Origin of the sequence: Mesorhizobium sp. B2-3-7, from assembly GCF_006442695.1 — a bacterium.
Classification (GTDB): Bacteria; Pseudomonadota; Alphaproteobacteria; order Rhizobiales; family Rhizobiaceae; genus Mesorhizobium.
This window is the reverse complement of record NZ_VFVV01000003.1, coordinates 111,515-164,504: the sequence shown is the minus strand read 5'-3', so window position 1 is coordinate 164,504 and position 52,990 is coordinate 111,515. Positions and strand designations below refer to the sequence as shown.

General features: G+C 62.4%; 64 protein-coding genes and 1 tRNA gene (2 of these 65 cut by a window edge). 32 read left to right on the top strand and 33 right to left on the bottom strand.

The window, feature by feature from the left end; translation table 11 throughout:
• The 6 genes from FJ940_RS07605 to FJ940_RS07580 form a co-directional block, all read left to right on the top strand.
• A protein-coding gene (locus tag FJ940_RS07605) for a hypothetical protein (RefSeq protein ID WP_140493757.1) crosses the window boundary here: on the top strand, positions 1-68 show its final stretch. Its footprint begins 130 nt before the window's first position; only the last 68 of its 198 coding nucleotides appear in the window; its start codon lies beyond the left edge, outside the window; the stop codon is at positions 66-68.
• A gap of 257 nt (positions 69-325) precedes the next feature.
• Positions 326-1,198 carry an undecaprenyl-diphosphate phosphatase gene (locus FJ940_RS07600; RefSeq protein WP_140517674.1) on the top strand — a complete coding sequence of 291 codons (873 nt, stop codon included), beginning with the start codon at positions 326-328 and terminating at the stop codon, positions 1,196-1,198.
• A gap of 207 nt (positions 1,199-1,405) precedes the next feature.
• Complete coding sequence (locus FJ940_RS07595) at positions 1,406-2,032, top strand: transglutaminase-like cysteine peptidase (protein ID WP_140656021.1); 627 nt, start codon at positions 1,406-1,408, stop codon at positions 2,030-2,032.
• Between the two features lie 132 nt (positions 2,033-2,164).
• On the top strand, positions 2,165-2,947 hold the full coding sequence (locus tag FJ940_RS07590) for a phosphodiester glycosidase family protein (protein WP_140656018.1): 783 nt from the start codon (positions 2,165-2,167) through the stop codon (positions 2,945-2,947).
• 172 nt (positions 2,948-3,119) lie between these two features.
• Entirely contained in the window at positions 3,120-4,202 is a 1,083-nt protein-coding gene (locus FJ940_RS07585) for a GH25 family lysozyme (protein ID WP_140656016.1), read from the top strand.
• Positions 4,203-4,375: 173 nt separating this feature from the next.
• Positions 4,376-5,350, top strand: coding sequence for a DUF3592 domain-containing protein (locus FJ940_RS07580; protein WP_224519151.1), 975 nt, complete (start codon positions 4,376-4,378; stop codon positions 5,348-5,350).
• Between the two features lie 10 nt (positions 5,351-5,360).
• Here the strand turns inward: FJ940_RS07580 and FJ940_RS07575 are convergent, their stop codons facing one another.
• Positions 5,361-5,699 (bottom strand): hypothetical protein, encoded by a 339-nt coding sequence (locus tag FJ940_RS07575; RefSeq protein WP_224519152.1) that lies wholly within the window; start codon positions 5,697-5,699, stop codon positions 5,361-5,363.
• A 206-nt stretch (positions 5,700-5,905) separates the two neighbouring features.
• On the opposite strand from FJ940_RS07575, the gene FJ940_RS07570 reads away from it, so the two are divergent.
• Positions 5,906-6,427 (top strand): hypothetical protein, encoded by a 522-nt coding sequence (locus tag FJ940_RS07570; RefSeq protein WP_140517670.1) that lies wholly within the window; start codon positions 5,906-5,908, stop codon positions 6,425-6,427.
• Positions 6,420-7,046, top strand: coding sequence for a hypothetical protein (locus FJ940_RS07565; RefSeq protein ID WP_140656013.1), 627 nt, complete (start codon positions 6,420-6,422; stop codon positions 7,044-7,046). Before FJ940_RS07570 ends, FJ940_RS07565 begins: the two co-directional genes overlap by 8 nt.
• Positions 7,047-7,096: 50 nt before the next feature.
• Here the strand turns inward: FJ940_RS07565 and FJ940_RS07560 are convergent, their stop codons facing one another.
• The 8 genes from FJ940_RS07560 to FJ940_RS07525 all read right to left on the bottom strand — a co-directional run bounded on the left by FJ940_RS07560 (position 7,097) and on the right by FJ940_RS07525 (position 15,337).
• A complete protein-coding gene (locus FJ940_RS07560; protein ID WP_140517668.1) occupies positions 7,097-7,303 on the bottom strand; it encodes a type II toxin-antitoxin system HicB family antitoxin in 207 nt (68 codons plus the stop codon).
• Between the two features lie 4 nt (positions 7,304-7,307).
• Complete coding sequence (locus FJ940_RS07555; protein WP_140517667.1) at positions 7,308-7,508, bottom strand: type II toxin-antitoxin system HicA family toxin; 201 nt, start codon at positions 7,506-7,508, stop codon at positions 7,308-7,310.
• Positions 7,509-7,514: 6 nt separating this feature from the next.
• Complete coding sequence (locus FJ940_RS07550) at positions 7,515-11,282, bottom strand: vitamin B12-dependent ribonucleotide reductase (protein WP_140656010.1); 3,768 nt, start codon at positions 11,280-11,282, stop codon at positions 7,515-7,517.
• 664 nt (positions 11,283-11,946) lie between these two features.
• Positions 11,947-12,258, bottom strand: coding sequence for a PilZ domain-containing protein (locus tag FJ940_RS07545; RefSeq protein ID WP_140493741.1), 312 nt, complete (start codon positions 12,256-12,258; stop codon positions 11,947-11,949).
• A gap of 108 nt (positions 12,259-12,366) precedes the next feature.
• On the bottom strand, positions 12,367-12,855 hold the full coding sequence (locus FJ940_RS07540; protein ID WP_140493739.1) for an NUDIX hydrolase: 489 nt from the start codon (positions 12,853-12,855) through the stop codon (positions 12,367-12,369).
• Positions 12,856-13,064: 209 nt separating this feature from the next.
• Positions 13,065-13,565, bottom strand: a complete 501-nt coding sequence (gene gpt, locus FJ940_RS07535) for a xanthine phosphoribosyltransferase (protein ID WP_140493737.1) — start codon at positions 13,563-13,565, stop codon at positions 13,065-13,067.
• A gap of 113 nt (positions 13,566-13,678) precedes the next feature.
• Positions 13,679-14,512 (bottom strand): universal stress protein, encoded by an 834-nt coding sequence (locus tag FJ940_RS07530; RefSeq protein WP_140656007.1) that lies wholly within the window; start codon positions 14,510-14,512, stop codon positions 13,679-13,681.
• A gap of 81 nt (positions 14,513-14,593) precedes the next feature.
• Positions 14,594-15,337, bottom strand: coding sequence for a competence/damage-inducible protein A (locus FJ940_RS07525; RefSeq protein WP_140656004.1), 744 nt, complete (start codon positions 15,335-15,337; stop codon positions 14,594-14,596).
• 174 nt (positions 15,338-15,511) lie between these two features.
• Between FJ940_RS07525 and wrbA the strand changes: the two genes are divergently transcribed.
• Positions 15,512-16,111, top strand: a complete 600-nt coding sequence (wrbA, locus tag FJ940_RS07520) for an NAD(P)H:quinone oxidoreductase type IV (RefSeq protein WP_140656001.1) — start codon at positions 15,512-15,514, stop codon at positions 16,109-16,111.
• A gap of 171 nt (positions 16,112-16,282) precedes the next feature.
• Entirely contained in the window at positions 16,283-16,579 is a 297-nt protein-coding gene (locus FJ940_RS07515; RefSeq protein ID WP_140655998.1) for a hypothetical protein, read from the top strand.
• Between the two features lie 107 nt (positions 16,580-16,686).
• On the opposite strand, the gene FJ940_RS07510 is transcribed toward FJ940_RS07515, so the two are convergent.
• The 3 genes from FJ940_RS07510 to FJ940_RS07500 all read right to left on the bottom strand — a co-directional run bounded on the left by FJ940_RS07510 (position 16,687) and on the right by FJ940_RS07500 (position 18,469).
• Complete coding sequence (locus tag FJ940_RS07510) at positions 16,687-16,926, bottom strand: DUF2188 domain-containing protein (protein ID WP_140493732.1); 240 nt, start codon at positions 16,924-16,926, stop codon at positions 16,687-16,689.
• 30 nt (positions 16,927-16,956) lie between these two features.
• Positions 16,957-17,235 (bottom strand): DUF982 domain-containing protein, encoded by a 279-nt coding sequence (locus FJ940_RS07505; RefSeq protein ID WP_032920128.1) that lies wholly within the window; start codon positions 17,233-17,235, stop codon positions 16,957-16,959.
• A gap of 130 nt (positions 17,236-17,365) precedes the next feature.
• Positions 17,366-18,469: an NADH:flavin oxidoreductase/NADH oxidase gene (locus FJ940_RS07500; RefSeq protein WP_140522087.1), complete on the bottom strand. Its 1,104-nt coding sequence runs from the start codon at positions 18,467-18,469 to the stop codon at positions 17,366-17,368.
• Between the two features lie 153 nt (positions 18,470-18,622).
• Between FJ940_RS07500 and FJ940_RS07495 the strand changes: the two genes are divergently transcribed.
• Together FJ940_RS07495 and FJ940_RS07490 are read left to right on the top strand one after the other, a co-directional pair.
• Positions 18,623-19,201: an NUDIX domain-containing protein gene (locus FJ940_RS07495; RefSeq protein ID WP_140522089.1), complete on the top strand. Its 579-nt coding sequence runs from the start codon at positions 18,623-18,625 to the stop codon at positions 19,199-19,201.
• Positions 19,202-19,336: 135 nt separating this feature from the next.
• A tRNA-Leu gene (locus tag FJ940_RS07490) sits at positions 19,337-19,422 on the top strand.
• A gap of 173 nt (positions 19,423-19,595) precedes the next feature.
• Here the strand turns inward: FJ940_RS07490 and FJ940_RS07485 are convergent.
• Positions 19,596-19,895, bottom strand: coding sequence for a DUF1236 domain-containing protein (locus FJ940_RS07485; protein WP_140493726.1), 300 nt, complete (start codon positions 19,893-19,895; stop codon positions 19,596-19,598).
• A gap of 480 nt (positions 19,896-20,375) precedes the next feature.
• Between FJ940_RS07485 and FJ940_RS07480 the strand changes: the two genes are divergently transcribed.
• Complete coding sequence (locus FJ940_RS07480) at positions 20,376-20,612, top strand: hypothetical protein (protein ID WP_140655995.1); 237 nt, start codon at positions 20,376-20,378, stop codon at positions 20,610-20,612.
• Between the two features lie 177 nt (positions 20,613-20,789).
• Here the strand turns inward: FJ940_RS07480 and FJ940_RS07475 are convergent, their stop codons facing one another.
• A complete protein-coding gene (locus tag FJ940_RS07475; protein ID WP_140493723.1) occupies positions 20,790-21,080 on the bottom strand; it encodes a hypothetical protein in 291 nt (96 codons plus the stop codon).
• Positions 21,081-21,739: 659 nt separating this feature from the next.
• A complete protein-coding gene (locus FJ940_RS07470; RefSeq protein ID WP_140655992.1) occupies positions 21,740-22,405 on the bottom strand; it encodes an outer membrane protein in 666 nt (221 codons plus the stop codon).
• A gap of 185 nt (positions 22,406-22,590) precedes the next feature.
• Between FJ940_RS07470 and ade the strand changes: the two genes are divergently transcribed.
• Positions 22,591-24,402 carry an adenine deaminase gene (gene ade, locus FJ940_RS07465; RefSeq protein ID WP_140564641.1) on the top strand — a complete coding sequence of 604 codons (1,812 nt, stop codon included), beginning with the start codon at positions 22,591-22,593 and terminating at the stop codon, positions 24,400-24,402.
• A gap of 21 nt (positions 24,403-24,423) precedes the next feature.
• Here ade and FJ940_RS07460 read toward each other — a convergent pair whose 3' ends face one another.
• Both FJ940_RS07460 and FJ940_RS07455 read right to left on the bottom strand, forming a co-directional pair.
• Complete coding sequence (locus tag FJ940_RS07460) at positions 24,424-25,584, bottom strand: alpha/beta hydrolase (protein WP_140564639.1); 1,161 nt, start codon at positions 25,582-25,584, stop codon at positions 24,424-24,426.
• 142 nt (positions 25,585-25,726) lie between these two features.
• Positions 25,727-26,800 carry an alpha/beta hydrolase gene (locus FJ940_RS07455; RefSeq protein WP_140493715.1) on the bottom strand — a complete coding sequence of 358 codons (1,074 nt, stop codon included), beginning with the start codon at positions 26,798-26,800 and terminating at the stop codon, positions 25,727-25,729.
• A 407-nt stretch (positions 26,801-27,207) separates the two neighbouring features.
• Here FJ940_RS07455 and ilvA point away from each other — a divergent pair, with 407 nt between their 5' ends.
• Positions 27,208-28,464, top strand: a complete 1,257-nt coding sequence (gene ilvA / locus FJ940_RS07450) for a threonine ammonia-lyase IlvA (RefSeq protein WP_140493713.1) — start codon at positions 27,208-27,210, stop codon at positions 28,462-28,464.
• Positions 28,461-29,015 (top strand): DUF1697 domain-containing protein, encoded by a 555-nt coding sequence (locus tag FJ940_RS07445; protein WP_140561013.1) that lies wholly within the window; start codon positions 28,461-28,463, stop codon positions 29,013-29,015. Before ilvA ends, FJ940_RS07445 begins: the two co-directional genes overlap by 4 nt.
• 31 nt (positions 29,016-29,046) lie before the next feature.
• On the opposite strand, the gene FJ940_RS07440 is transcribed toward FJ940_RS07445, so the two are convergent.
• Both FJ940_RS07440 and gloA read right to left on the bottom strand, forming a co-directional pair.
• On the bottom strand, positions 29,047-29,340 hold the full coding sequence (locus FJ940_RS07440) for a DUF2218 domain-containing protein (RefSeq protein ID WP_140655990.1): 294 nt from the start codon (positions 29,338-29,340) through the stop codon (positions 29,047-29,049).
• 129 nt (positions 29,341-29,469) lie between these two features.
• A complete protein-coding gene (gene gloA / locus FJ940_RS07435) occupies positions 29,470-29,910 on the bottom strand; it encodes a lactoylglutathione lyase (RefSeq protein WP_140493707.1) in 441 nt (146 codons plus the stop codon).
• 268 nt (positions 29,911-30,178) lie between these two features.
• Between gloA and FJ940_RS07430 the strand changes: the two genes are divergently transcribed.
• The 3 genes from FJ940_RS07430 to FJ940_RS07420 are packed head-to-tail and all read left to right on the top strand — an operon-like array spanning position 30,179 to position 32,098.
• Complete coding sequence (locus tag FJ940_RS07430) at positions 30,179-30,724, top strand: cold-shock protein (RefSeq protein WP_181165163.1); 546 nt, start codon at positions 30,179-30,181, stop codon at positions 30,722-30,724.
• A 22-nt stretch (positions 30,725-30,746) separates the two neighbouring features.
• A complete protein-coding gene (locus FJ940_RS07425; RefSeq protein WP_140493705.1) occupies positions 30,747-31,310 on the top strand; it encodes a DUF192 domain-containing protein in 564 nt (187 codons plus the stop codon).
• Positions 31,311-31,330: 20 nt separating this feature from the next.
• Positions 31,331-32,098 carry an alpha/beta hydrolase gene (locus tag FJ940_RS07420; protein WP_140655987.1) on the top strand — a complete coding sequence of 256 codons (768 nt, stop codon included), beginning with the start codon at positions 31,331-31,333 and terminating at the stop codon, positions 32,096-32,098.
• 43 nt (positions 32,099-32,141) lie between these two features.
• Here the strand turns inward: FJ940_RS07420 and FJ940_RS07415 are convergent, their stop codons facing one another.
• Positions 32,142-32,747: a hypothetical protein gene (locus tag FJ940_RS07415; RefSeq protein ID WP_140517651.1), complete on the bottom strand. Its 606-nt coding sequence runs from the start codon at positions 32,745-32,747 to the stop codon at positions 32,142-32,144.
• A 124-nt stretch (positions 32,748-32,871) separates the two neighbouring features.
• Between FJ940_RS07415 and cysE the strand changes: the two genes are divergently transcribed.
• Positions 32,872-33,720 (top strand): serine O-acetyltransferase, encoded by an 849-nt coding sequence (cysE, locus tag FJ940_RS07410; RefSeq protein ID WP_140493699.1) that lies wholly within the window; start codon positions 32,872-32,874, stop codon positions 33,718-33,720.
• Positions 33,721-33,868: 148 nt separating this feature from the next.
• Positions 33,869-34,072, top strand: coding sequence for a DUF3126 family protein (locus FJ940_RS07405; RefSeq protein WP_019857879.1), 204 nt, complete (start codon positions 33,869-33,871; stop codon positions 34,070-34,072).
• A 50-nt stretch (positions 34,073-34,122) separates the two neighbouring features.
• Here the strand turns inward: FJ940_RS07405 and FJ940_RS07400 are convergent, their stop codons facing one another.
• Entirely contained in the window at positions 34,123-34,854 is a 732-nt protein-coding gene (locus FJ940_RS07400; protein ID WP_140517650.1) for a hypothetical protein, read from the bottom strand.
• 102 nt (positions 34,855-34,956) lie between these two features.
• On the opposite strand from FJ940_RS07400, the gene FJ940_RS07395 reads away from it, so the two are divergent.
• Entirely contained in the window at positions 34,957-35,277 is a 321-nt protein-coding gene (locus FJ940_RS07395; protein ID WP_140517649.1) for a hypothetical protein, read from the top strand.
• A gap of 42 nt (positions 35,278-35,319) precedes the next feature.
• On the top strand, positions 35,320-35,847 hold the full coding sequence (locus FJ940_RS07390) for a gamma carbonic anhydrase family protein (protein WP_140493693.1): 528 nt from the start codon (positions 35,320-35,322) through the stop codon (positions 35,845-35,847).
• Positions 35,848-36,008: 161 nt separating this feature from the next.
• Here the strand turns inward: FJ940_RS07390 and FJ940_RS07385 are convergent, their stop codons facing one another.
• The 3 genes from FJ940_RS07385 to FJ940_RS07375 form a co-directional block, all read right to left on the bottom strand.
• Positions 36,009-36,617 carry a transglutaminase-like cysteine peptidase gene (locus tag FJ940_RS07385; protein ID WP_140517647.1) on the bottom strand — a complete coding sequence of 203 codons (609 nt, stop codon included), beginning with the start codon at positions 36,615-36,617 and terminating at the stop codon, positions 36,009-36,011.
• 193 nt (positions 36,618-36,810) lie between these two features.
• Entirely contained in the window at positions 36,811-37,428 is a 618-nt protein-coding gene (locus FJ940_RS07380) for a PilZ domain-containing protein (protein ID WP_140493689.1), read from the bottom strand.
• Between the two features lie 119 nt (positions 37,429-37,547).
• Positions 37,548-38,180 (bottom strand): PAS domain-containing protein, encoded by a 633-nt coding sequence (locus FJ940_RS07375; protein ID WP_140493687.1) that lies wholly within the window; start codon positions 38,178-38,180, stop codon positions 37,548-37,550.
• Positions 38,181-38,581: 401 nt separating this feature from the next.
• On the opposite strand from FJ940_RS07375, the gene FJ940_RS07370 reads away from it, so the two are divergent.
• Together FJ940_RS07370 and FJ940_RS07365 are read left to right on the top strand one after the other, a co-directional pair.
• Complete coding sequence (locus tag FJ940_RS07370) at positions 38,582-39,340, top strand: rhomboid family intramembrane serine protease (RefSeq protein WP_140561017.1); 759 nt, start codon at positions 38,582-38,584, stop codon at positions 39,338-39,340.
• Between the two features lie 87 nt (positions 39,341-39,427).
• Positions 39,428-39,859, top strand: a complete 432-nt coding sequence (locus tag FJ940_RS07365; protein WP_140493682.1) for a CBS domain-containing protein — start codon at positions 39,428-39,430, stop codon at positions 39,857-39,859.
• A gap of 45 nt (positions 39,860-39,904) precedes the next feature.
• Here FJ940_RS07365 and FJ940_RS07360 read toward each other — a convergent pair whose 3' ends face one another.
• Positions 39,905-40,162, bottom strand: coding sequence for a YjhX family toxin (locus FJ940_RS07360; RefSeq protein WP_140517645.1), 258 nt, complete (start codon positions 40,160-40,162; stop codon positions 39,905-39,907).
• Positions 40,163-40,452: 290 nt separating this feature from the next.
• Between FJ940_RS07360 and gatB the strand changes: the two genes are divergently transcribed.
• Together gatB and FJ940_RS07345 are read left to right on the top strand one after the other, a co-directional pair.
• Positions 40,453-41,952 carry an Asp-tRNA(Asn)/Glu-tRNA(Gln) amidotransferase subunit GatB gene (gene gatB, locus FJ940_RS07350; protein ID WP_140655984.1) on the top strand — a complete coding sequence of 500 codons (1,500 nt, stop codon included), beginning with the start codon at positions 40,453-40,455 and terminating at the stop codon, positions 41,950-41,952.
• Between the two features lie 3 nt (positions 41,953-41,955).
• Positions 41,956-42,450 (top strand): GNAT family N-acetyltransferase, encoded by a 495-nt coding sequence (locus FJ940_RS07345; protein ID WP_140561020.1) that lies wholly within the window; start codon positions 41,956-41,958, stop codon positions 42,448-42,450.
• Positions 42,451-42,506: 56 nt separating this feature from the next.
• Here the strand turns inward: FJ940_RS07345 and panC are convergent, their stop codons facing one another.
• The gene (panC, locus tag FJ940_RS07340) at positions 42,507-43,358 is read right to left on the bottom strand and encodes a pantoate--beta-alanine ligase (RefSeq protein WP_140517642.1); all 852 of its coding nucleotides are present in this window, start codon (positions 43,356-43,358) and stop codon (positions 42,507-42,509) included.
• Positions 43,355-44,197, bottom strand: a complete 843-nt coding sequence (gene panB, locus FJ940_RS07335; RefSeq protein ID WP_140517641.1) for a 3-methyl-2-oxobutanoate hydroxymethyltransferase — start codon at positions 44,195-44,197, stop codon at positions 43,355-43,357. The genes panC and panB overlap by 4 nt, the downstream gene beginning before the upstream one ends.
• Positions 44,198-44,428: 231 nt before the next feature.
• Between panB and FJ940_RS07330 the strand changes: the two genes are divergently transcribed.
• The 3 genes from FJ940_RS07330 (at position 44,429) to FJ940_RS07320 (ending at position 45,958) form a co-directional block, all read left to right on the top strand.
• Positions 44,429-44,827, top strand: coding sequence for an NADH:ubiquinone oxidoreductase subunit NDUFA12 (locus tag FJ940_RS07330; protein WP_140493670.1), 399 nt, complete (start codon positions 44,429-44,431; stop codon positions 44,825-44,827).
• A gap of 116 nt (positions 44,828-44,943) precedes the next feature.
• Positions 44,944-45,501, top strand: coding sequence for a DUF2155 domain-containing protein (locus tag FJ940_RS07325; protein ID WP_140564627.1), 558 nt, complete (start codon positions 44,944-44,946; stop codon positions 45,499-45,501).
• Positions 45,502-45,574: 73 nt separating this feature from the next.
• The gene (locus FJ940_RS07320; protein ID WP_140558688.1) at positions 45,575-45,958 is read left to right on the top strand and encodes a hypothetical protein; all 384 of its coding nucleotides are present in this window, start codon (positions 45,575-45,577) and stop codon (positions 45,956-45,958) included.
• Positions 45,959-45,970: 12 nt separating this feature from the next.
• Here the strand turns inward: FJ940_RS07320 and aat are convergent, their stop codons facing one another.
• The 6 genes from aat to FJ940_RS07290 form a co-directional block, all read right to left on the bottom strand.
• Entirely contained in the window at positions 45,971-46,588 is a 618-nt protein-coding gene (gene aat / locus FJ940_RS07315; protein ID WP_140517639.1) for a leucyl/phenylalanyl-tRNA--protein transferase, read from the bottom strand.
• 27 nt (positions 46,589-46,615) lie between these two features.
• The gene (gene accC / locus FJ940_RS07310; protein WP_140564625.1) at positions 46,616-47,959 is read right to left on the bottom strand and encodes an acetyl-CoA carboxylase biotin carboxylase subunit; all 1,344 of its coding nucleotides are present in this window, start codon (positions 47,957-47,959) and stop codon (positions 46,616-46,618) included.
• A 10-nt stretch (positions 47,960-47,969) separates the two neighbouring features.
• Positions 47,970-48,431 carry an acetyl-CoA carboxylase biotin carboxyl carrier protein gene (gene accB, locus FJ940_RS07305; protein ID WP_140655981.1) on the bottom strand — a complete coding sequence of 154 codons (462 nt, stop codon included), beginning with the start codon at positions 48,429-48,431 and terminating at the stop codon, positions 47,970-47,972.
• Positions 48,432-48,457: 26 nt separating this feature from the next.
• Positions 48,458-48,892 carry a type II 3-dehydroquinate dehydratase gene (gene aroQ / locus FJ940_RS07300; RefSeq protein WP_140655978.1) on the bottom strand — a complete coding sequence of 145 codons (435 nt, stop codon included), beginning with the start codon at positions 48,890-48,892 and terminating at the stop codon, positions 48,458-48,460.
• Positions 48,893-49,037: 145 nt separating this feature from the next.
• A complete protein-coding gene (locus tag FJ940_RS07295; RefSeq protein WP_140558690.1) occupies positions 49,038-49,841 on the bottom strand; it encodes a DsbA family protein in 804 nt (267 codons plus the stop codon).
• A 62-nt stretch (positions 49,842-49,903) separates the two neighbouring features.
• On the bottom strand, positions 49,904-51,295 hold the full coding sequence (locus FJ940_RS07290; RefSeq protein ID WP_140655975.1) for a M48 family metalloprotease: 1,392 nt from the start codon (positions 51,293-51,295) through the stop codon (positions 49,904-49,906).
• A gap of 146 nt (positions 51,296-51,441) precedes the next feature.
• On the opposite strand from FJ940_RS07290, the gene FJ940_RS07285 reads away from it, so the two are divergent.
• Together FJ940_RS07285 and FJ940_RS07280 are read left to right on the top strand one after the other, a co-directional pair.
• A complete protein-coding gene (locus FJ940_RS07285) occupies positions 51,442-52,590 on the top strand; it encodes an aminotransferase class I/II-fold pyridoxal phosphate-dependent enzyme (RefSeq protein WP_140493653.1) in 1,149 nt (382 codons plus the stop codon).
• Positions 52,591-52,594: 4 nt separating this feature from the next.
• Positions 52,595-52,990, top strand: the 5' end (the start) of a protein-coding gene (locus FJ940_RS07280) for a glutaminase (RefSeq protein ID WP_140493644.1). Its footprint extends 534 nt past the window's final position; 396 of the gene's 930 nt are visible here — the first part of the coding sequence; it begins with the start codon at positions 52,595-52,597; the stop codon falls past the right edge of the window.

Here is a 52,990-nt window from a genome sequence, read left to right as displayed (position 1 = left end):
AGGAGCCGGTTGTCCCGCCGGCGCACGTGATCGCCAGGGCGTGCCAGAAACTCTGGCTGTGCCCCTGATCGCATCGTGATTTCCTCCAGTTTTTGCAGACCGACCCGCCGGGCCGGTCTGGCCACTGCCTGGTGCTGCCAACGCGCCGAGGCGGCGCGGTGTTGATATTCGAACGCGCCTTCCGCACTCGCTGACGCCCATTCCCGGGTGCCAGTTCACAAATCCGTAAATTGATTTTCCGTCCCATGGCGGTATGGCTTGCCCAGGGGCCGATCGCCCCAGTCGTTCCCCGCGCAACTCCGATCTCTCTGACATGGAATTCGACATGGCCGACAGCTGCATGCAAGGCATGGACATGGGCTTTGTCGGCCTGGGCTACGCCAAGGTCGCATTTCTCGGCTTGGTGCAAGGCATCACCGAACTGCTGCCAATTTCCTCGACCGCCCACATGCGCGTCGTCCCGGCGATGCTGGGCTGGCAGGATCCCGGCTCCGCTTTCTCCGCCGCCATGCAGCTTGCGGCCCTCGCCGCGGTGATCAGCTACTTCTGGAACGATGTCAGGGACATCCTGTCCGGTTCGGTCAGTGCCTTGAAACGGCGCGATTTGGCCGACCGACATTTCCGGCTGGCGCTCTGGATCGTGCTGGCGACGATCCCGATCGTCATCGCCGGCGTGGCTCTGTCTGGCCTTCTCAACGCCTGCAATTCGCCGCTGCGCGGCCTCGGGGTCATCGGCTGGGCCTGCATCGTCATGGCACTCCTGCTGGCGCTGGCCGAACTCCGTGCCCGCCATGCGCGCACCATGGGCCAGGCCTCCATGGCCGATGCGCTGCTCGTCGGCATCGCCCAAATCGGCGCATTGATCCCGGGCGTCTCGCGGTCCGGTTCGACCTTGACGGCAGCACTGGGGCTCGGCTTTAAGCGGGAAGAAGCGGCGCGCTTTTCATTCCTGCTGGGGCTGCCGGCCATCGCACTCGCCGGTCTCAAGGAGCTCTGGGAACTGCACAAGGCCCATCTCGATGCCCATGGCTGGTCGATCCTCGCGGTCGGCCTGGTCGTCGCCTCGCTATCCGCCTTCTTCGCCATATGGGGCCTGATGCGCGTGCTGGAACGCTTCTCAGCCTGGCCTTTCGTCATTTATCGCGGCGTGCTCGGCATCGCCTTGCTGCTGGGCCTGGCGATGGGATGGCTTGCCTGAAGCAATCCCGGAAAGCGCGCAGCGGTTTTCCGCGGCGTCAAACAAGGGACTAAAAGGCAACTCCAGGAATGTGCGAGCCGGTGTTGCTTCGGCGCAACCCCGGTCGGGCATGCGTCGATCGCCAAAGATGTGATCGGCCGCCTTCATTGACTCCAGGCAAAATCCATCTTTAACGTTCTGTTAACAAAAATAGATGGGTGGGGCCGTATGGCATCCTCGGTGGGTTGGCGCCGCAAGGCGAGGGGTTTGGGGTTTGCGTTGGCGCTGACGGTTTTTTGTTCGGCCGCGGGTTTGGCGAATGCGGGACCGCTTTCCATGACTATCGGCGGGCAAACCTCCCAGCCGATCGGGCACTATGATTTTTGCAAGGTCCATTCTGCCGAATGCTCCATCCGCTCGCCCGCCAACGCTCCGGAGAGCATGACCGGCCAGCTGTTGCGGGAAATTTCCGCCGTAAATCTCTCGGTCAACACCCGCGTCAAGCCGATGAGCGACATGGACAATTACGGCAAGGATGAGTGGTGGGCCTACCCCGATAACGGGTTTGGCGACTGCGAAGACTACGCGCTTGAAAAGCAGCGCGAGCTCCAGGCCGCCGGCATTGCAATCGCCAATCTGCTGATGACGGTGGTGCGCAAGCCGGACGGCGAAGGCCACGCCGTGCTTACGGTGCGCACCGACAAGGGCGATTTCGTCCTCGACAATCTCAGCGACAAGGTTCGCCTCTGGAACCAGACAGGCTATCGCTATCTGAAGAGACAGGCGAGCGACAACAGCGGTCGCTGGGTTTCCATCCTTGGCGGCGACGAGCGGCTCGTCAGCTCTGTTCAATGATGTCGCCGATGTCTTGCGTCGGCAGCCGCACTTCGACCTTGGCCGTTTGATCCATTCCCGCTTGGGACCGTTCTTGCGTCGTGCCGGCGAATGCTGGCGGCGGCTCGTTGGAACCGGCAATCCGGTGCGCGCATGGATCTTTTGACTGTCCTCCAATCCGCGCCATTACTGCTCGCGCTGATCAAGATCGCGCTGCCGTCGGCGGCGGCGATCATGGGGGTCGGCCAATGGTTCGCCTCGTTGCCGCCGTGCCGCGACCTCGTCTTCGAGGCCACCAGCTACCTGGTCTGCGAGGTCGATCCCAGGCAATATCGGATCGAATTGTTCTGGAAGGATCCGGCCGGCAAGCCCTATCACTCGCTGCACAATCTCGACGATGCCCAGCGGCGGGCCGGGCGCACGATGCTGTTCGCCATCAATGCCGGAATGTACCATCCAAACCTCGCGCCGGTCGGCCTGTATGTCGAGCGCGGGCAGGAACTGGCCTCGGCGAAGGTCGGGTCGGGAAGCGGCAATTTTTCGCTCCAGCCCAATGGTATTTTCTACATCAGCGACGGCAAGGCCGCGGTCCGCGCGACAAGGGATTTCCTAGAGAAGCGTCCGCCCACCGATTATGCCACGCAGTCCGGGCCGATGCTGGTGATCAACGGCAAGTTGCACCAGAAATTCCGGGCCGACAGCACCTCGCGCAAGACGCGCGACGGTGTCGGGGTGCGAAAGGACGGCGTCGTTGTCTTCGCCATTTCGAATGGCACGGTGACATTCCATGCATTCGCACGCCTGTTTCGCGACGGGCTCGGCTGCGACAATGCGCTGTTCCTCGACGGGTCGATATCGAGCCTGCTCGCGCCGGCCATCGGCCGCAATGACGACTACTGGAACCTGGGGCCGATGATCGGCGTCTTCAGGCGATAGGATGGGGCAGGCGTAGATTGCGCTTGTCGTCGCGCACGGCCCACACCCGCAACCGTGCCGAACATGCTTAAAAACTTGATTCAATCTTTATTGGTAATTTCTCGTTCATAACTAGACCTGGTTTGTCCGTCGGCCGTTGCCTTCGGTCTGTTGTGTTTGAGTACAGGTCCAGATGCGGTTACCAGGCGCCGTCAGTTTCGTGATCGCAACGCTGTGCCTTGCCGGCTGCTCGTCGACATCCGGCATGGACGCGCTGGACATCCAGAAGCCGTCGAACGAGATCACCAACTCGGTGGTGCGACCAAGCGCGCCGATCGCATCCGCCCCAGTGACCAAGGCCGAACGGAGAATGGCAGCCGAACGGAGGGTGGCGGAAGCCACGCCGGTGGACGAGAATGTCCGGCCCTATGGCCTGGCGGAGGAAGAGACGGTGGCGTTTCCGGCGCCCGACCTGCCGGACAGCGTCGAGCCGCCGGTCGTCGAGCCGGCGGCGCTTGTATCGCCGCCGAAGCTCTTGTCACGGGCGGCACCGCCGATGCTGGCCGGGCCTGTCACGCGCTACGGCTTTCGCGATGCCAAGCCGATCAATTTCGGCCGCTCCTCGCCCCGCCACCTTGCCGTGCATGGCGTCGACGTGTCGCGCTGGCAAGGCAACGTCAACTGGGAGAAGCTGCGCGCCCAAGGCGCCAACTTCGCCTACATCAAGGCGACCGACGGCGGCGACCATCTCGATCCGATGTTCACCAGGAATTGGCGCAACGCCGACGCCGCAGGGCTGAAGCGCGGCGCCTATCACTTCTTCTACTGGTGCCGCACCGCCGGCGAGCAGGCCGACTGGTTCATCCGCAACGTGCCCAGGGTCGAGGGCGCCTTGCCGCCGGTGATTGACGTCGAATGGAACGGCGAATCCAGCTGCAAGCGGCGCCCGTCGCGCGAAAAGGTGCTGGAGAAGATGCAGGTGTTCATGGACAAGCTTGAACGCCATTACGGCCAGCGGCCCATCATCTACACCGCACCCGATTTCTACCGCGACAATCTTCGCGGCGAATTCCTCGATTATTCGTTCTGGCTGCGCGCCGTGGCACAGCACCCCTCAAAAGTCTATCCCGGCCGCAAATGGCTGTTCTGGCAATATTCCGGCTCCGGCCTGTCGCATGGCGTAACCGGCCGCATCGACCTCAACGTCTTCCACGGCGACGAACGGCAATGGCGCGCCTGGGCCGGCGGCCGGCAGATGGTGGCCGACGCGGATTGAAACAAGCCATCAGGCTTGGCGTGCTTCGCTCTCCCAGGTCTCCGCCGGTTTGGCCAGCAAATGGGAGACGATGATGAGCATCCGCGGAGGCTTCGGCCGTTTCAGCGAATAAGCAAGACATTGCCGTCGTCATGATGTCTATGTGCGGGCTCCTGAACTCCGGGGGAGATGAGTTGGAACTCAAATTTCTGTTGGTCGGCTTTGCCTGCGCGGTCGCCGGCGGGCTGTCGATCGTCACTTTCCTGAAATGGCGAGAGGTCAAAGCGGTCAGCCGCTGGTTGCCGGCGCCGGGAAAGATCATCTCCTCGCGCGTCGAAGCGCGCGAGGTCCGAAGCTCCGGCTCCGGGTCTGACAGCAGCGATTCCACCGAGATCCGCAATTTTCCGGCGATCACCTTCGAGTACAAGGTGGATAAGAAGACATTTCAGAGTTCGCACTACAGCGTGCAGGAAAATCTGGGGAATTTCGAAGTCGCCGAAACCCTTGCGCGATTTCCCCGCGGCGCAGCCGTGACCGTCTTCTATAACCCTGTCGATCCGGCCAAGGCCGTGATCGAGCGCACCATGCCGGAGGGCGCCTTCAAATTCATGGTGCAGCTTTCCGCCGGGCTGGTGGTCGGCGCCCTGGTGTTGGTGTTTTCCGTCGGCGGTGTCCTGGAGGCGATCGGCCCGTATTTGCCCAAGCCGCAGTATGTCGGTGCGGCGGCTCTGTTGCTGTTCATGGGCCTGTTTGTCCTGCGCATGGGCTTCGTCCAGAAATCGATGGCCGAGCAGGCGGCAAAATGGCCGGTCGCCGTCGGCCGCATCGACGCGTCGGGCCTGCAGGCGATCAAAACCCGCGAGCGGACCGGGAGCTATCGGCCCTGGCGTACTGTTTTCAAATCCCGCATCGTCTACAGCTATGGCGTCGCCGGCCAGCGATACAGTGCCGATCGCGTCGCTTTCGGCGCCAGCGTGACGGCTTCGTTGCCAGGCCTCGTCGGGGCTCAGGCGCGGCGCTATGTCGAGGGCACCAAGGTGGACGTGCACTATGACCCCGCCAACCCTGCTTCGGCGGTGCTCGAATGCAGGGTGCTCGGATTGTGGGTGCTGTGGGTCTGTTCGGTTGGCTTTCTCGGCAGCGCTGCTTTTCTGGTCGGGCTGGTCTGACGCGAACGCCTCAGCAATGCACAAGAAGTCCGCTGTCGAAGCCAGGCCAGGTGAACCGCATCGTGGCGCCATGCCTCTCGATATGGATGACACGAGTGAAGGGCTCCTCCAGTGACGGGTACGATCCGTAGCACCGGCTAGCATGTACCACCCAGCCGGTCGGCGACTTGCGAAATGACGCGTGCTCGCAGCCGAACTCGGGCAGCGACAGGGCCGCTCGGTCTACGGAGTAGACGGTCTGGCGTTGGATGTCGGCGGCCGCGTGGCAGTTCAGTCGGTCGCTGGACCAAGTCCCGACATAGGGCGACGCCGCCAGCGCAGCACCAGTCGCGAATGCGGACATTGCCATCGTAATCACCAAACATCGCATCACCACCCCTCGATCAGTGCGCTCGACCATACAGGCTGTTGGGTTGCGAGAGATAAGTTTTCGTCCAAGGAGCCGACAATGCAGCCGTTCCGGATTTCGCTTATGCTTTTGCGTGGATGATGCGACTGTGCGGGACGGTATGCGGCCAGCATTTGGCTTTCACAACGCTTTCCCAGGGACATTTGATGATCACCCGTAAACTGGCCTTCGTCTTCGCGGGTCTGCTCAGTTCGATGCAGGTGGCGAACGCCGGGGAATGCTTGCTGAGCCATGCCACCTATCGGGAGCAGCGCTCCGGTGCGGTCATGCAATTCCGGCCGCTCGCCAATGAGCCGGCGGCACTGACGGCGCAGGTGTTTTCGCTGGCCGTGCCCAAGACCGATATCCGCCTCCCGGCCGATATCACCTGGACCAACGGCAGGAATTCGTTGCCGCTCGGCACCATCCGCCATCCCTGCACCGACGATGACCGCGAAGCGGGGCTGCAGGACGGCAGCGGCCTGTGCAGGATATGGGAGGGCCAAGTCTATGCCTTGACCGGAGGCGGCGCCGAGCAGTTGAACTCGCGCGAAGCGACGCCGGCGCCGAAAGGGCTGCTGCTGCCGGATTTCGGCGTGGCTTTCACCGATTGGGTCGACTTCGCCAACGCCAACCCCGGTGGCTCGGCGTGGGATGTCTTCACTTTGACAGGATGCAGCGATGAATAGCGCCATGATATCGATCGTCTGGGGCAGCGCCCTGTTTGCGTCCGTGGCAATATCGGCCGTGGCACGAGCGGATGAACCGGCGCCGTCGCGCCCGCCCATCGACAAATGCGCCTGGGAAAGGCTGACCGACAAAACCGTCGGGCTCGCCGCCTGGGTGCAGCGCTGCGATTTCGGTTTCCGCCAGATCCACTTTGAGTTCGCAGGCGAGGCGCTCGCCGTCAAATACAGCGATGGCGGCGCGGCCGATCCTCTGGTTGAGGTATTCGACATCAAGCCCGGCGAAACTGCCGAAGCCGCGTTGCAGCGGCTGTCCCTGGAAAAGACCGACAACGCCGTCGGCGCACGCTGCGTGCTCGCCCCCTACACGGAAGGAACCGTGCCCGCCGGTGTCAAACGCTATACATTCAGCCCCGACGCCGCCTACGCGAAAGAGCTGAAGGCACTTGCCGACCCCAACGAGGTCCCCGAACCGCCCTGCGGCGACTGGGGCGAGATGCCCGATGGCATCCAGTATTTCGAGATACCGGCGGGTGCGGCGCAAAAGCTGCTGTTTGTCCGGATTGGCCAGGACGAGCCGCTGTTTGATGAGCAGACGCTGCGAGTGTTGCCGGCGGAATAGGTGCTGAGGTCAGAGGCTGATCTGGATTGGAAGGATCGCAGCGGCCCCTTCTATGCCTCTACATATTCTGCCAGGCTGACACTTTCGGGCACATCCAACCCATCGGCACGCAAGCCCTCGATATGAAAGCGTATTGCGTCGCGAATCTCGGTTTCCACCTCAGGCACCGTCGCGCCGGTCGCGATACAGCCGGGCAGGTCCGGCACATAAGCAGAAAAATTATCTCCTGCTTTTTCAATCACCACAGCGTAACGCATGTCGTCACTCCTTTAACCCGGACTGCTTGAGGATGCTGTTCAATGTCCCTGGTGCAACCTCTTCAGACGACTTGCCGGCCACGGTGACGCGGCCGGCTTTTATCTTGTGCTTATATTGGCGATGGCTGCCCTTGGTTGCAACCAGATACCAGCCATCGGTCTCCAGCAAGCGAATGACTTCGCGGACTGTAAGCCGAGGCGGCATCAGCTCTCAGCTGCACCCGCTCGTGCTTCCACACGTATCGCACTTCTCGCAGGTGCCGTTCCGCACCATGGTGAAGTTGTGGCATTCCGAGCATTCGTTGCCGGTGTAGCCCTGCATCAGCGATTGCTGGCGCCGGGTGGCGGCAAGCGCCTTGGCTTCCGCGGCCTCATGCGCGGCGGTGTCGGTGAACAGCCCCTCGACGCCGGAGGCTTCGGCTTCCTCGTAGACGATGTCCTCGACCAGTTCCCTGGCGCGTTCCTCATAGTCGCGCTTGTAGGCGATGGCCTCGTCGCTCGCCGGCTTCAGCGCCAGCACGTTGGAGCCGGAGAAGGCCGTCGGCGCCACGCGGGCAGGGGCCGTTGCCGGGCCAGAACCGCCAAATCCCTTGGGCTCGGCACCCGACACCAGCTTGACCGGCGAGGCACCGCGATAGAGTCCCTTGGAGAAGGGCGTGGCCTTGCCTTCGGTGATGCCGCGGCCGAGTGCCGTCTTGTCGAAATCCGACTGGTCGACATGGGCGAGGTCGTGGCGGTTGAGATAGGACACGGCAAGTTCGCGGAACACGTAATCGAGGATCGACGTGGCGTTCTTGATCGCGTCATTGCCCTGCACCATGCCGGCCGGCTCGAACTTGGTGAAGGTGAAGGCTTCGACAAATTCCTCGAGCGGCACGCCATATTGCAGGCCGAGCGAGATGGCGATGGCAAAATTGTTCATCATCGCCCGGAAGGCCGCGCCTTCCTTGTGCATGTCGATGAAGATCTCGCCGAGACGCCCGTCGTCGAACTCGCCGGTGCGCAGGTAGACCTTGTGGCCGCCGACGACCGCCTTCTGCGTATACCCCTTGCGGCGGTTCGGCAGTTTTTCGCGGTCGCGGTAGAGACGCTCCACGACGCGCTCGACGATCTTTTCGGTGACCTGCACCGCACGCTGCGCGGCGGGCGCGGCGACCAGTTGTTCGATTGCCTCGTCCTCGTCCTCCTCGCCATCGGCGAGCAGCGAGGCATTGAGCGGCTGCGACAGCTTCGAGCCGTCGCGGTAGAGCGCGTTGGCCTTCAGCGCCAGCTTCCACGACAGCATGTAGGCGCTCTTGGCGTCCTCCACCGTGGCGTCGTTCGGCATGTTGATGGTCTTGGAAATGGCGCCGGAAATGAAGGGCTGTGCCGCCGCCATCATCTGGATGTGGCTATTGATCGACAGCGAGCGCTTGCCGATCTTGCCGCAGGGGCTAGCGCAGTCGAACACGGGCAGGTGTTCGGCCTTGAGGAAGGGCGCTCCCTCAAGCGTCATCGCACCGCAGACATGGATGTTGGCGGCTTCGATGTCCTTCCTGGAGAAGCCCAGCGCCGGCAGCATCTCGAACGAGAAGTCGTTGAGCTGCTCGTCGGTGAAGCCAAAGGTCTCCTTCACCCAGTCGGCGCCCAGCGTCCACTGGTTGAAGACGAACTTGATGTCGAAGGCCGACTTCAGCGCGGCATTCAGCGCCGCGATCTTGTCGTCGGTGAAGCCCTTGGCCTTGAGCGAGCCGGGGTTAATGCCGGGCGCCTGGTTGAGATTGCCGTGGCCGACGGCGTAGGCCTCGATCTCGGCGATCTGGCTTTCCGAATAGCCCAGCGTGCGCAGCGCTTCCGGCACGGCGCGGTTGATGATCTTGAAGTAGCCGCCGCCGGCGAGCTTCTTGAACTTCACCAGCGCGAAGTCGGGTTCGATGCCTGTGGTGTCGCAATCCATGACCAGCCCAATCGTGCCGGTCGGCGCAATCACGGTCGCCTGCGCGTTGCGATAGCCGTGCTCCTCGCCGAGTTCGATGGCGCGGTCCCAGGCAGCCTTGGCGTGCGTCGCCAACTCCTGCTGTTTGAGGTCGGAAGCGACCAGCGGCACCGGGTTGACGGCCAGCTTCTCGTAGCCGTCCTTGTCGCCATAGGCGGCGCGGCGATGATTGCGCATGACGCGCAGCATGTTCTGCGCATTGCGGTCGTAATCGGGGAAGGCGCCGAGCTCGGACGCCATCTCGGCCGAGGTGGCGTAGGCGGTGCCGGTCATGACGGCGGTGAGCGCGGCGCAGATGGCGCGGCCCTCATCGGAATCGTAGGGAATGCCCGAGGTCATCAACAGGCCGCCGATGTTGGCATAGCCGAGGCCAAGCGTGCGGTAGTCGTAGGAGAGCTTGGCGATCTCCTTCGAGGGGAACTGCGCCATCATGACCGAGATTTCCAGCACGATGGTCCACAGCCTGACCGTATGCTCATAGGCAGCGATGTCGATCGTGCCGTCGGCATTGCGGTAGGGGAGCAGATTGATCGAGGCGAGATTGCAGGCCGTGTCGTCGAGGAACATGTATTCCGAGCACGGGTTGGAGGCCCGGATCGCACCGGCGGAGGCGCAGGTGTGCCAGTCGTTCATCGTCGTGTTGAAGTGCAGGCCCGGATCGGCGGATGCCCAGGCGGCGTAGCCGATCTTTTCCCAGAGATCCCTGGCCCTCAGCGTCTTCAGCACCTTGCCGTCCTTGCGGGCGGTGAGATGCCAGTCGGCATCATCCTCGACGGCGCGCAGGAAATTGTCCTTCAGCGACACCGAATTGTTGGAATTCTGGCCGGAGACGGTGAGGTAGGCGTCGGAATCCCAATCGGTGTCGTAGGTCTTGAACGACATCGAGGTGTAGCCCTGCTTGGCGAACTGGATGACGCGGTAGATGTAGTTCTCCGGCACCGCGTCCTTCTTGGCCGCCTTGATCTCGCGCTTCAGCGCCGTGTTGATGGCGGGGTCGAAGCAGTCGTCGTCATGGCCTTCGCAGTTGACGCAGGCCTTCATGATCGCTTCGAGATGCTTCTTGACGATCTTGGAGCCGGTCACCAGCGAGGCGACCTTCTGCTCTTCATTGACCTTCCAGTCGATGAATTCCTCGATGTCGGGGTGATCGGCGTCGACGATGACCATCTTGGCGGCGCGGCGCGTCGTGCCGCCCGACTTGATGGCGCCCGCAGCGCGGTCGCCGATCTTGAGGAAGCTCATCAGGCCGGACGAACGGCCGCCGCCGGACAGCTTTTCGCCCTCGCCGCGCAGCAGCGAGAAATTGGAGCCGGTGCCCGAGCCGTATTTGAACAGGCGCGCCTCGCGCACCCACAGATCCATGATGCCGCCCTCATTGACGAGGTCGTCCTGCACGCCCTGGATGAAGCAGGCATGCGGCTGCGGGTGCTCGTAGGAGGATTTCGACTTGGTCAGCTTGCCGGTGAACGGGTCGACATAGAAGTGGCCCTGGCTCGGGCCGTCTATGCCATAGGCCCAGTGCAGGCCGGTGTTGAACCATTGCGGCGAGTTCGGCGCCACGCGCTGGGTGGCAAGCATGTAGGCAAGCTCGTCGCGGAAGGCGCGCGCGTCTTCCTCCGACTTGAAATAGCCGCCCTTCCAGCCCCAATAGGTCCAGGTGCCGGCCAACCGGTCGAAGACCTGGCGGGCGTCGATCTCGGACCCGTAGCGCTCGGCTTCCGGCAGCTTGGCAAGTTCGGCCTCGTCGGCGACGGAGCGCCACAGGAAGGAGGGAACATCGTTCTCCTCGACCTTCTTCAGCCGCGCGGGGACGCCAGCCTTGCGGAAATATTTCTGCGCCAGGATGTCGGCGGCGACCTGGGAGAATTGCGCCGGCACGTCGATATTGTCCAAGCGGAACACCACCGAGCCATCCGGATTCTTGATCTCGGAGAGCGCCTTGCGGAATTCGATCTCCGCGTAAGCCGATTGTCCCTGCCTGGTGAAACGACGCTCGATGCGCATTGTCCGGTCCCTTTTGTCTATATATAGCGCTTTCGTCAGGAGATTTCTGCTCCCAATGCGAAACGCGCATGTCCGCCGTCTGCCGGCGTTCGAAAACGGCCGGCTCTCCATTTTCGCGGTCTTCGTCCGCCTTGCTGGTCAAACTTCTTGCGAAGCGCCTGTCCAACTCACCGACGAACCCGCGGGTCCCTCAAAACTGATTTTTTCCGATTCCCTCACTCGAGGGAAATTCACATTATCTAGCGTCGAACCTGCCTGCAAACACTAAATATAGTGTTAACAGACAATTTATTCCAGTCCGACAATTCTCCCTTTTATCGCCCACGCCCCCGCAATCCCAACGCTTCCGCCAGCCTCGTAAACAGGCGGAAATGTGGGGAAAAACGCACATAATCCGGGAAAAAGACCGGGCTCAGAACTTTCCGGTCGCGCTCTCAACAGGAGCGCATGGCCTATAAAAGGCGACTCGTTTTGCGCCGTCAAGGATTCGTTTGCGTAGCTTTTGTGACCTCAACATCTTGTGTGTCACACATGTGGATAACGGGGATAGAATGGAGCTGCCGCGGTAGCCCCCGGCCGAGGGGACAAAGACGCGCTTGTCAGGCTTCGCGACGGCTCCGGGGCGTGATGCAGGCAGACCATCTGGCGCATCCGGCGTCGCGGATCAGCCGTAATGCGTCCTGGGCTTCGGCTCGGTTCCGGTGAAGTGCACCCCGATCCGGCCGTTGCGGCGCCAGCGGACCTCGCATCGATAGCCGATGCCGTCGACGGGCACATAGAGAAGGAAATGATCCGGAATCGTCGCTTCGGGCGGAACCTTGAGTTCGGCGCCACCTTCATTTTGATTGCGCAGCGTGCAGCCAACTTCCGAATTCGAGATGCCCGTGATGATCGTGCCGCCCTTGAGCACGCGCTGGCGATGCTCGCGCTTGTGCTCGTCGGATCGCTCTGGATTGGGATTTGCGGGATTTGTCATCGGTAAAACGCCAGGATCGGATCAGATCCTATTACGTCTTCATTAGAAAAGCATTCACGCCGCAGGCGCCCCCGTCCGAGCTGCTTGGTGGCGCGGCCGGTCCCGGGTTCAGGCAAACCGGCGCGGGTCGGCGCAGAAATAGGCGATGATCTGGCAAAGATCCGGTTCGTTGACCATGCGCACCGCTTCGCTCGAACTGACCCATTTGCGGGTGCGGGAGCGTTTTTCCTTCCAATGGTCGGCGACCTTGTCGACATGCAGCGGGAACACCAATACCTCGCATGGCACTTCCTCGCCGGAGGCCAGGGCCTTGGCGTAGAAGTAGCGGCCGGCCTCGAGATGCGAGATCGTCCCGCGCAGTCCGGCTTCCTCGACAGCCTCGCGCGCCGCGGCTTCGCAAAGCGGCTCCCTGGCTTCAGGCCAGCCCTTCGGAAGCACCCAGCGGCCGGTATCGCGGCTGGTAATCAGCATGATCTCGACGCTGTTTCCGGTTTCGCGCCAGGGCAGGGCGGCTACCTGCAGACGGCACGGCGCGGTGCCGAAGAGTCGCCGGACCCTTTCGGCCAGATGGTTGTGCGTCGTTGGCCTCGTCAGCATCGGAGAAGCTAGCCCCAGCCTCCAGAATCGTTTGCCGTCTCACGAATCTTACGGCCAATTGTCGGCAATAAAAGTAAAAACTTTCATCAGGATGGCCGATTTTCGCCAATAGACGCCGATTTCCGCGCGCCAGCCAGCCTCGCGAGACCCTTTGCCTAGTGGATGAGACTTCCCTGCGGCTCGATTTGCAGCAGGTTGCTTGCCGCGAATCAGCCGGCGTGATCGTCGGCGATCGGCTTCTGGTAGGTGAAGCCCATGTCCCAGGGAAAATAGATCCAGGTATCCTGACTGACCTCGGTGACGAAAGTATCGACCAGCGGCCGCCCCTTCGGTTTGGCGTAGACGGTGGCGAAATGCGCCTTCGGCATCATGGCGCGCACGATGCCAGCCGTCTTGCCGGTGTCGGTCAGGTCGTCGATAATCAGCACGCCCGCGCCGTCGTCGGCAAGCAGGGCCGGCGTGACCTCCTTCAGCACCTGCAGCTGACCCTGGCTGCTGTAGTCATGATAGGAGGCGACGCAGACCGTCTCGATAACGCGTATGCCAAGCTCCCGCGAGATGATCGCCGCCGGCACGAGGCCGCCGCGCGTGATGCAGACGATCGCTTTCCATTGCGCCTTGTTGGTGCCGGCAAGCCGCCAGGCGAGCGCGCGCGCATCGCGGTGGAACTGGTCCCAGGAGACGGGAAAGGCTTTTTCGGGAAGGGACATCTTTCGCGCACTCCGCAGCACGCGCGGTCGCGCGCAGAAAACAGGGGAATGCGCGCGGAAGTAACTGGAAAACCTCGCGCTTGGCAAGAGCGGCCGCAAACGACACTGTGAACTTACCGCGACAGGAAAGCCGCCACCGGCGCGGTGCGCAGCACGGAGCGCGTCACTCCGCCGAACAGGAGCTGGCGCAGCCACGAGTGGCTGTAGGCGCCAAGCACCAGCAAATCGGCGCCGGTCTCCGCGATCCTGGTCTGGATCACCTCGTCGACCGAGGTGCCGCCCGATCTCTGCACCGAGACACTCACGCTGGCGCCATGACGCGACAAGGCGGAAGCGATTTCCGCTCCGGCGGCCTCGGGGCATTCATCGAGCGTGTCCGGCGGATCGATGACCAGAATGTCGGTTTTGTCGGCCTCGATGATGAAGGGCAGCGCATCGAAGGCGGCGCGTGCGGCCTCCTTGCTGCCGTTCCAGGCAAGCAGCACACGCTTGAAGGTGGTGATCAGTGGACCCAGGTGCGGCACTACCAGCACCGGCCGTCCGGCGTCGTAGACCAGTGTGTCGACGTCGGCGCTCGCATCGCCGCCCGTCTCGCGCTGCGCGGCGATGATCAGGTCGGCGGCACGCACGCTTGAAATGCCGGTCAGGGCGCTGTCGCCGGAAAAACTCTCCAGGCTGTGCCATTCGAAGGACAGGCCGGAATTCTCGATATGCCTGAGAAACGCGGCCCGCAGCTTTTCGGCCCGTTCGCGGTTCATGTCGGCCGAAACCTGCAGGAACTCGGTGTCGGGAAAGCCGGTGGCCGACGTGTAGGGCACCGGAAGCGCTTCGGCGTGGATGCCGATCAGATGGCTCTGGAAGCGGCCGGCAAGCGGAATGGCGAAGTCGAGCACGCGCTCCGCGTCCTGCTCGTTCTGCAGAATGGCGACGATGGTCTTGAAGCGCATGGTGATCCCCTCATTTTGCGAGCGATCCGCCCGCGGCAAGGAAACGTCGCCGCGTTGTGCTTGGTTCCGGCCTGGACCGGATCAGCTCGCGCTGCTGGCAAAGCCGGCCACCATCGCCTCGACATCGGCGCGCGCAGCGTCCAGGGCCTGCTGGCTGCGGGCACGGACCACCAGTTCGGTCCAGAACTTGCCGTCGCCGTATTTCGGATAGGAGCCGATGATCGTGTCCGGATGCGCTTTCTGGATCTCGCCCAGCGGCCCGCCGACGAGACCTTCGCCGAACGGGCAATGCACCGCTGCCGACAGCATTTTCGTGCCGGCTTTCAGCGTCGGCACGACATTGTCGAGCATGGCCTGGAAGATCGAGGGCACGCCCGCCATCACGTGGACATTTCCGATGCGGAATCCGGGCGCGACCGACACCGGATTGTCGATATGGTCGGCGCCGCGCGGCATTCGGGCCATGCGCTTGCGGGCATCGGTGTATTCGATGCCGCGAGCGGCATAGCTTGCTTCCAGCAGGGCATAGGCCTTGGCATCGTATTCGCACGGCACGCCGAAGGCCTTGGCAATCGAATCGGCTGTGATGTCGTCATGGGTCGGGCCGATGCCGCCGGTTGTGAACACATAGGTATAGCGAGCCCGCACCGCATTTACCGCGGCGACAATCTCGTCTTCCTCATCGGGAACGATGCGCACCTCTTTCAGGTCGATGCCGATGGCCGTCATGATGTCAGCCAGATGGCCGATATTCCTGTCCTTGGTGCGGCCGGACAGGATCTCATCGCCGATGACGAGCATGGCGGCGGTAACGATTTCGGACATCGATGGCTCCGGCAAAAACGGGTCGCCTGAAATAGCGCGGCACGCGGCCAGCGGCAATGCCATCCGACCGGTGAACAAACTGTGCCCGCATACGCGGTATTCCCCGAATATTGGCGCCCTAAGTACCCTGGCGTGGCTGGGGCGGGCGAGGATCATCACGTCAAGGAGACGCAAATGGCCAAAGTACTTGTTCTCTACTATTCGAGCTGGGGTCACATGGAGCAGATGGCCAAGGCCGCAGCCGAAGGCGCTCGCGAAGCCGGTGCCGAGGTGACCATCAAGCGCGTCGCCGAACTCGTGCCCGAAGCGGTCGCCAAGGCCGCCCACTACAAGCTCGGCCAGGAAGCGGCGATCGCCAGCCCGCTGGAACTGAGCGACTATGACGCGATCATCGTCGGCGCCTCGACGCGTTACGGAATGATGTGCGCGCAACTGAAGAACTTCTTCGACCAGACCGGCCCGCTATGGGTCAAGGGCGCGCTGATCAACAAGATCGGCTCGGTGATGTCTTCGACCGCGACCCAGCACGGCGGCGCGGAACTGGCGCTGATCAGCACCCAGGCCATGCTTCAGCACCACGGCATGATCATCGTTCCCCTGTCCTATGCCTATCAGGCTCAGATGGGCAACGATGTCGTGCGTGGGGGGGCGCCCTACGGCATGACCACCACAAGCGACAGCGACGGTTCGCGCCAGCCTTCGGCGCAGGAACTCGAAGGCGCGAAGTTCCAGGGCGCGCGCGTCGCCGAAATCGCCGCGAAGCTGCACGGCTGATCGTTGTGCCGCCGGTGCCTGCCGGCGTTGCTCCTGCTGGCGATGCTTGTGGTCCACGCCGTGGATCGTCGCTTCACCGACGCTTCACAACGAATTCAAGGAACCATTCGGCTGATGACTGGTTTGCCCCGTGTCGCACCCAAGGCGACGAAGACAAAACGGAGTGATCCAATGTACAAAAAACTTTTCGCGGCATTCGTTCTGACGGCCGGTCTTGCCACATCGGCGATGGCGCAGTCGACTGACGGCAGGTATTACAACCATGACAGTTGGTGGAACAATTGGTCGCTGTTCGGCAATGAGGATTCATCAGCCATCGACCAGAGCACCACCGGGAGCATCAACGCATACGGCTCCGGGTTGAGCACCCAAGGCAATACCGGTGGGATGGGCCCATGTGCTCACAACACTCCAGGTCCGGACGCCAATGCTCGAGGCAACGTCAATGACCAGTACTGCGGCAAATAATCAGCCGTAAGCTCCCTGCTGACCGTAGGACGTTTTCTCTCCCGACGTCCGCGGTCGGCGCTCCGGGGCGGCCGGCCTTTGGGGCGATCGGGCTTTGGGCTGAAAGATCAGTCGGAAACCTCGGTCTGCGGCCGGTCGCGTCCATCAGCCAGTTCCTCATGCCATTTGCCGTCGGCATCCTCGTACTGGATGCCGTCCGTCGACCCCGCGACCTGCTGCTCGGCTGAAGCGATCTCGGCGGCCCGCAACGCGTCCTGATGCGTGGGAAACGTCTCCGAGAAGGTCGCTCCGACCTTGTAGGCCCAGCCGCCGTCATGCTCGACTATCTTGTAAGTCAGCTTCGCCATCAAAAACCTCCGGTTTAAAGGTCCGTCCGCTCAATGCAGGCGGTCGTCGGACAGCTTGTCGTCTGGCACCAGCACTTCCGATTCCCTGGCGGCTTCGATAAGGGCCCGGCGCGCATCCGCTGTCGAACGATAACCTTCCAGCACTTTGAGGCAAGTGTCGAGAGCATCACGATGACGGGGGCCGCGATTGAGCGGCCAAACCGTCATCAGGCACTCCGCCGCCTCTTGGGTACTGCGGATGTGGCGATATTTGCCGACATGGCCGAGTTCGACCACGACCGGTGTTTCAAAAGGCTTGTTGTCCATCATGGCCGCAACGCAAAGCAGTCAATTTGGTTGCAACCGTGTCCTCAGCCTGCGCCCAAACGTCCCAGACCTCCTTGGAAGCTCCATTGCGCGGTCGTTCGACGACGCGTTCCGCCCTTCTCGGAAGGGTCGCTCAGCCCGCCGCCTTCATCCAGTGCTGCATCGTCGTCACCGAGCGCGCGAGCTGCGGCGCGGGATGGATCGTCTCGCTGAACGTGGCGGCCGCTCGCCACCCCCAGCGCGGGTCGGCGAGGAAGGCGCGCGCCAGCGCAACCATGTCGGCGCGGCCTTCGGCGATGATCGCCTCTGCCTGCTTGGGATCGTCGATCAGACCGACCGCGCGGGTAGGGATGCCGGCGCCCCTGCGCACGGCTTCCGCCAGATGCACCTGATAGCCGGGGCCGGAGGGCAGTTTCTGCAAGGGCGAATTGCCGCCGCTCGAGCAACAGAGATAAGCGACGCCTTCGGCCTTCAGCGCTTTCGCCACTTCGATCGCATCCTCGACGTCGAAACCGCCATCGACCCAATCCTTGACCGACAGCCGGGCGCCCAGCATCAGGTTTGGCGCTGCCTTTTTTACCGCCTTGGCGATCTCGACGACAAGACGCATGCGGTTTTCCAGCGAGCCGCCCCAGCGGTCCGTGCGTTGGTTGGAGAGCGGCGACAGGAACTGGAAGATCAGATAGCCGTGCGCCGCGTGCAGCTCGATGAAGTCGAAGCCCGCGCGTTCGGCCCGCCTCGCCGCCTCGGCGAACCGCTCGATGAGCTGGAGGATCTCCTCTTCCTCCAGCGCTCGCGGCACGTTCCAGCCGGTATCGTAGGCGATTGCCGAGGCCGAGACGGTCTGCCAAGGATCCTCGTTCGGCTGCAGCGGTCCGCCCCCCTCCCAAGGCTTGCGGTTCGAGGCCTTGCGGCCGGCATGGGCAAGCTGAGTGCCGAATTTGGTGCCGGGTGCGGCCACGCGCCTTGCTGCGTCCAGGGCGCGGCGCGCAGCGGCTTCATTGTCTTCGGAATAGAGGCCGAGGCAGCCATGGCTGATGCGGCCACGCCGCTCGACATCGGTCATCTCGACCGTGACCATGCCGGCGCCGGACATTGCCAGGTTCATCCAGTGGTGGAGATGCCAGTCGCTCGCCGAGCCGTCCTCGGCCGAATACTGGCACATCGGCGCGACGGCGATGCGGTTGGGAAAGCTCAAGCCATCGAGCGTGATCGGCTGGAAAAGCGATGTGGTCATGAACGAAACTCCGGGAATAGGATGCGCTATTTAGGCGATCGATCGCCGCCATGCCACACACGAGAGAGTGAAATGCTTACTGGACCAACCGCTGCCCCGATTGCGTGAACGCCGATTCGCGGCTACGCCTCCCGGGCAACGTGGAGGCAGCCGATGGAAGATCGTATCCGCATCCGTTCTGAAGAAATCCTATCCGACGACTGGGCGATTCTGAAGAAGACCGTCCTCGACTACCGTCGCCGCGACGGACAATGGGAGACACAAATCCGCCAGACTTACGATCGCGGCGATGGCGCGGTGATCCTGCCCTATGATCCCCAGCGTTCAACCGTGCTCCTGGTGCGCCAGTTCCGCTATCCCGCCTATGTCACCGGCCACCGCGAACCGCTGGTCGAGGCCTGCGCGGGACTGCTCGACGAAAACGATCCGGAGACCTGCATCCGCAAGGAGGCGGAGGAAGAGCTCGGCTATCGGCTGAACCATGTGGAGCGGCTGTTTTCGCCCTATATGAGCCCGGGCAGCGTCACCGAGCGGCTCTGGTTCTTCACCGCCCTCTATTCGCCCGCCGACCGCATTTCGGCCGGTGGCGGCGCAGCGGACGAAGGCGAGGACATCGAGGTGCTGGAAATGCCGCTCGACGAGGCTCTGGCCGGCATTGCCGATGGCCGCATCATCGACGCCAAGACCATCATCCTGATCCAGCATCTGAAGCTCCATCCGATCGCTGTTTGACCGATACCGGTCGCCCCTGCGGGACGAAGAATCGGTGCGGGGCGAATGAAAACGAACGTGTTTTGCACAACGCTTTTTTGGGACTGCATGGGCCCCGATTGACGAGATCGCCTAGGTAGTTGAAACGAAAGGCGCGCGGACGTGGCGGAATTGGTAGACGCAAGGGACTTAAAATCCCTCGATCTCTGATCGTACGGGTTCGATTCCCGTCGTCCGCACCACCTTAACTCTACTTCAATGCTCTGCAGAGCCTAGCCGCCACCAACGGGTGCCACCCGGGTCTCTTAGCGGCGGCTCGGCGACCGTGCGCCGAGGCGCGCCGTCGGCTATGGGCCCTCGGCGAACGTTGCCACGATCCGCCGACCTGAAACGACGGATCGTGGCGTTCAAGCGCTCACTGGATAATCTTTACGATCTTGCGTGTGCCGGGATCCACGACGACGGTGTGATTGTCCACGACGACGTAGCGATATTTGACGTTGGGAATTTCATGAAGCTCGACCGTGTCGGGCAGGGCGGTCCCGACGTTGAGCTCGACGCCGGGAATCTTGACTGAGGCCAGAGGCTGTTTCTTTACGTATTCTTGTATGACGGTTTCGTCCTGCGGCTGAATGACCACATCCTGTGCGGCGGCGGCACCGATGCCGGCAAGCAGCAGGAATCCCGCTACGACGGTTGTAAGATCGGTTCTCATTGTTGCTTCCTTTCTCTCTCGTTGGGCTTGACGCGAAGCGCGGTGGCGCCCGAAGGATTGCCAGGGTTGGCAAGGGCTCCCAATGCTGGCCATCGATCAGGGGAACCATCGTTCGATGGCCTGTCAGGCAATCGCTCTTAGACGCGTGAGTTCCAAACAACCGTGGGTTTGGGCCTTTTGCGCGCCACGATCTGACTTTGGTCGCATGTTCAATAGGACCCAAGCCCTAGCAGTGGAACCGCCGGTAGGAAGCGTGCGTTGCGTTTGCTAATGATCTTCAACTGGAGGCCGATCATGGCAGCCGGGCCCGCTGTGGTAAATTCTGGCGGCAGCGCTGCCGTGGCCATTGTTCTGGCAGGCGGAAAAAATATTCGGCGTCAAGATTGACGCTCCCAAAGCCAAAGTGCCGTCCGCATCGGCGAATCCGGCAGCTCCGTCGAACGGTGGCTGATGTCAATCCGACGCTTCGTGAGGCAAAGCATGACCCCTGGTTCCATCAAAACTGATGGCCGTGACCGTGTCACAATCCCCGACAACGACAATCACATGGCTGGCGTCGACAACAAGCCGCTCTTGAAAAGTATCCAGAGCGACGATTTTGCTGACGCGCTTTGCGCGAGAGCCGAGCGGTTCGCGACCAAGGTGGTCGTGGCAATGGCGATTTGTTTGACATCGACACTGATCGCCGGCGTTTATTTTTTACTGGCGCCCTCTTGAGGGACCAGAAGCTCAAGCTGGAGAGCACGACCGGCCTCTCATACCCGGGCTGCGATTAAGCACTCATTTTCAACAGGGAAGACCCGCCTGGCTTCCTCCACTTCCCTTGTTGTCAGTCCGCCGCTCGCGGGCACGGCCCGGCAGGGTTGGCGATCAGCCGGGCCGGATTGCACAATATTAGTCGTTGCTGTCGTAGATCACCACTGGGTGATGCCGGTGGTGACGGCGTTCAGTTGAGCCCGTTATGACGACGGTGTCGCGGCGATGATGCCGGCGACCTTGGTCATAGAAGGCCACCGTGCCATGGCGCCGATGATGGAGGCGCTGGCCCTGATCGTTGATCACTGCCAGGTGACGGTGATGATGGCGATGGGTTTTGATGACGACGTCGGCTTCTGCCGCCGAAGCGACAACCGGCATTGCAACGAAAACGAGCGCCATGGCACTTGTCAGAAAAATCGCTTTCATAAGTGTTTCTCCATTCCAGATCCCTCGGGGGTAGTTTCACGACAGCTCAAGCCGCACGAGATCTCGATTTGAGCTTTCTGCCTGCGAACTGAGCAGGGGGTTGAGGGTGCAAATGATTGTAACCCTGCTCTCGTGGGCACATGAAGGACCATTGCTGCACCCGTTCAACAAATGGAAGGAATGCGAGTACGTTCCTTGCAGGAGAGCTGATCGGACCTCTGCTGTAGGTATTCGGACCAAGGTCTTGCTGATGTTCTTGGACCTTCGTCCGCACTTGCGGTTCGATGGCTCTTTTCTCGATGCAATTCTTTGAGTGTTCACTGCGCGATCGGGCGCGGGTACTGCGATGGCGGACGCGCGCCTGCGTGCGAGGGCAGGATCATAAACGGCACGCGGCATCAAGTGCTGCGCCGGTGACGTTCAGACAAGCGGGCATGGTGATACTGGTGCGATCACGCAATTCCGCGCGCCGCAGGCAATGATACGGTGTCTGCGCGGCGGATCTGATCCGTCGAGGCCGGCGTCTACCAGGCCCAACCCATCCCCCCGCCCACTGGGGACGCCGGCCCCTCAGTCCTTGGAATTGCCTTAGAATTGCCGTCACGGACCATGCGAGATCGAGCATGATCCTGCCCGGTGACCGGGCGCGGTGATGGGGCTCAGAACTTGTAGCTCAGATTGATGCCGACCGTATTCAGCTTCACATTCTGGTCGCGATCGAGAAAATCGTCCGGCGCATCAAAATGCTCCTTGCTGAAATCATAGTAGCGATACTGCGCCCCGACGACGAACCTGTCGGTCAGCGCATAGTCGACGCCGGCCCCAACCGTCCAGCCTATGCTGGTTCGCGTGTTGTCGAACGAGGTACCGGCATCTTGGGAGGTTTCGATGCCGGCAAAGGCGACGCCGCCGATGCCGTAGATCAGGAACCGATCCATCGCATAGCCGGCCTTGGCATTGATGGAACCGAACCACTTGACATCCGTGCCGAGCAGATTTCCCGCACCCAGTTCTTCGGCGCCCTTTGCCGAGGAATAGTTAAGCTCTGCTTCGGCGCCGAGCACAGCCTGGTCGAATTGCCACAGACCGGCGACATGGCCACCGACGAAACCGCCGTCGAGGTCTGGCGAGGCGGCAAACGGCTCGCCCTCGGTTCCCGAGATATCGGAACTGCCCCAGCCATAACCGCCTTGCAGGCCGGCATAGTAGCCGGTCCAGTCGAAACCGGGCGCGGTCATCGGCACATCGGCCACAGGTTCGGCTGCGAAAGCCGGTGCGGCCAGAGCGGCAAGAAAACCGACAGTTGCAAGCATTGGGCGACGCATCGAACTGCCCGAACGAAGAGCTGGAAGATCCTGGCAGGCACGGTAACCCGATTTGCGGCAAAACGGAATCGCATTTCTGTGCGGCCGATTTACGCTCTCCGTCGGTCTTGGAACAATCGGGAGAAAGTGTGAGGCTGGTCAAAACCGTGGCGGCTTGGCACAGTCGGGCAAACAGGAGTCGCTTCATGGCGAACACGCCGTCGGGCAGCAAACCCAGACCATGGACTGAAATGGCAACGCATCTGGTCGATGTCGCCATGGGCAGGAAACCCGCCGATCTCGTCATCCGCAACGGGCGCTGGGTCAATGTTCACTCCGGCGAGATCGTAGCCGGCACCGACATCGCTATTGCCGGCGGCCGCTTCGCCTATTGCGGTCCGAACGCCGGCCATGCCATCGGGCAGGGCACCAAGGTGGTCGATGCCGGCGGGCGCTATCTGGTGCCCGGCCTTTGCGACGCGCACATGCATGTCGAGAGCGGCATGGTGACGGTGACCGAATTCTGCCGCGCGGTGATCCCGCATGGCACGACTTCGATGTTCATCGATCCGCACGAGATCGCCAATGTGCTCGGCCTGCCCGGCGTGCGGCTGATGCATGACGAGGCCGTCGCCATGCCGATCAACGTGCATGTCCAAATGCCGTCCTGCGTGCCGTCGGCCCCCGGGCTCGAACATGCCGGCGCCGAACTGACGGTCGCCGACGTCGCCGAGGCGATGGGCTGGGAAAATATCATCGGGCTGGGCGAGGTGATGAATTTCCCTGGCGTCGCCGCCAACGATCCTGTGATGTCGGGCGAGATCGCCGCGACCGTGAAAGCCGGCAAGACCGTCGGCGGGCACTATGCCTCGCGCGATCTCGGCTTGCCGTTCCATGGCTATGTCGCCGGCGGCCCGGAGGACGACCATGAGGGCACGCGCGCCGAAGATGCCATCGCCCGCGTGCGCCAGGGTATGAAGGCGATGCTTCGGCTGGGCTCGGCCTGGTACGACGTCGCCTCGCAGATCAAGGCGGTTACCGAGGGCGGCATCGATCCGCGCAATTTCATCCTGTGCACCGACGACAGCCATTCCGGCACCTTGGTTCACCAGGGGCATATGGACCGCGTGGTCCGCCACGCCATCAGCCAGGGCTTGAAACCGGTGACCGCGATCCAGATGGCGACGCTCAACACCGCTCAGCATTTCCGGCTGGAGCGCGAGATCGGATCGATCGCGCCGGGGCGGCTGGCTGACCTTTTAATCGTCTCGGATCTCGCCGAAATGACCATCGACGAGGTCTATGCGCGTGGCGTCAGGCTGGCCAAGGCCGGCAAGCTCGACATCGACATTCCGGTCTACGACTATCCCAAGGCGGCGAAGAACACCGTCAAGCTCGGCAAGAAGCTGAAGGCCCACGATTTCGACATCACGGCACCCAAGGGCGCGAACGAAGTCCGGGTCCGGGTCATCGGGGTCATCGAAAATCAGGCACCGACGCGGGCGCTGGAAGCGGATCTCGCCGTCGAGGACGGGCTGGTCGCCATGGATCGCCGCAACGACGTCTGCCAGATCGCGCTGGTCGAGCGTCACAAGGGTACCGGCGGCGTCACCAATGCCTTTGTCTCCGGCTTCGGCTACATCGGCGATTGCGCGATGGCGTCGAGCGTGGCGCATGATGCCCACCACATCATCGTCGTTGGCACCAACAAGCGGGATATGGCGCTTGCGGTCAACCGACTGGGCGAGGTCGGTGGCGGCGTCGTGCTGTTTTCCAAGGGTAAGGAACTGGCACTGGTCGAAATGCCGATCGCCGGGCTGATGTCGGACGAGCGGGCCGAAATCGTCGCGGCCAAGGCTGACAAACTGACCGAGGCCATGCGCCAGATGGGCTGCTCGCTGAACAACGCCTACATGCAGCACTCGCTGCTGGCGCTGGTCGTCATTCCGGAGCTCAGGATTTCCGATGTCGGCCTGATCGACGTGACGACCTTCCAGAAGGTCGACCTCTTCGTATAAGAGCAGTTGCGGTCGCTTCGCTCATCCGCCGGTGGCGATCGTCAGCACCTTGAACGGCGTGGTGATGACGATCTCGGCAACCGAGCCGACGGCCTTGCCGAGGCCTTGGCCGAGATTGTTGAGCTGCACTGGAGGTTCGTCCGACGCCAGGCCGGCCGGGGCCCGCAGCCGGTCGCCGAGCAACTGAACCAGGATCGGATTGTCGGCGAATTTGGCGTGGTTCAGCCGGTCGCCACCCTTGGTCTGGCTGAGATCGACCACAGACACGCCATAGCTGGCGAGATCGGCCGCGTCGTCATAGTCGCCGACGCGGGGCTTGTCGCCCGAGATCAGGGAAGACAGTTTGAGCGCCCGGTCGTCCGCTGAAAGCAGGATGGCGAACGGTTTGTCCGGCTTGCCGTAGCGGATCATCTGTTTCTTGAACACGTCGACGTCAATGTCGGGCGAGGCCAGGACGACATAACCGAGCTTGCCGTCGAGATCGCGGTCGCCGGTGATGGCAAGCTGGCGCAGCGCCTCCATGGTCACCCATGTTCCCATCGAATGGGCAACGATGTCGATACTCTTGGCCCGCGTCTTGGCCAGCATCCTGAGCGTTGCCTCGAGGTCGTCACGCGCCGCGTTGGCGCTCTCCTTGTCATAGATGTAGCCCGTCGTCTTGCCGCTCGAGGCCCAGGAGAACAGCACCGGCGTGCCCGGATATTTCGTGTCGTGCGCGATCTGCGTCAGCCGGTAGATGCCGTCGTCGAAACCATTGTTGAACCCGTGCACGAAAACCAGCGCACGGTCGCCGCGCATGGCGATGTCGGCACCGACCGCCTTGGCGAATTGCGGCGCATCCGCGTAGAACGCGACATCCCTGGCGGTGAAATCCTTGGCTGGATTGCTGTTGGCAGACCCCCGGACACGCTCGATCATGCCGACCTTGTGACTTTTCGGCACGGTGACGTCGACCCGGGCGAAGCTGGTGGTCAAGGAGCGATCGCCGTCGAACACCTGCCGCGGGTCCTTGGTCGCCTTCTGGCGGGTGGTGGCGACGAATATCTCGTGGGTGGCCGCGATGTCGGACGCGGGTACGGCAACCGTCGTCCTGTTCAGCAGATCGTGCGTGTTTCGGCCGGCGCAGCCTGCGACCAGCAGCGTGAACGCAATGACGACGAAACTCTTCGAATGCACCGTCACACGCCGGCTCCCGCAAAGGAGGACGTCAAACGCGTGACGTCGCTGGATATTTCGATAAGGCCAGAGGCCGGCGCGGTCCAGTTCAAAGTTGGTCGACTCTGTCGCAAGGCCGAGCGGGCCACGCGAACCCGCGGCGATGCATCTATTGGCCGAGCAGGCTGATGCGGTCGGTCACGTCGCGGTCGCTGGCAAATCCATCGTCTTCGCGCAGCCGTTGGCCGATCATCTTCACCAGCGCGGGATTGTCGGCGAATTTCGTATGGTTGAAACTGTCCGCTCCCTTGATCTTGGAGAGGTCGACGACCGTTACGCCGTAGGATGCAAGGTCGGCGGCGTCCTTGTAGTCGCCGACGCGCGGCCGCGCGCCGGCAATCAGACCGGAGAGCCGGAGCGCGCGGTCATCATCGGACAACAACAGGATGAACGGCTTGTTGGGTTTGCCATAGCGGCGCATCTGGCTCTTGAACACGTCGACATCGATGTCGGGCGATGCGAGCACGACGTCGCCGAGCTTGCCGCCGAGATCACGGTCGCCGGTGATGGCGAGCTGGCGCAGCGTCTCCATGGTCACCCAGGTTCCCATTGAATGGGCGACGATGTCGATGCGCCGCGCGCCGGTCTGCGCCAGCATGCGCAACGTCACCTCGAGCTGGTCGCGCGCTGCGCTGGCGCTTTCCTTGTCGTAGACATAGTCGGTGGTCTTGGCGCCGGATGCCCAGGAAAACAGCACGGGTGTGCCGGGATAGCCGGAATCGTGGACGATCTGGGTCAGGCGGTAAACGGCGTCGTCAAAGCCGGTGTTGTAGCCATGGACGAAGACCATGACGCGGTCGCCGCGCGCCGCGATGTCAGCACTTAGCGCATTGGCGAATTTCGGCTGGGTGTCGTAGCCGACGACCTCGGAGGCCATGAAATACTTGGCCGGATCGTTCGACTTGCCGCGCGAGCGGCGTTCGATCTGCCCGGTCTGGTGGATGCCGGGCACGGTGACGTTGACGCGGGCGTAGTTCAGCGTGGCCGATCGCTCGCCGTCGAAGACCTTGTTCGGATCGTCGGATTTCTTGCGCGTGGTGGCGATGAAGATGCTGTGATTGCCGGCGATCTCGGTCACCGGCGCTGCCACGATGGCGCTGCCGAGCAGTTCCTGGGTCTGCTGTCCCGCGCAGCCCGCGACAAGCAAGGCTAGGCCAATGGCAAAAATCGTCTTCAACGGCACGTCTGAAATTCCACTCCGGCCCGAAAAGGCCAATCGCCTCCGCAAGTCTCCCCCGACAGCGCAAGTGCGGCGGAAGTAAGTCGTGCCCAGCCGAAAAGCGGTCGGCGTCTCGCGACCGCCGCCGCAGTGTTGCACGAAAGCCAGACTGCATCAGGGCGGGCCCTTTCGGGGCTTGGCACCCGCATGAATTTCAAGAATTACATTAACAATCGCCTCCAACTAACGGCAAATGCGTCACTAAATGCCGACCGCTTGGGAACATGAGTGACGGGGCAATGGTTTCACGGGGTCGCCTGTGCAATAGACGGAATCGGGTTGCTTGGCGGCAAGGCTCGCGACAAAAGGGCGTTCCGCAGCCAATCGATGATAGACGTTTTCAAACGACATGCGTTCAAGGTGGCTTTCCGATGACCAGCTTCTCTTCCCGTGTTGCCACCGCTGCTTCCGCGATCCGCCGGATCTTTCCGGAAACGCCGCTGCAGGAGAACGACTATCTGTCGAAGAAGACCGGCGCGCGGGTGCTTTTGAAGCGCGAGGACCTGAGCCCGGTGCGCTCCTACAAGATCCGCGGCGCCTTCAACTTCTTCCGCAAGGCACTTGGCGAAGGCAATCAGGCCGAACTGTTCGTCTGCGCTTCCGCCGGCAATCATGCGCAGGGTTTCGCCTTCGTCTGCCGTCATTTCGGTAAAAAGGGCGTTGTATTCATGCCGGTGACGACGCCGCAGCAGAAGATCGACAAGACGCGGCTGTTCGGCGGCGACTTCGTCGAGATCAGGCTCGTCGGCGATTTCTTCGACGATTGCTATCGCGCCGCCATCGAATTCACCGAAAGCGCCGGCGCTCATATGGTGCCGCCCTTCGACCACAAGGACATCATCGAGGGACAGGCGACGGTCGCCTATGAGATCGCCCACCAGATGCCCGGCGCGGGCATGCCCGACATCGTCATGCTGCCGGTCGGCGGCGGAGGTCTGGCCGCGGGGGTGACGCACTACTTCGCCGATCAGGGGCGTGAGGCGCGCTTCGTCTTTTGCGAACCGGCAGGGGCGCCAAGCCTGCGCGAGAGCCTTGCGGCGGGAAAACGGCTCAAACTCGCCAAGGTCGATAATTTCGTCGACGGCGCGGCGGTCGCCGAGATCGGCCGTGAGCCCCTGCGTCACCTCAAGGACTTCGCCGCCGACACGGTGCGGTTGATCCCGGAAAACCGGCTCTGCGCGACCATGATCGAGATGCTCAATGTCGAGGGCGTGGTGCTGGAGCCGGCCGGCGCGCTGGCTATCGATGCGCTGAAGGATTTTTCCAGGAAGGAAATCCGCGGCAAGACCATCGTGGCCGTGGTTTCGGGCGGCAATTTCGATTTCGAACGGCTGCCGGACGTCAAGGAACGGGCACTGCGCTTCGAGGGCCTGAAGAAATACTTCATCATCCGCTTTCCGCAGCGGCCGGGCGCGCTGCGCGACTTCCTTGAAATGCTGGGGCCTGACGACGACATCGCCCGGTTCGAATATCTGAAGAAGTCGGCACGCAATTTCGGCTCGGTTCTGATCGGCATCGAAACCAAGGATCGCCGCAATTTCGACCTGCTGAAAGCGAATTTCGAGGCCGAAGGCGTCCAGTATCAGGATATCACCGACAACGAGACATTGGCCGGGTTCATCATATGAGCGGAAACGTCTTCATCGCCCTGTTTTCAGGCATCAATGTCGGCGGCAACCGCATCGTCAGGATGGCCGAGTTGCGGGCGTTCTTCGAGGATCTCGGGTTTTGCGATGTCGCTACCTACGTGCAGAGCGGCAACGCGGTGTTCCGGGCGAAGGAGGGAGACGCCGCCACGCTAACCAAACAGATCGAAGCGGCTTTCGAGGAGAAATGGGGTTTTCATTCGCGCATCATGGTGCGCGATCTCGGCTGGGTCGAACGGCTGGTCAGGGAAAATCCCTATCCGGAGATTGCCGAGGAGCCGACAAAGCTGCACGCGTATGCGCTGGAGCGCGCGCCTACCGCCGAGGAGGCGGCACGGCTGGCCGAAAGATGTACGGGTCCGGAGCGGTTCGAGATCAAGGGCGACGTGCTTTACCTGCATGCACCCGACGGACTGGGCAAATCGGTGTTTGCCAATCTCATTCCACGCGTACTGAAGGTACCTGGCACTGCGCGCAACTGGCGCTCGGTGCTGGCGCTGCTGGAGATGGCCGGCAAGCCCGGCGGCGGCTGATTAATGCCTGCCGTAATGCGCGGACAAGAGCCTACGCCGCCTCGGCGCGTTTCCAGTCGAACGTCAGCTCCTCGCGAAACGCAAAGCGTTTGATGTGGTCGGCGACGACGCTTTCGAGGCGTTCGATAGAGCCGGGGTCGTCGCTCGATACCGTAATGTGCAGGGCTGCTCCATCGGCATCCATGATGGTGCGGCCGAGCGAAAGGTCGATGGCGCCATGACTGGGATCGAATTCCACGGGGAATTTGTGCGCCCAATGTTTGCACAATTGCTGCAGATAACGGCTTGCATGTGCGGTGGTGACATCGGCATGGCTGATCGTCATGAAGGGATCTCCGAGGGTGAAATGCACGAAACGGCGCCCGCTTTCGAGGCGAGCGCTATCGCCGCATAGATAGGCGCAAGCTCGCCCGCCGCCATAGGCCGGCTGCCGACTGCTCGAAAAGGTGATCGATCACCAGCTTCCGGTGTTCGGCATCGACGCCCACGGTTCGGCCTTTGCCTTCGCCGGACCTTTCTGCAGAAGTTCGATCGAGATTCCGTCCGGCGACTTGACGAAAGCCATGTTGCCGTCGCGCGGCGGCCGGTTGATGGTGACGCCGTTGTCCATCAGCCGCTGGCACGTGGCGTAGATGTCGTCGACTTCATAGGCGAGGTGGCCGAAATTGCGGCCGCCCTTGTAGTCTTCCGGGTCCCAATTGTAGGTGAGCTCGACCAGCGGTGCTTTCTCGTCGATGCCACTTTGCTCGTCTTCCGGCGCGGCCAGGAAGATCAGCGTATAGCGGCCCTGCTCGTTCTCGTAGCGGCGCACTTCCTTCAGGCCGAGCTTGTTGCAGTAGAAATCGAGCGAAGCATCGATGTCGGCGACGCGGACCATGGTGTGCAGATAGCGCATGTGATTTCCTCGACTTGTTGGGTTGCGGCGCAACATAGGGGTGGGCCGTCCAAAGGGCAAATCCCAGGCGGCCGCCGGCGCCGCCAAAGAACAAATCCGGTATTCGCATAATGAACCGTGAAAAAAGGCACGTCAGGTCTTGCACTCACCGGAAGCCGCAGTGTTAATCTGGTGTCAAGAATCAGTTGCGGTGTTCTTGAAAAAAGGGGGCATTCTTATGGGGGAAAAAGCCTCTTTGACGGGGCGGGCCGAAACCCTTGGCGACGCCATGAAGCGCGACGAAGGCGGCGATGCCGTCGATCTGACCGAAATATCCGGCGCCATCAAGTGGTTCGATGTAGCCAAGGGCTATGGCTTCATCCTCCCGGATGACGGCGTTTCAGGCGACATCCTCCTCCATGTGACATGCCTTAGACGGGATGGTTTCCAGACTGCTCTGGAGGGAGCGCGCGTTGTCTGCCTCGTCAAGCAGGGCGAGCGCGGATTGCAGGCTTTCCGGGTTCTCTCGATGGATGTCACCACAGCGGTCCATCCGGCGGAAATGCAGGAACAGCGCACCCATGTCTCGGTGACGCCCGAAAGCGGGCTGGAGCGTGCCTTGGTGAAGTGGTTCAACCGCACCAAAGGATTTGGTTTCCTGACCCGGGGCGAGGGCACCGAGGACATCTTCGTCCATATGGAGACCTTGCGCCGCTACGGCATCACCGAGCTTCGGCCGGGGCAGGTCGTGCTTGTCCGCTTCGGGCGCGGCGACAAAGGCCTTATGGCTGCCGAAATCCACCCCGATATGGGAACCTTGCCGGTCGCGCATTAGGGCGGTTGCCGAGGATTTTCGCATGACACATAGGAACTGGCTGACGGCGGGCGCAATGTGCGTCCTGGCTGCCGTCATCGTCGCCGCGGGCGCCTATTTCTATTCGCCTGCACCGACGGCGGCCGACAGCCGGGTGATGACCCTGCCGGTGGACCCGACGCCGCTGGTCGTGGCGACGAAAGGCGGAGATCGCTCCTTTTCCATCGAAATCGCCGACACCGATGCTGAACGCGAGGCCGGCTTGATGTATCGCCAGGACATGGCGGACGATCACGGCATGTTGTTCGTCTTCGACATGCAGCAGCAGGTCAACTTCTGGATGCAGAACACGCCGATGCCGCTTGACCTGGTTTTTATCGGCCAGGATGGCAAGATCCGGGCGGTCAAGCACGGCGAGCCGCAATCCCAGGCGCTCATTTCGCCCGGCGTGCCGGTGCGCTTCGTGCTTGAGCTCAAGGCGGGCACCGCCGCCAGGAACGGTATCGATTATGGCGACCTGGTGCGGCATCCGGCCGTTGGCACCATATCAGGCCCCGAGGTGCCGCCATCGGACAATGGCGATGCGCCGAACGGCGGTGGCGGTTGAGGACGCGGGCAGTATAGCCGATGCAGTTTTTTTCCCATGACGGGTTCGACATCGCCTTCCTCGATCGCCAGCCGGGATCGGGCCGGGGCGATCCTGTGCTGATGATCCATGGCTTTGCCTCCAGCCATTACGTCAACTGGGTTTCGCCCGGCTGGTTCAAGACGCTGAACGATGCCGGCTACCGCGCTATAGCGCTGGACAATCGCGGCCACGGCTCGTCATCGAAAAGCTACGAAGAGGCAGATTACACCCCGGCCCGGATGGCCTCGGACGCGGCTGCTTTGCTCGATCATCTCGGCATCGAGCGCGCCCATGTCATGGGCTATTCGGTGGGCGCGAGGATAGCGGCATTCCTGGCGCTATCGGATCCCGACAAGGTAGCGACGCTGGTCTTCGGCGGTCTCGGCATCGGCATGATCGACGGCGTCGGCGATTGGGATCCGATCGCGGCAGCCCTCCTTGCCGACGATCCGGCCAAGACCACACATCCCCGCGGCCGTTCGTTTCGCGCCTTCGCCGACCAGACCCGCAGCGACCGCCGGGCGCTCGCGGCCTGCATCGCCACCTCCCGCGAGTTGCTGAGCGAGGATGAAATTGCCCGGATCGCCCAGCCGACGCTGATCGCCGTCGGCACCACCGACGACATCGGCGGCTCGCCCGACGAGCTTGCCACGCTGATGCCCAACGCCAAGGCTTTCCACATCGAAGGCCGCGACCATATGCTGGCCGTCGGCGACAAGACCTTCAAGCGGCGTGTGCTGGAATTCTACGCCGAAAATCCGCTTTGACCCGGCGCAAGAGCCCGATAAAACCTGATGCACAAGCCAGATGTCACGCTGGTTTTTGCAGCGCTTCGAGCGATCGGGTGAGATTCAGCCTGGCCTGCTGCTCGAAGCGCCGACGGAATTCCTCGCTGTGGAAGATGTGCGGGCGTGTCAGGAAGCTGTTCAGCACCGCGCCGCGTCCGGCCCGCCAGATCGGCTCCTCCACCCATTGATATTCGGCGCGGATCGCGCGCTCATAAGCATCGAATGCATCCGGCGCTGCGCCGAGGATCGACAGGTCCATGTCCAGGAAAAGAGCGGCGTCATGCATCGCGGCCGTGTCTTCGAAGCCCGGCAACTGGTGTGTTGCGGTGGCAAGGATCATGGCGCTGATGCGGCCGAGGCGCTGGGCGTCGATGCGGCCCGTGAGCTTTTTTTCCGCGAGCGCCGCGCTTTGCGCCTCATTGTCCTTGGCCCGGCTGTCGTAGACGGCGTCGTGGAACCAGATCGCCGCCTCGACGGCCTCGGGATCGCCGAGCAGCTTCCGGTACTCGCCGGCGAGCGCCAGCATCGCCTCGATATGGGCAAGGTTGTGGTAGTGGCGATCCCGTCCCTCATAGAGGACGGAAAGCTCGCGTTTGAGGGCATTGTCGAGCAAGAGTTCATTTTCCATGCCGGCTTGAATTCCCGCGAACCAAATCCATTTGACAGAGCACTAAGGAAAATTGAGTTCAATCGTGCTATGATCTGGCTTATATGTGCGGCCCGATATTAGGCAAGGCGGCAGGACGACGTCGATGAACAGCATCAGCATTTCCCGACACAGCGCGTTGCAGCCGGTCGATCCGATCTGGCGCTCGATCCGTGACGAAGCGATGGACGCGGTCAATCGCGACCCGCTGCTCGCCGCCTTCCTCTATTCGACCATCCTCAACCAGGAGAGCCTGGAGGAGGCGGTCATCCACCGGCTGGCCGAGCGGTTGGCGCACCAGGACATAGGCTCCGATCTCATCCGCCAGACCTTCAAGTCGATGCTGGCCGACGACAAGGACTGGCCGACCACCGTGCGTGTCGACATCCAGGCCTATTACGACCGCGACCCGGCCTGCGACCGCTTCATCATGCCGGTGCTCTACTTCAAGGGTTTTCACGCCATCCAGACCCACAGGCTGGCGCATTGGCTGTGGAATCAGGGGCGCAAGGATTTCGCGCTCTATCTGCAAAGCCGTTCGTCCTCGGTCTTCCAGACCGATATCAATCCGGCGGCCCGCATCGGCAAAGGCATTTTCATCGACCATGCCACCGGCCTGGTCGTCGGCGAGACAGCGGTCATCGAGGATGACGTATCGATCCTGCACGGTGTCACGCTCGGCGGCACCGGCAAGGCCGGCGGAGACCGTCACCCCAAGATTCGTCGTGGCGTCTTGATCGGCGCCGGCGCCAAGATTCTCGGCAACATCGAAATCGGCCATTGCTCCAAGATCGCCGCCGGTTCGGTGGTGCTGTCGCCGGTGCCGCATAACAAGACGGTCGCAGGCGTGCCGGCTCGCGTCGTCGGCGAGACCGGCTGCGACCAGCCGTCGCGCCAGATGGACCAGCTTCTGCCGTCGCAGACGATGGACCAGGTCGTCAGCTTCGACATCTAGTTTTACTGAGGGGCGTCGCGGAGTTTCGCACTGCTCGCGCCGGCGGCTTCCATTGCCGTGCAATACGGCGAGCTTGCCTTTACATGGCCATCGTCGACGTGTCAGAAGCGCCGTTCAAACGAGCAAGCCCGATGATCGGAGAAGACTGTTGAAGCCTGACGAAATCAGAAAGCTGGACGCCTATTTCAAGCGCGTCTTCCAGAACCCCAAGCTCGAGGTCAAGGCACGGCCGCGCAAGGAGGATTCGGCCGAAGTCTATGTCGGCGACGAATTCCTCGGCATCGTCTTCAAGGACGAGGATGACGGCGACTACAATTTCTCGATGGCGATCCTCGACATCGATCTGGGCTGATCCTTGCATCCCATGGCGATGCCGGACGCAAACGCGACCGGCCTTTCCCGTCAACGTCCGGCCTTTAGGACACGCCCGGCCTCGGCGGTGATTGCCGCGTCAAGCGCCTGCCAATCCCCCAGAAATTCCTTCGGGAAGCGATAGGTGAGGCTGAGATCCTCGCCGACATGGATGTCGCGCTCGCAAGGCGCCAGCGATTGTTCTGCTGCCGGCCCGCTCAGGCAGCGGGCCACGAATGGGTCCTTGCCGGGCCGGTTGCCGACAACGAGCACCTCGTTGAGGTAACCTGATTTCGCGTTGAAACCGTAAATCGTCGTGCCGCCCGGACCTGCCGTGCCGGGCTGCACGATCAGCGCGCTGTAGATCGGCCCGAAACGTCCGCTCATGTCGCGAGACATCATTTGCGGTTCGAAGGACAGGAAGACGATGCTTTTGGCTGGCCCCGTGTGGTTGAAATCGCCGCGGGCGGCCTCGCTGTAGCCATCCATCTGGGGATAGCGCAGATAGAGGTCGAGCCGCGAGGCGATGCCGTCGCGCCGCGCCTGTTCGAAACGGATAAAATTGGCAGGCACGGCGATGACATTGTTGCCGACCACCACCTTGCGCATCGTCGCATCATCCGTGTAGCCGGCCATGGCGATCGAATGGCCGAACCATTTGCCGCCCAGGCTGATTGCGACCGACAGCAGGGCGAGTGCTGCGAAGGCGTAGAACACCCGCTTCATCAGCGTGGAATCGACCACGGTGAATTGGGGGTCGTCGGCGATCGCTGCCTGCTTCATCTCTGTCCCCGGATTCCTGTCCCGTGACGGCACGCATCGCACGGCACGGCTCTTGCAGTCCTTCCAGCGACTGTGCGATTTCATGGTAAACGGAAGGTAAAGATGGGCCCGGTTGAGCTAACTGCGTTCGCTTTTCTTGTCGGGTTGACGGCTTGTGGGCTGGTCGGATCGGCGATGGAGTTGGTTGCCGGGCGCAAGGTCGCGTTCACCGAGCCTTATGTGTCCTCCGCGCACGTACTGCGTTCGCTCGCCGCCACCGCGTGCGCCGGGCCGTTCATGCTGCTCAACGATGCCTTGGACGCCCGCCGCGACGGTCGCATTTCGTCGGTGGCGCTGATTTCCTGTGGCTGCACGGCGGTCGCCTGGACGCTGGCGCTCGGCATCGTTCTTGTGGCCGTTGCGTGTTGGGAGGTGCCAACCTAGGGTCGTTCGACTTTCAGGCTTGAGACGAATCGGAGACCAGAAATGCCGCTTTATGCGATCGATGGCACCGAACCGAACTTCGCGGATGCGGGCTCAAACTGGATCGCGCCCGATGCGACGCTGATCGGCGACATCAGCATCGGCCGCAATGCCGGCTTCTGGTTCGGCGTCGTCATCCGCGGCGACAATGAACCTGTCGTGATCGGCGCCGACACCAACGTGCAGGAGCACACGGTCATGCACACCGATCCCGGCTTCCCGCTGACCATTGGCGAAGGCTGCACGATCGGCCACCGCGCCATGCTGCATGGCTGCACCATTGGCGACAACAGCCTGATCGGCATGGGCGCAATCGTGCTCAACGGCGCCAGGATCGGCAAGAATTCGCTGGTCGGCGCCGGCGCGCTGGTCACCGAAGGCAAGGAATTCCCGGACAATTCGCTGATCGTCGGCTCGCCGGCCAAGGCGATCAGGGTCCTGGACGAGGCTGCGATTGCAAGGTTGCGGGCCTCGGCCGCGCACTATGTCGCCAACGGCAGGCGCTTCAAGGCGGGTTTGGAGAAGGTCTAGGCCTCCGCCAGAAATGGCGGAGCCGGCCCGGGGACGGGGCCGGCTCCTTAGACCCGGTCGTTGGGACGGGGAGGGTGGGGACTCGACCGGGTTTCTCCTTAGACGCATCGCGTTGATGCGTAGCGCCTGGTCTCTGGTTCACGCGTGCCGGATCGACGCCGTCAGCGGACGCTGGCGACCGCGTCGGCGCGGCCGTCGTTGATCGTCACCCAGACGCCGGAATTGGTATCCGACTGTCGCTTGAGGTAGGTGTAGTCGGTGTCCGTCCAGGACAGGACCTTGGTTTCCAGATTGTCGAGGATGAATTCGCCGAGGCTGGTGCGCACGGTCAGCACCGCGTGGCCGTCACCGTTTGGCTGGCGCGCGACCGTCATCAACAGGTTGCCGGCCGGAACGCCGGCGTCCATCAGCTCGCGGCGCTTTTCCAGCGCGTAGTCCTCGCAATCGCCATAGCCATTGTCGGGATAGGCCCAATATTCCTCGACGCCGTTGTTTTCCATGTCGGTGCGCGGCTTGACGCGGGTATTGACCGAGTTGTTGATGCTGAGGATCGTCGCCCACAGCTTGCGGGTCAGTTCGACCGGCGCCCCCTTGGGTGTCCGCTCGCTGCATTCGCCCGGTATGCGCTGGCAGAATTCATAGTGTCCGACAGGCTGTGTGGTGCGGCCGCCGGTGTGCATATAGGCCGGTCCCGCGGCATATGCTGATCCCCAAGCGGAAAGCTGCATCGCCATTGCCATCAGCAACAGCTTGCCTCTCGTTTTCTTCATTGTTTTTGTCTCCCCGTTCGAGGGAGACATTGCCACAGGTGGATTTATTCGACGCAAAAGCGCGCAGTAGATATTGAGTAAAACGTCCCTAGAATAGGTATCAAATTTGAAACTTTTGAGTGGTCAATCGTTGTCGTAAAATACAAAAAACCGGCCGCGCGGCCGGTTTTGATCTGGACGCTGTTGGGCCTTGTCAGGCGCGCGGCGTGTTGAATTCCGAATCGAGCGTCTCAGGCCGCTGGATAACGGCGAATTCGATGGCGACGCCATCCTCGAAATGCCGCACGATCTGTCCGCGCATGGTGCCGAGCATGACCTGGACGCCGATCGCTGGCTTGACATCGATCTCGATCGCGGCGCCGGAGAGCGACAGGTCGATGATGCGGCACTGGTACTGACGCCCGTCGGTGAGCTGCAGGATGCTGGTCGGGTTGCGGGGGGCGACGCGCTCGTGGCGGCGGTCTTCCGGCAGATCTAGCTCGTGCTTGTTGGCGAGCCACGTCAATTGCGCGGCGAGCTTGTCCTTCTTGCGGTCCGACGCAATCACCGTCATTGCGAAACCGTCCTGCAAGGTGCGGGTGACGACGCCTTCTATGCGGCCGATATGGTCGACATAGGCGATGACCTTTTCACCGGGCATGCCGATGCGGTCCGTGCGAAACGCGACGTTACCCGGCGACATATCGACGACCTGGCAAGGATGTTCGGTGCGGTCTTCCAGCATGAAGCGCCCGTATATCTTGACCCGGACGCGCTGAAAGTTACGTCTCTCAGCTTGGGACGGCGCGTAGTCGACCGCCGCTGACCTCATGACTGCCTACACCCCGTTTGGCATCCCCGCGCGCCGATGCCAGGGACTTCATCCCAGAACTACAGCAAAGCGGGTTAACAAAGGGGAAAAACGGGCAGGCGGGGCTGTAGGATCGTCAACTATTCCTCGCGCCCGCCATCGAAGACGACGAGGTGGCGGATGCGGCGCGCTCGGCCGAGCGCGGAGATGGTTTCGGGCGCCTCCAGTTCGGCGGGAACAAGCGAGGGAACGTCGATCGCCGGCCGGCTCGCCAGCAACTCTTTTTCGGGATCGATGACACGGATCGAATCGATCAACGCGTCCGTGAGCGGGTCGGCGCCCAGCCAGAACGGCTTCTCCACAGCGCTGATCACGCCAAGGCAACGCGGGTTTTCGACGCCGCCATCCAGCGGCAAGGCAAGCAGTTCGAACTTGTTGGAACGGCCGTTGCGGCTGAAGCCCTCGAACATGATCAGCACGACGGATTTCTGGTCGAACACGCCATGGATCAGCTTCGAGACCAGCCGCTGGTCCTTCTCGCGCCACAGCGAGGGAAAGGAGAACCCCTTGAGTTCGCGGCCATAGGAGGCGCAGAGCCTTGTGCCGGCCAGCCGGAACACCGCTTGCCCGCGCGTGTCCCTTTCCAGGATGAAGGTGTCGGCCAGCAGCGACTTGATATCGGCCGGCTCCACTTCCGAGCGCTTCGGGGCAGGGCGTCCATCACGCAAGCGGTTCCAATACTGGAACAGCGTGATCGATCCGTTCTGGTTCATGCTAAGCAGCTCCGCGCATTCTGTCGTCTGATGTCCCATCGGTGAACAGAAGGGCGCCCTCCGATGACCTACATGCGTTGCGGAGCAGGAAGCGTGCCAGCGTCGTTAACACTTGTTCACGGGTCGGGGCCGTTAAGGTTAACAAGTGGTTTACGTTGCGCCCGGTCGAGCCGCGTGGCACACAAAAACCACTCCAGAAGCGGTCGTTTCGCGACGATCGGCAGCACTTCAGTCAAGAGTTCGGGGGAACAGGGGACTCGACAGCCGTTCAAGGGAAACCTTGGACGGCTTTCTTTTGATTCGGCACTTTTGATTCGCGCTCGGCGATTCGCCCTTTGTGGTCCGGCGGGCAGTGGTCTAGATGCTCGCAACAACGAATCCTGGACCGAGTGCTAGTGCACATGAGTGAACCTGTAAGCCCACCGGAAATAGAACAGGCGGATCGCGAGCCCGAGCCGCGTCGCGAGCCGATCTTCAACCTGCCGCCGATCGTGCTGGCGGTGATCGCCATTTGCGTGGCCATCTACCTGTTGCAGCAATACGTGCTGAGTGATGCTCAGCAAATGACACTGCTTTACGACGGAGCCTTCATCCCTGTCCTCTACACTGGCCAATACGGCTTCGACTGGTTCCTGTTCACGCGGCCCTTCACCTATGCCTTCATGCATGGTGGATTTGCCCATATCGCCATCAACATGGTCTGGCTCGCTGCCTTTGGCTCGCCGCTGGCCAATCGGCTCGGAGCCTTCTGGTTCGCGTTGTTCTTCGCCGCGACGGGACTGGCTTCAGTGGCGCTTTTCTGGGCCATGCATCCATATGGCGAAGCGCCGCTGGTCGGCGCTTCCGGTGCGATATCGGGCATGATGGGAGCGGCGGCACGCTTTGGCTTCCGTACGGATCGTTCGGCGGGCAAAGCCGCTTTCGCCGGCCCCGTGCTGCCGATCGCAATGGTGCTGCGCTCGCGTGGCGTGATGATCTTCCTTGCCGTTTGGATGGTGATCAACCTTGTCACCGGCCTTGTCGGCTTCGCCCCCGGGGTCGACAGCCAGATCGCCTGGGAGGCTCACATTGGCGGCTTTGTCGCCGGCTTCTTCAGCTTGCGCTGGTTCGACAGGCGCTGGCAGCCGCTCGACTGGGAGACGACCGACCACCGCACTTGAAATGCAACCGATCGCGGCGCACGATGTTCACTCTTACGTGAAAGCCGGTCACGGCAGGAACCGGTTGGCAGAGTAGAGGAGGACGCCATGACGGTTAAGGCCATTCTCGAGCAAAAAGGCCACGACGTGTTGACGCTCGGGCCGAACGAAAAACTGAGCGAAGCCATCCGTATCCTTGCCGAACACAGGATCGGGGCGTTGGTCATCACCAATGGAGACCGCAAGATCGTCGGCATCCTGTCCGAGCGCGACATCGTGCGCGTCGTCGCCAGGGAAGGCGCTGCCGCGCTCGACATAGCCGTTCGTTCCGCGATGACGCCGAAAGTGAAGATCTGCAACGAGAACCACACCGTCAACGAGGTGATGGAGATCATGACCCGGGGCCGCTTCCGCCATCTTCCGGTGGAAAAGGACGGCATGCTCGACGGCATCGTGTCGATCGGTGACGTGGTCAAGCGTCGTATCGAGGATGTCGAGCGCGAGGCTGAGGAAATCCGCGCCTATATCGCTACCGCCTGAGCGGCAAGCAACCGCCGGCCGCGCAAACGGTCGGCGGGGCGATAGTTACCTGTTGTCGAGTTCGGAGCGGACGAGTTGGAGCCCGCGCCGCGTGATGCGGTAGGGGCCGCCGCCCGACGACGAAACCGCCTTCTTGCGCTTCAGCTCCCGAAACAGGTCGAGATCGACGTCGGGGTAGTGCCAGCCGTCGCGGGTCAGGCATTTGACGGAGGCGATCCGTTTCTTCTCACTTTTTTCGATCTCAATGCGTCCGCCCTGCGCGAGCAGGTGCAGAACGCGTTGTTCAATACGCGAAATATCCATGGGAGAGTTTCCGGGAAAACAACAAAAGCCGCCGCCGCGAAGCTTCGCGGCGCGGGGTTTCAGGTTTTCTGCCCTGCCTCGCTACAAGGTCAGGGCCTTACCGGGACTGAGCGTAAGTGGACATCCACTCTCCATTGGGATGGATGGCCTATAGGCGAAAGCGGCGGAAAAGGCCAGCGGGCGGCTTTACGCTTGTCTCGCGATGCGGTTTGCACTAGCGAATGACTTTAATTTTTAACGTGAAACTCACGTCCGAACGTGAGTTCGATCCCCGTAATTCGCAGGCTACCATGAGCATCATCGACACCCGCACGCCCGACGCGAAACGCCTTATCCCCGGCGCCACCGGCGACTGGGAAATCATCATCGGGCTCGAGGTCCATGCGCAGGTGACATCGGAAGCAAAACTCTTTTCCGGCGCTTCGACGTCGTTCGGCGCTGCCCCCAACGCCAATGTCAGCCTGGTCGATGCGGCAATGCCCGGCATGCTCCCCGTCATCAATGAGGAATGCGTCAAGCAGGCGATCCGTACCGGCCTCGGCTTGAAGGCGCAGATCAACCACAAGTCCGTCTTCGACCGGAAGAACTATTTCTACCCGGACCTGCCGCAGGGCTACCAGATCTCGCAGTTCAAGCAGCCGATCGTCGGCGAGGGCACGGTGATCGTCTCCGTCGGGCCGGACCGCCAGGGCGAGTTCGAGGACATCGAGGTCGGCATCGAGCGCCTGCATCTGGAGCAGGACGCCGGCAAGTCGATGCACGACCAGCATCCGACCATGTCCTATGTCGATCTCAACCGCTCCGGCGTGGCGCTGATGGAAATCGTGTCGAAACCGGACATGCGTTCGGCCGACGAAGCCAAGGCCTATGTCACCAAGCTGCGCACCATCGTGCGCTATCTCGGCACCTGCGACGGCAACATGGACGAAGGCTCCATGCGCGCGGACGTCAACGTTTCGGTGCGCCGGCCGGGCGGCGAATTCGGCACGCGCTGCGAGATCAAGAACGTCAATTCGATCCGCTTCATAGGCCAGGCGATCGATTTCGAGGCGCGCCGGCAGATCGCTATCATCGAGGATGGCGGCACGATTGACCAGGAAACGCGGCTGTTCGACGCCGTCAAGGGCGAAACCCGTTCGATGCGCACCAAGGAAGAGGCGCACGACTACCGCTATTTTCCAGATCCCGACCTGTTGCCGCTGGAATTCGACCAGGCCTATGTCGAAGCGCTGGCCAAGGAACTGCCGGAACTGCCCGACGACAAGAAGGCGCGATTGATCTCCTCGCTCGGCCTCTCGACTTACGATGCCGCGATCCTCGTGTCGGAAAAGCCGATCGCCGACTATTTCGAGAAGGTGGCCGCCGGCCGCGACGGCAAGCTCGCCGCCAACTGGGTTATCAACGACCTGCTTGGGCAATTGAACAAAGCTGGAAAGAACATTGAAAATGCTCCGGTTTCGCCGGATCAGATCGGTGCCATCATCGATCTGATCAAGGACGGCACCATCTCCGGCAAGATCGCCAAGGACCTGTTCGAGATCGTCTGGAACGAGGGCGGCGACCCGCGCCAACTGGTCGAGAGCCGCGGCATGAAACAGGTTACCGACACCGGCGCTATCGAAAAAGCGGTGGACGAGGTGATCGCGGCCAACCCGGACAAGGTCGAGCAGGCGCGCGCCAAGCCGACCATGGCCGGCTGGTTCGTCGGCCAGGTGATGAAGGCGACCGGCGGCAAGGCCAACCCACAGGCCGTCAATGACCTGGTCAAGGCCAAGCTGGGCATCGAGTAGGCTATGTTCGTGCGCACCGCCGGGGATCGCGACCTCGCCGCCATCCGGGCGCTGCTGGTCGAGACTTGGCATGCGACTTACGACGCCATCTATGGCGCCGAACGCGTGACAGAGATCACCGATGCGTGGCATTCGATCGCCTCGCTCAAGGCGCGGCTGGCGAAGCCAAACAGCGAGTTCCTCGTCGCCGACGATGGCCAGCGCATTGGCGGCATGGCATTTGCCGAAGCGCTCGATGGCGGCGGCGTGGTCATGCTGAAGCAGCTTTACGTGCAGCCCGGCCTGCAGGGCCGGGGCATCGGCGGCATGCTTCTCGACGAGATCATCGAAAGCTTCCCTGAGGCCCGCGCCATCCGGCTGGAAGTGGAAGAGAAGAACACGCGCGCAATTGCCTTCTACCAGGCGAACGGCTTCGTCCAGACCGGCCGCACCGACAATTGCGGTTCGGCCCAATCCGCTATCCCGGCGCTCGTCTATGAAAGGCCGCTTGCCGCATAGCGGCGGACCTTTCGGGTGCGCAATCCGGCGGTCGAATTCAGCGATCGAGCCGCAGCCTAACTGGTGGAGACGTCCACATTGTCGATCAGCCTGGTCTTGCCCAGCCAGGCGGCGGCGAGCAGGCGGCCCTCGTGCCCGCGGCGCCACGGCGTCAGCGTCCGGCTCTCGCGAGCTTCGACATAATCGATCTTGTGGAAGCCGGCCGCGAGTAGGGCGCGGCTGGCTTCGCCTGTCGCGCCGTTCTGGTCGGCGCCGGCCGCCAGCGCCGCGGCTGCCTTGCGCAGGATCACGTTGAGCCGGCGGGCGATCTGGAGTTCGGCCTCACCGAGATAGGCGTTACGCGATGACATGGCGAGGCCATGCGCGTCGCGGATCGTCGGCGCGCCGATGATTTCGACGGGCAGGTCGAGGTCGCGGCAGAGCTGCCTGACGACGCACAATTGCTGATAATCCTTTTCGCCAAAGACCGCGACGTCGGGCGACGCCTGCAGGAGCAGCTTCGCCACGACGGTGGCGACGCCTTCGAAAAAAGTCGGTCGAAAATCCGATTCGAGCCCGGCGGAGGGACCGCCGACCGAGATTTTGGTGGCAAAGCCGGCAGGATACATCTCACCAACCCCAGGCGTGTAGGCAAGATCGGCTCCGGCCAAAGCCAGCTGGTCGAGATCGCGGGCGAGCTGACGTGGATATTTGTCGAGATCCTCGCTCGGCGCGAACTGCGTCGGGTTGACAAAGATCGAGACGATGCAGCGCTCGGCTCTTTCAAGCGCGATCCTGACCAGCGATAGGTGCCCTTCGTGCAAGGCGCCCATTGTCGGCACCATGGCGACGCGAAGGCCGTCGCGCCGCCAGTCGCGGATCCGCGCGCGAAGGCCGGCGACCGTGTCGACGACGAGGGGCCGGCTCATCGGTTGTCCTTGCCCAAGGTGGCCGAAAACACATTTTCGGAACCGGGGAATGTCCGGTCTCGTACCTCGCTGGCGTAACGTGCGGCCGCCTGCGAGACCACGCTGCGCAAATCGGCGTACTCCTTGACGAATTTCGGCACGCGGTCGACGGTGAGCCCGACCATGTCGTCTATGACCAGGATCTGGCCGTCGCAAACGCCACTCGCGCCGATGCCGATAGTCGGAATGGCGATGCGGCGGGTGATTTCGGCCGCGACCGCTTCGACCGTGCCCTCGATGACCATCGAAAAGGCGCCGGCTTCTTCGACGGCGCGCGCATCGGCAAACAGCGCTGCCGCATTCTCGTCGGTCCGGCCCTTGATCCTGTAGCCGCCATCCTTCTCGACGGATTGCGGCAGCAGGCCGATATGGCCCATGACCGCGATGCCGGCATCGACGACCGCGGCGATCTGCCGGGCCATACCGACGCCGCCCTCGAGTTTCACAGCCTGGCAGCCGGTTTCGCCAACGATACGCCGCGCCGAGGCAACCGCTTGGGCAGCCGAATCCTCATAGCTGCCGGCTGGCATGTCGACGACGACGCAAGCCCTGGCCGAGCCGCGCATCACCGCTTGCCCATGCGCGATCATCATCTCCAGCGAGGCGCCCAGCGTCGTTTTGTGGCCATGCAGGACCATTGCGACGCTGTCGCCGACGAGGAGCAGATCGACATGCTCGTCGAGCAGGCGCGCGATGGGGTAGGTATAGGCGGTGAGACAGACGATCGGCACGTCACGCTTTCGGCGGCGAATGGCGTCGGCACCGATGCGAATGTCGGCGGTCGGCGATTTCCTGGCCAATCGTCACCTCCCTCGGCCAACGGTCGGCCGGATACCCGCACGGGCGCGCGCGCAGAGCTTTAGAAAGGCTGAGGGTGGTTGGCAAGCACCATACGGCGCCGGCAATGCATCACCGGCTTGTGTCGCCTTACCGGCGCGCCATTTGCGCCCTCTTGGCGGCAAGCCCCTTGCCTTCACGAAGGGCTGACGCCATAAGCAGGAAACGGACGCCATCGGCGCGAGGGTTTGAAGATGAAGACTTTCCTTACGCAGTTTTTCACCTGGTGGAACGGCCAGACGCTTGGCACGCGCCTGCACACTTGGCGGCACGGCAGGAAGGTCGGGCAGGACGAGGTGGGCAACGTCTACTACGAAGGCGGTGTCGATTCCGAAGGACGCACGCGCCGCTGGGTCATCTATCGCGATTATTCCGAGGCTTCTTCTATCCCGCCCGGCTGGCACGGCTGGATTCATCACCGCGTCGACGTCGCGCCGCCGAGCGACGATTACAAGCCGCGCGACTGGCAGAAGCCACATCAACCGAACCTGACCGGCTCGCCCTCAGCCTATCGTCCGAAGGGCTCGGTGCTGACCAACCAGCACCGCCCGCAGGTCACCGGCGACTACGACGCCTGGACGCCCGGATCATAAGCGGGCGTCGGTCCTTTATCGCCACAATTGGTGTCTAGCAGCTTGCTCATCAGAAAACGGCGACTAGCCTTTGTGATAGAGAGAATCGCCCGGGCGCTAACCACCGGTATCCCTGCATGAGCATTTTCAGCCTGACATCGATGGGCGCACTGATAGTAGCCGCCGGGCTCACCGTTAGCACCGCGGCACTTGCCGCTTCGCCAACGCCGGCCGCACCCGCGCCGGCGCCGGGATCGGACCGAATCACCAACCCGGTCGCCGAATTCGCCGGCATCGACAAGATCACCGGCCGCATCATCACCTTCGACGTCTATATCGACGAGACGGTGCAGTTCGGTGCTTTGCAGGTGACGCCGCGCGTCTGCTACTCCCGGCCGCAGAACGAGGAGCCGAAGACCGATTCTTTTGTCGAAGTCGACGAGATCACGCTCGACCGCAAGATCCGCCGCATCTTCACTGGCTGGATGTTTGCCGAAAGCCCTGGTCTCAATGCCGTCGAGCATGCCGTCTATGACGTCTGGCTGAAGGCCTGCAAGCAGAAGTCGGATGTGCCAGCGCCCGATTCGGCCAAGACCGATGCGGCCAAGCCCGATACGGCCCAGCCGAATGCCACGGCCGCTCCGGCTGCGGCCGAACCGGAAGCCACGGAACCGCCTACGACCAGCACCAACTGATCCTTCGGAACCGCCCTGAGGGCAACGCGTTGGGCCCTGACGGCCACACGATGCGCGCCGGGAGGATTTTCCGATGTCTGCCAGAAAGCGGATCACCGCCAGCATCAAGGAACTGCTTGAGCTCGAAAAGGGCTTCTGGACAGGCGATTCGGCATTTTTCGCGGCCAATGCCGACACCGAGTGCCTCGTGGCATTTCCGCGGATGGCCCAGACCATGAGCAATGCCGATCTCGCCGAAACCGCCGCCGATCCCAAGCGATGGCGTGATCTCGAGATCGATCTCAAGGGCGTGGTCGAACCAGGCAGCGACATCGTCATCCTGGCCTATGAGGCGCATGCCGTGAAGGGCAATGGCGAAGCCTACGCGGCGCTGGTCAGCACCGGCTATGTCCATCGCGTCAACGGCTGGAAGATGATGTTCCATTCGCAGGCTCCGCTGGAAACGAAGGTCCGCTGACGGGCTGGATCATCAGGGGAAAAACACCGCTTCACCCTTCAGCGCGTCGGCCAGCATCTTCTCGTATTTGCCGCGCGGCACGTCGATTGCGCCGAAGCGCTTGAGGTGTTCGGTGGTGAACTGCGTGTCGAGCAGTGCGAAACCGCGCGCCTGCAGGCGTTCGACGAGATGCACAAGGCAGATCTTCGAAGCATCCGTTTCCCGGGAAAACATGCTTTCGCCGAAGAACACCCTCCCCAGGGAGACACCGTAGAGGCCGCCGACCAGCCGCTCCTCGCGCCAGGCCTCGACAGAATGGCAATGGCCGATGCGATGCAACTGCACATAGGCCTCCCGGATCGGCGCGTTGATCCAGGTGGAACGGCGCTCCTCGCGCCTTTCGGCGCAGCCATCGATCGTCGCCTCGAAATCGAAGTCGAAACGGATGTCGAAGAGGTTTCGCCGAAGCGCCTTCTTCAGACTTTTCGGCGTGTGGAAGCGGTCGAGCGGAATGATGCCGCGCGTCTCCGGCCGCACCCAGAACACTTCCGGATCGGCGGCGCTTTCGGCCATCGGGAAGACGCCCGAGGCGTAGGCCTTGAGCAGAAGGTCGGTCGGGATACGATAGCCTGGCGCGTAGGGGCGAGTCATCGCTTCATTATAGCGGCAAGTCCGGGGCTATTCGCCTTTGGCCAGATATTTTTCCAGCCAGTGGATGTCATAGTCGCCATTGGCGATGTCGGCGTTGCCGACGAGGTCGCGAAACAGCGGCAACGTCGTTTTGATTCCGTCGACGACGAATTCGTCCAGTGCCCGGCGCAGCCGCATCATGCATTCGACGCGGTTGCGCCCGTGCACGATCAGCTTGCCGATCAGGCTGTCGTAGTAAGGCGGGATCTTGTACCCTGAATAGACGCCGGAATCGACACGGATGCCAAGGCCGCCTGGCGTGTGGAAATGGGTGATCGTGCCGGGCGAGGGCGTGAAGGTGCGCGGATCCTCTGCATTGATGCGGCACTCGATGGCATGGCCCTGGAAGCGGATGTCTTCCTGCTTGACCGAAAGACCGCCGCCCGAGGCGACACGGATCTGCTCATGCACCAGATCGATGCCAGTGATAGCCTCCGTCACCGGATGCTCTACCTGCAGGCGCGTGTTCATCTCGATGAAATAGAACTCGCCATTCTCGTAGAGGAACTCGATCGTGCCGGCGCCGGAATAGCCGAGGTCGGCGATGGCGTTGGCGCAGATATCGCCGATGCGCGAGCGTTCCTCGGCGTTTAGCGCGGGTGAATTGGCCTCTTCCCAGACTTTCTGGTGGCGGCGCTGCAAGGAGCAGTCGCGCTCGCCGAAATGCACGCCCCGGCCAAAGCCGTCGCCGAACACCTGAACCTCGATATGGCGCGGCTTTTGCAGGTACTTTTCAATATAGACGGCGTCATCGCCGAAGGCCGCGCCCGCTTCCGAGCGGGCCGTCTGCAAGGCGACTTCGAGGTCGGCCTCGGTATGCGCCACTTTCATGCCGCGTCCGCCGCCGCCGGCCGACGCCTTGATGATCACGGGATAGCCGATCTCTGCGGCGATGCGCTTGGCGTCCTTTTCCTCGGTCACCGCACCGTCGGAGCCGGGAACCACCGGAATGCCGAGGCGCTTGGCGGTGCGCTTGGCTTCGATCTTGTCGCCCATGATGCGGATATGGTCGCCGGTCGGACCGATAAAGGTAATGTTATGCGCGGCCAATATGTCGGAAAACTTGGCGTTCTCCGACAGGAAACCGTAGCCGGGATGCACGGCGTCGGCGCCGGTGATCTCGCAGGCGGCGACGATCTGGTGGATATTGAGGTAGCTGTCGCGCGATGGCGGTGGCCCGATGCATACGCTCTCGTCGGCGAGCCGAACATGCATGGCGTCGGCGTCGGCGGTCGAGTGCACCACCACCGTCTGGATGCCAAGCTCCTTGCAGGCACGCAGCACCCGAAGCGCGATTTCGCCGCGATTGGCGATGAGAATCTTCTGGAACATTAGGGCCGCTCTACTCGATCACGACGAGCGGCATGCCGTATTCGACCGGCTGTGCGTCCTCGAATAGGATCGCCGTCACCGTGCCTGCGCGCGGCGAGGGGATCTGGTTCATCGTCTTCATCGCTTCGATGATCAGCAGCGTCTGCCCTTCCTTGACGTTCTGGCCGATCTCTATGAACGGCTTGGCGTCCGGCGAGGGCGCCAGGTAGGCGGTGCCGACCATGGGGGAGGCCACGGCGTTTTTCGACACGTCGGCCGAGGCCGGAACGGCTGCGGTGGCAGGTTGGGCCCCCGGCGCCGGCGCAAAGGCCGGCTGCGGCGCGGCTATCGCGTGAACGGCCGGTGCCTGCCGCGATACGCGCACCTTCAGGTCACCCAGCTCGACTTCGATCTCGGTGAGATTGGTGTCGTTCAGTATGCCCGCCAGGTCGCGGATCAGCTGCTGGTCAACACCGGTCTTCTTTATCGACATTTTCGAGCCTTCTGTTTGTTGGCCGGTCATAGGCGTGCGGCCAGCGCCTGAAGCGCCAGCGTGTAGCCGAGCGGCCCAAAGCCACAGATCATGCCGACAGCGACCGGCGCGACCATGGAGACGTGGCGGAATGGTTCCCGCGCATGGATATTGGAAAGATGGACCTCGGCGACCGGCAGCGGCGCCACGGAACGGATGGCGTCGTGAATCGCGATCGACGTGTGGCTATAGGCGCCGGGATTGATGACGATGCCGACGGCCTTGTCGCCGGCTTCCTGGATCCAGTCGACGAGGTCGCCCTCGTGGTTCGACTGGCGGAAATCGATTTCGAGCCCGAGCGCCGCGCCCGCCTCTCTGCAGTCGTCCGCGATGGTGGCAAGCGTCTTGCCGCCATAGATGCCAGGCTCGCGCTTGCCGAGCGCGTTGAGATTGGGACCGTTCAGGACGAAAACCGTTTTCAAAAAATGCCGACCTTTTCCGGCACCGGCGTCAAACCGGCGCTGGGCCCTCTATAATGGGCATAGACGCCCGCGGAAAGAGCGCAAGTGCGTTCTTTCACTGTCCACAACAGGCGGAAATGCGCCCGTGAAGAAAACCCGCGGCCGATCAAAGCGCGGCTTTCGCCGCCTCGATCTTCTCCGCCAGGACTTCCTGTCCGAGCGCCCCGAACACGACCTCGTTGCCGACGACATAGGACGGCGTTCCGGTGATCGCCAGCTTGTTGGCGAGATCGTAGGTCTTGGAGAAGGCTTCGGTGATGGACGGGTCCTTCATCTTTTCACGCAGCGTCGCTTCGTCGGCGCCGAGCGAAAGCGCGACCTTGATCGCCGCCGCCTCGGTGGCGCGTCCCTGGCCGCCGAGCAGCGCATTGTGGAACTCACCGTACTTCTGCGGCATCATCAGGTGGAAGGCCATCGAGACGACGCTGGCCTTCTGCGAATCCGGGCCGAGGATCGGGAACTCCTTGAGCACGAAACGCAGGTCCGGATCGGCCTTGGTCAGCGCCTGCATGTCTTCGATGGCGCGTTTGCAGAAGCCGCAATTGTAGTCGTAGAACTCGACGATCGTGACCTTGCCTTTCGGGTTTCCGACCACGCCGTCGAAGGAGGAGTTGAAGATCTGCTCCTTGGCGCCCTTGATGACGCCGAGATGGGCAATGCGCTGCTCTTCTTTCTGCTTGGCCTCGAGCGCATCCTGGACTTCCAGCAGCACTTCCGGATTCTTCAGGAGATAATCGCGGATGATGCCTTCGACCTCGGTGCGGTCGATCTTGGTATCGTCCGCTGCCGTCTGAAGCGGTTGCGCCGCACCGGCTTCCGCGATTTGCGGGCTGCCGGCCACGAAACCGAACGCCAGCATGGCAAGGGCTATCGCAACTCCCGTGGTGCCCAGCAGCAGTGCCTTTTTCATCGTTCCGTTCCTTTGCCTGTTTTCCGGCCTGGCTGCGTCGCAGCGCACGGCCGGAAGGTTCACTATACCTTGCCCGACGGCTTGTAGTTTATGATGTCCTGGGCGCGAATCCATCGCGGCTCGCCGCGTTTGAGTTGCTGCTGCGCTCGCATGGCGAAGATCTTCGCATCCTTGTAGTTACCGGAATAGAAATGACCCTCGGCCGTGGCAAGCTCGGCGCCTGGTATGTCTCCCAGTTCGCCATAGGCCTGCGCCAGATAGCGGTATCCCACGGAATTTTCCTTGTCGCGTCGCAAGCCGTTGTTGATCTGCACCACGGCCTTTTTCAGAGCGTCTGGGGTGCCCGTCGCCATCAACGCCTGGCCGAGCGAAACCGGCAGCAATCCGGATCGCGCCTTGTCGAGGCTGACCGCCTTGGCGTAGGCATCGGCAGCTTCCTTGGGCTTGTTCGCCTTCATCAATATATCGCCGCGCAATTCCTGGAAATAGGCGTTGCCGGGCTGGGCCTTGATCAAGGCGTTGGTCTTGGCGAGTGCGGTGGCGATGTTGCCGAAAAGATAGGCCGATTGGGCCTCGCCATACTGCGCGGCAAGGCTGCCCTGCATCTTTCGCATCAGCCGCGACGCGGCGGCCTGGCCTTCCATGTAGACAGCGATCTTCACCCGCATCATGTCGTGGCGCAATTGCAGTGCCGGCGCATCGACCTTGTCGAGATAGGGGCTCTGCTTGACCAGCACTTCGAGGTTGGAGATTCGATCGCGCGGCATTGGATGGCTGATCCGGTAGGGATCGACCTGCGCGCCCGACAGCGACAAGGCCGTCTGGAAACGCTGAAACGTCTTCAGCATGCCCATGCCGGACTGGCCGGTGGCGTTGAGATAGGTGATCGCCGAGCGGTCGGCCGTCATCTCCTCGGTGCGCTGATAGGCGAGAATGCTGCGCTGCGCCATCTCGCCGCCGCCAGCCGCCACGCCCACGCCGGCGCCGGCAAGTCCGCGGCTGTTGGTGGTCGCCCCGGCGACCATGGCGCCAGCGCCCAGCAAGGTTGCGATGATGGCCATCGTCTTGACGCGCTCGAGCTGGTCACGCAGTTTCTGCTGGTGGCCGCCGGCGATATGGCCGGCCTCGTGGGCGATGACGCCGATGATCTCGTTGGGCGTTTCGGCTTCCATCAAGGCGCCCGTGTTGATGAACAGCCTGCGTCCGGTGACGAAGGCATTGAAGCTCTGGTCGTTGACCAGGACGATGTCGATGCCGTCATTCGCCAGACCGGCGGCCTTGAAGATCGGGCGGGCGTAGTCGCGCACCAGCGCCTCGATCTCGGCATCGCGCACCACCGGCACGTTCTGGGCCAAGGCGCTGATGGAACCAGACACCGCGACGGCGACGCCAAGCGAAAGCGTCGCAACGACGCGCGCTACCCGGGCAACCATCGATTTGGGTCGGCTCAACATGACGTGTCCACTGGTAGACGAGCGGGCGAAAGATGAAAAGTCGGCACCGGAAAAACTTCCTCAACTTGTGATCCTCACACCAATCGGGCATTTGTGCGGCGCATGCGCCGGGACGTGGTGCGCTCAATCGTCGGATCGAGGTCAAAATGGTCGTTTCGCTCTCACGCCGTGGCAATGTCGAACCCTTCCACGCCATGGATGTGCTGGCCGAGGCGAACCGGCTGAGAGCGACGGGCGCGCCGGTCATTTCCATGGCCGTCGGCCAGCCGTCCGATCCGGCTCCGGCCCGCGTTCGTGCCGCGGCGGCCAGGGCTTTGCAGGACGGGCGTATTGGCTATACCGATGCGCTGGGCCTGGCTGGATTGCGCAAGGCGATCGCGGAACATTATGGGGATCACTACGGGCTTGATGTCGCGCCCGACCGGATCGCGGTCACGACGGGATCCTCGGCCGCCTTCAATCTCGCCTTCCTGGCAATGTTCGATCCCGGTGACCGCGTCGCCATCGCAGCGCCGGGCTACCCCGCCTATCGCAACATCATGGCGGCGCTGGGCATCGAAGTGATCGAGATAGAGCTCGGCGATGCGGCCTATCTTCATGCCGCTCACCTGGAGACCGCGCATCGCGAAAAACCGCTGAAGGGCGTGCTGTTCGCAAGTCCGGCCAACCCGACCGGCGCGGTCATTCCGGCCGATGATCTCGCGGACCTGGTCCGGACGGCGGAGGCGCTCGGCATTGCCGTCATCTCCGACGAGATCTACCATCGGCTGGCCTATGCGGCGTCCGACACCACCGCACTCGCCTTTGGCACCGGTGTCACGGCGATCAACTCCTTCTCGAAATACTATTGCATGACCGGCTGGCGCATCGGCTGGATGGTGCTGCCGGAAGCGGTGGTGCGGCCCATCGAGCGCATTGCGCAGAGCCTCTACATCTCGCCGCCGGAACTGTCGCAGGTCGCCGCAATCGAGGCCTTTGCCGCTACCGAGGAGCTGGAAGCGGTCAAGGGTCGCTATGCCTGGAACCGCGAGCTCCTGATGACGCGTCTGCCGGAGCTCGGCTTTCCGCTGGCCGCACCGATGGATGGCGCCTTCTATGCCTTTTGCGACGTCACCCGGCACAGCAATGACAGCATGGCTTTCGCCCGCAAGATGCTGGCCGAGGCGCATGTCGCGGCCACGCCCGGCCGTGATTTCGACACCCAGGCCGGGCACCGCACCATGCGGTTCTCCTATGCCGGCAGCCATGACGACATGGTCGAGGCATTGGCGCGCATCGAACGCTGGCTGAGGTAGATCCATGCCGGAACTCGAGCAGGCCCTGGCCGAAGTCGCGGCCGAAATGGCCGAACGCAACGATCGCGGCGAGGTCGCCACCTATATCCCGCAGCTCGGCAAGGTTGATCCGAAGAAATTCGGCATCGCAGCCGTCACCAATGACGGCCGTGTGCTGATGGCGGGCGACGCCGACCAGCCCTTTTCGATCCAGAGCATCTCGAAAGTGTTCACCTTGACGCTCGCGCTGGGCAATGTCGGCGACGCGCTGTGGAAGCGGGTAGGGCGCGAGCCTTCGGGCAATCCGTTCAACTCGATCGTGCAGCTCGAGCATGAGAACGGCATTCCGCGCAATCCCTTCATCAATGCCGGCGCCATTGTCATTTCCGACATCCTGCTTGCCGGCCACCAGCCGCGCGAG

Bases quoted from the DNA above. Each gene is read 5' to 3' on its own strand.
- FJ940_RS07600 (WP_140517674.1), top strand. From the start codon at position 326: ATGGCCGACAGCTGCATGCAAGGCATGGACATGGGCTTTGTCGGCCTG.
- FJ940_RS07595 (WP_140656021.1), top strand. From the start codon at position 1,406: ATGGCATCCTCGGTGGGTTGGCGCCGCAAGGCGAGGGGTTTGGGGTTT.
- FJ940_RS07590 (WP_140656018.1), top strand. From the start codon at position 2,165: ATGGATCTTTTGACTGTCCTCCAATCCGCGCCATTACTGCTCGCGCTG.
- FJ940_RS07585 (WP_140656016.1), top strand. From the start codon at position 3,120: ATGCGGTTACCAGGCGCCGTCAGTTTCGTGATCGCAACGCTGTGCCTT.
- FJ940_RS07575 (WP_224519152.1), bottom strand. From the start codon at position 5,699: ATGGCAATGTCCGCATTCGCGACTGGTGCTGCGCTGGCGGCGTCGCCC.
- FJ940_RS07570 (WP_140517670.1), top strand. From the start codon at position 5,906: ATGATCACCCGTAAACTGGCCTTCGTCTTCGCGGGTCTGCTCAGTTCG.
- FJ940_RS07565 (WP_140656013.1), top strand. From the start codon at position 6,420: ATGAATAGCGCCATGATATCGATCGTCTGGGGCAGCGCCCTGTTTGCG.
- FJ940_RS07560 (WP_140517668.1), bottom strand. From the start codon at position 7,303: ATGCGTTACGCTGTGGTGATTGAAAAAGCAGGAGATAATTTTTCTGCT.
- FJ940_RS07555 (WP_140517667.1), bottom strand. From the start codon at position 7,508: ATGCCGCCTCGGCTTACAGTCCGCGAAGTCATTCGCTTGCTGGAGACC.
- FJ940_RS07550 (WP_140656010.1), bottom strand. From the start codon at position 11,282: ATGCGCATCGAGCGTCGTTTCACCAGGCAGGGACAATCGGCTTACGCG.
- FJ940_RS07545 (WP_140493741.1), bottom strand. From the start codon at position 12,258: ATGACAAATCCCGCAAATCCCAATCCAGAGCGATCCGACGAGCACAAG.
- FJ940_RS07540 (WP_140493739.1), bottom strand. From the start codon at position 12,855: ATGCTGACGAGGCCAACGACGCACAACCATCTGGCCGAAAGGGTCCGG.
- gpt (WP_140493737.1), bottom strand. From the start codon at position 13,565: ATGTCCCTTCCCGAAAAAGCCTTTCCCGTCTCCTGGGACCAGTTCCAC.
- FJ940_RS07530 (WP_140656007.1), bottom strand. From the start codon at position 14,512: ATGCGCTTCAAGACCATCGTCGCCATTCTGCAGAACGAGCAGGACGCG.
- FJ940_RS07525 (WP_140656004.1), bottom strand. From the start codon at position 15,337: ATGTCCGAAATCGTTACCGCCGCCATGCTCGTCATCGGCGATGAGATC.
- wrbA (WP_140656001.1), top strand. From the start codon at position 15,512: ATGGCCAAAGTACTTGTTCTCTACTATTCGAGCTGGGGTCACATGGAG.
- FJ940_RS07515 (WP_140655998.1), top strand. From the start codon at position 16,283: ATGTACAAAAAACTTTTCGCGGCATTCGTTCTGACGGCCGGTCTTGCC.
- FJ940_RS07510 (WP_140493732.1), bottom strand. From the start codon at position 16,926: ATGGCGAAGCTGACTTACAAGATAGTCGAGCATGACGGCGGCTGGGCC.
- FJ940_RS07505 (WP_032920128.1), bottom strand. From the start codon at position 17,235: ATGATGGACAACAAGCCTTTTGAAACACCGGTCGTGGTCGAACTCGGC.
- FJ940_RS07500 (WP_140522087.1), bottom strand. From the start codon at position 18,469: ATGACCACATCGCTTTTCCAGCCGATCACGCTCGATGGCTTGAGCTTT.
- FJ940_RS07495 (WP_140522089.1), top strand. From the start codon at position 18,623: ATGGAAGATCGTATCCGCATCCGTTCTGAAGAAATCCTATCCGACGAC.
- FJ940_RS07485 (WP_140493726.1), bottom strand. From the start codon at position 19,895: ATGAGAACCGATCTTACAACCGTCGTAGCGGGATTCCTGCTGCTTGCC.
- FJ940_RS07480 (WP_140655995.1), top strand. From the start codon at position 20,376: ATGACCCCTGGTTCCATCAAAACTGATGGCCGTGACCGTGTCACAATC.
- FJ940_RS07475 (WP_140493723.1), bottom strand. From the start codon at position 21,080: ATGAAAGCGATTTTTCTGACAAGTGCCATGGCGCTCGTTTTCGTTGCA.
- FJ940_RS07470 (WP_140655992.1), bottom strand. From the start codon at position 22,405: ATGCGTCGCCCAATGCTTGCAACTGTCGGTTTTCTTGCCGCTCTGGCC.
- ade (WP_140564641.1), top strand. From the start codon at position 22,591: ATGGCGAACACGCCGTCGGGCAGCAAACCCAGACCATGGACTGAAATG.
- ilvA (WP_140493713.1), top strand. From the start codon at position 27,208: ATGACCAGCTTCTCTTCCCGTGTTGCCACCGCTGCTTCCGCGATCCGC.
- FJ940_RS07445 (WP_140561013.1), top strand. From the start codon at position 28,461: ATGAGCGGAAACGTCTTCATCGCCCTGTTTTCAGGCATCAATGTCGGC.
- FJ940_RS07440 (WP_140655990.1), bottom strand. From the start codon at position 29,340: ATGACGATCAGCCATGCCGATGTCACCACCGCACATGCAAGCCGTTAT.
- gloA (WP_140493707.1), bottom strand. From the start codon at position 29,910: ATGCGCTATCTGCACACCATGGTCCGCGTCGCCGACATCGATGCTTCG.
- FJ940_RS07430 (WP_181165163.1), top strand. From the start codon at position 30,179: ATGAAGCGCGACGAAGGCGGCGATGCCGTCGATCTGACCGAAATATCC.
- FJ940_RS07425 (WP_140493705.1), top strand. From the start codon at position 30,747: ATGACACATAGGAACTGGCTGACGGCGGGCGCAATGTGCGTCCTGGCT.
- FJ940_RS07420 (WP_140655987.1), top strand. From the start codon at position 31,331: ATGCAGTTTTTTTCCCATGACGGGTTCGACATCGCCTTCCTCGATCGC.
- FJ940_RS07415 (WP_140517651.1), bottom strand. From the start codon at position 32,747: ATGGAAAATGAACTCTTGCTCGACAATGCCCTCAAACGCGAGCTTTCC.
- cysE (WP_140493699.1), top strand. From the start codon at position 32,872: ATGAACAGCATCAGCATTTCCCGACACAGCGCGTTGCAGCCGGTCGAT.
- FJ940_RS07400 (WP_140517650.1), bottom strand. From the start codon at position 34,854: ATGAAGCAGGCAGCGATCGCCGACGACCCCCAATTCACCGTGGTCGAT.
- FJ940_RS07395 (WP_140517649.1), top strand. From the start codon at position 34,957: ATGGGCCCGGTTGAGCTAACTGCGTTCGCTTTTCTTGTCGGGTTGACG.
- FJ940_RS07390 (WP_140493693.1), top strand. From the start codon at position 35,320: ATGCCGCTTTATGCGATCGATGGCACCGAACCGAACTTCGCGGATGCG.
- FJ940_RS07385 (WP_140517647.1), bottom strand. From the start codon at position 36,617: ATGAAGAAAACGAGAGGCAAGCTGTTGCTGATGGCAATGGCGATGCAG.
- FJ940_RS07380 (WP_140493689.1), bottom strand. From the start codon at position 37,428: ATGAGGTCAGCGGCGGTCGACTACGCGCCGTCCCAAGCTGAGAGACGT.
- FJ940_RS07375 (WP_140493687.1), bottom strand. From the start codon at position 38,180: ATGAACCAGAACGGATCGATCACGCTGTTCCAGTATTGGAACCGCTTG.
- FJ940_RS07370 (WP_140561017.1), top strand. From the start codon at position 38,582: ATGAGTGAACCTGTAAGCCCACCGGAAATAGAACAGGCGGATCGCGAG.
- FJ940_RS07365 (WP_140493682.1), top strand. From the start codon at position 39,428: ATGACGGTTAAGGCCATTCTCGAGCAAAAAGGCCACGACGTGTTGACG.
- FJ940_RS07360 (WP_140517645.1), bottom strand. From the start codon at position 40,162: ATGGATATTTCGCGTATTGAACAACGCGTTCTGCACCTGCTCGCGCAG.
- gatB (WP_140655984.1), top strand. From the start codon at position 40,453: ATGAGCATCATCGACACCCGCACGCCCGACGCGAAACGCCTTATCCCC.
- FJ940_RS07345 (WP_140561020.1), top strand. From the start codon at position 41,956: ATGTTCGTGCGCACCGCCGGGGATCGCGACCTCGCCGCCATCCGGGCG.
- panC (WP_140517642.1), bottom strand. From the start codon at position 43,358: ATGAGCCGGCCCCTCGTCGTCGACACGGTCGCCGGCCTTCGCGCGCGG.
- FJ940_RS07330 (WP_140493670.1), top strand. From the start codon at position 44,429: ATGAAGACTTTCCTTACGCAGTTTTTCACCTGGTGGAACGGCCAGACG.
- FJ940_RS07325 (WP_140564627.1), top strand. From the start codon at position 44,944: ATGAGCATTTTCAGCCTGACATCGATGGGCGCACTGATAGTAGCCGCC.
- FJ940_RS07320 (WP_140558688.1), top strand. From the start codon at position 45,575: ATGTCTGCCAGAAAGCGGATCACCGCCAGCATCAAGGAACTGCTTGAG.
- aat (WP_140517639.1), bottom strand. From the start codon at position 46,588: ATGACTCGCCCCTACGCGCCAGGCTATCGTATCCCGACCGACCTTCTG.
- accC (WP_140564625.1), bottom strand. From the start codon at position 47,959: ATGTTCCAGAAGATTCTCATCGCCAATCGCGGCGAAATCGCGCTTCGG.
- accB (WP_140655981.1), bottom strand. From the start codon at position 48,431: ATGTCGATAAAGAAGACCGGTGTTGACCAGCAGCTGATCCGCGACCTG.
- FJ940_RS07295 (WP_140558690.1), bottom strand. From the start codon at position 49,841: ATGAAAAAGGCACTGCTGCTGGGCACCACGGGAGTTGCGATAGCCCTT.
- FJ940_RS07290 (WP_140655975.1), bottom strand. From the start codon at position 51,295: ATGTTGAGCCGACCCAAATCGATGGTTGCCCGGGTAGCGCGCGTCGTT.
- FJ940_RS07285 (WP_140493653.1), top strand. From the start codon at position 51,442: ATGGTCGTTTCGCTCTCACGCCGTGGCAATGTCGAACCCTTCCACGCC.